This window comes from Bradyrhizobium sp. UFLA06-24 (assembly GCF_054967145.1).
The window spans coordinates 1-57,671 of record NZ_JADFUE010000015.1 but is presented as its reverse complement, the minus strand read 5'-3'; the positions used below and the strand labels follow the sequence as shown (position 1 = coordinate 57,671).

Genomic DNA, 57,671 nt, shown 5'->3' with positions numbered 1-57,671 from the left:
CCTTCGGCGTGACGCATGACGACCCGGCAACGCTCGCCGAAGCCGAGGAGATATTGCGGCGCGCAGTCGAGACCGTCCGGCTGTTCAACACCGCAGCGTTGAACGCCAACACCATCCAGGGCCGCACAAATCAGACCAGCACGATGGCGCGACAGGATTCGAATGATTTCGGCCGCTATTTCGAACCGATCATGGCGCCAGCGATCGTCGACAATCGTGCGATTCTCGCGCTGCATCAAAATGTCCTCACTGCGCTGCGTAGCGGCACCGGCGCCTGGTTCGGCGACGCGCTCCGCCGGCCCGAGGAAGTCGGCGACCTCAGCGATATTGGCCGACGCAAGATGCCTGCTATGATGCGCGGCGCTGACGGCCGGCATTTGGTGCTGACACGCCGCCAGATCGACGCCGTCGTGACGGCCGCCATGGGCAGCCTGTTTTCCGATCCAGCCGAGGCATCCGCATGAAGATCTCGCCGAGCAATCTCGCCGCCCAGCTAAGCTATCGCGGCCGCGGCAACCCGTGGAACACGAAGCCGGTCACGGCGATCTCAAACTGCTTCCCTGGCCTTGAATTTGATTTTCGGGTCATTTGGCGTCGCATGTTCGAAGGCCTGACGTTGATCGAGTGCCACAACCTCGTCGTTGATGCGGAGCCCCCGCACGCGGGCCTGAAGCATCACCGCCTGCTCGCGATCGAAGATCCTGCGACCGGCACGGGTCGACTGTCACTGGTGATGCCGACGAAGGGCGTTCCGATGCCCGGCTATGAAGGCGATCTTGGTAACCTGAACAACAAGAATGGAGTTTCCTTCATGGAATGGGCGAACAGCCTGGCGCGCATCCATGAGGCACGCGGCCGCACGATCTTTGGCTATTTCACGGCCAAAAAATCTCCCGAAGAAGTTCTGATGCCAGAAAAGGAGGCGGACGTCGCCAAACTCATCAAGGTGGAGCTCACCGTCCGTCCAATCTTCGAGACGAGCCCTGTCGACGGCAAGCCGATGGCCCCTATATCGCGGCAGCTTGTTGAGCCGGGCGAATTGACCCAAGGGCTCTGTTCGCCCTGGCAGAACGACTATCGCGAATGTGCCTGCTATTACTGGGCCGCAAGCCGCCCGGACTACGTCAATGTCGTGGACGGAGCCGATGGCACCAGCACAGGCAACAACTGGATGGCGATCGATCGACCGGCAGGCGGAGGCTACGTTCTCGATGATCGCAGCGATGGCGCGGTCTGGAGCTATGATCAGTTGTTTCAGAACTGGCAGGGCTTCCTCAAGTTCGTGGTCGGGGGGTCGGAAGAGCAGGACCGGCTCGATCGCGAGGACAAGAGTTAGCTATGGGGATCGCGTCCGCCACTATCGATGCGGCACGTCCACGATCACGTGACGTGCATCTCCTGAAATGGAGAGATGCCACGCAGCTCTTCCTTCCCGATGGCAGCCAGCTCTTCGACATCGACCAGGAGCTGGCCGAAGCGCTGACGCGCGCCCTGGAATCCGACGATGGCGGGGGGGCCGTAGAGAAACTGCTCGCCGAGCTTGACGTCCTGCCTGTGTCAGATCGTTGTTCGAGCCTGCCCGAGGACCGGCGCGTGCGCTCCCTTTCTCTCGCTGTTGCCCAAAGTTGCAATCTCGGCTGCAGCTATTGCTATGCCCAGGGAGGGGCGTTCGGCAGCGCGCCGAAAGGCATGAATCTGGAAACGGCACGGGCTGCGATCGAATTGATGTTGCGCGAGACCGAGCCAGGCGAGCGGGCCAACTTGGCCTTTCTCGGCGGCGAACCCCTCATGGGCCGCGATATTGTTCACGGCGCCACCATCTATGCCGCGCGACGTGCCTCTGAGCGCGGGATTAAGCTCTCCTTCTCGATTACCACCAACGGAACGCTGATAACCGAGCGCGACATCGAACTGTTCGATACGCATGGCTTCGCGGTCACAGTCAGCCTTGACGGAATTGGCGCAGAGCATGACCGCCAGCGGCCGTTCAAGGGCGGGCGCGGCAGTTATGTTAGGATTCTCGAGCGGATCGCGCCGCTACTTCAGCGCGCACATCTCTGCCAGGTGTCGGCACGTGTGACGGTGACGCCGCGCAATCTCGATCTTTCGCCAATGCTCGACGAATTTATCGACCTCGGTTTCCACAGCGTCGGTTTCTCGCCGATGCTTTCGGCACCCGACGCCGGGAACGAAATGCAGCACAATCATCTGATCGAGATGCTCGAACAGATGCTAGCGTGTGGACGCGCATTCGAGGCTAGGACGATCGATGGGGAGCGCTACCCCTTCCTTAATATGCTGAATGGCCTGCGCGAAATCCATCGCGGAACGCATCGTCCTTATCCTTGCGGCGCAGGCGCGGGCTATCTCGGGGTTTCGGCTGACGGCGAGCTTGCCGCTTGCCATCGGTTTATCGACGCGCCCGAAGGCGCAATGGGCAACCTTGCCGACGGCGTAGACCGAGTAAAGCAGACGGCATGGCTTCAAGCGCGGCATATCCATGCACAGCCGGGATGCCGGTCATGCTGGGCGCGCTATCTCTGCTCAGGCGGCTGCCATCACGAGACGCTCAGCCGCGGCCGCCCGGCATGCGACTTCATCCGCGGCTGGCTGCATTATGTGATTGGCGCTTATGGCCGCCTCGCGCGGGCTCGCCCCGATTTCGTCGACCAGATTGCTCGATGAGCGGTGCGACCGAAATTCTTGTCGTCGGTGGAGGACCTGCGGGCAGCGTCGCCGCTTTAATGCTGCGCCGCTTGGGATTTCGGGTAAGACTGACCGAGGCGAATGATCGCCCGCGGCCGCATGTTGGCGAAGCTATCAGCCTGGGCGTTCACCGGCAGCTCATGGATCTCGGACTTGGTGAGGCATTGGATCGTGCCGGTTGCCGGTCATTTGATGAATACGACGAGCATTGGGAGCAAGCTGAGGCCATCGTCCGGGAAGCACCGCCTGGATCAGCGACGATCGACCGCGCACGTTTTGACGCAACCCTCTGGAACCTGTGCCGCGATGCTGGAGTCGAGGTTCACCTGGGCCAAAAGGTCGAGCGAGTCGATCGGCCAGTGGGAGGCGGCTGGAATGTTCGGATCGTCGGTGGCGAGCGCTACCACGCCGCTTTCTTGATCGACGCGACGGGACGGAGAAGCCTTCTTCCCAGAGCGCGTCGCGCGTCCGGACCGCGGACCTTTGCGCTCTACAGCTACTGGCGAGGCGAGGGCCTACCGACCCGTCCGCATATCGCGGCCGGCGCCAGTTGTTGGACATGGGCGGCGCCGGTCGACGGACTAGGCTTCCACGCGATCCTTTTCGTCGATCGTCATGCCCTTGCCGAGCATGGTCCCGACCTTCGCGAAGCCTATATTCGGGGCCTTGCGAAGACAGGATTATTTTCTTTGCTTGCAAATCGGGCGAATTGTTCGGTGGTCTCAGCCTGCGACGCCAGCGCGTGGTATGATGACGAGTCTTGCGGGCTCGATTTCATCAAAGTCGGCGAGGCCGCGCAAAGCCTCGACCCACTGGCGTCAATGGGAGTGCAGAAGGCCATCCAGTCGGCGCGGAGCGCTGCGGTCATCGTCAATACTTTGCTGCGTCGCCCTGACGCGCAGTCGATCGCCTTGGCTTATTACCAAGATCTGCTCAAGCGATCGGCGCGCGCCCATCGCCGCGCGTCAGCAGAGATTTACGCGCGTAGTAGATTTGCGGACATGAGTTTCTGGCAGGCGCGTTCCGAAGAAGCCAATTCGAGGGGTAAGTTGCGAAAGCCCAACTCGCTGTCGTTCTCGGGTACGGCCCCCATCAAGCTGGATACGTCGCGGCTGATCGAACACCCTTGCTTATGCGGGGACTATGTCGAGCTGCGGCTTGCTGTGCTTGCCGGGTCGGAGCGGGAGCCCGTAACCTTTCTCGGCGATGCGACCGTAGCGGGGATTGTCGCGGCGGTTAGAAGCAGTGGTACTTGGGGAGCCTTGCGAACTTCGCTCGCGCGTAGCCGCGATGCCACAACAGCAGACCGCATCTGTGCGTGGTTGGTCCACAACAAAATCCTGCACGTGGGCGCTCCCGAATAGCAGGGCCGTTCACGTGTGGCGGTGGCCCTTACAGAAACTCCTTTGGCCACTTTGTTCGACGCGCGGCGGCTGCTTTTTTGAGCTTCTTCCAAGCTACTGACAGGCAAATGGCTGGTGATGTTCTGATCGCGAGGCGGACATTCACTCCAAGCAGGCTTTTATGTCAAGAAGTGCCTCGCAACGCTGAGCAACTTCTTGTCCCTCGACAATGGGGTGTCTGTAGAAAGTGTTGTTACCGGCCGTTCAACGTTGGCGGGTGCTATTGTTTCCGCCTTTTGTTCTTTCGGTCAACTTGCTTCTGCCGGGTAACGCCCCGATTTGCCCGGCTCTGGCCGATGTGGTCCGGGTAGTTCGCCTGCTCCGAATTCTGCGTACACATGGGCGAGGTTGTTTGCACCGCGGTTCAACGCACAGCGGCGCTCCAGCTTTTCGCGGTTGTGGAAATCAAAGAGATCCGCGCCGGTCGCTCCCGGGTATCGCGTTGGTGGCGTCATGCCGCAAGGCGTGGCCACGGCGGCGCAGGGTGTGGCCACCGCGGCCGCCGCCGCCCTGCAGGCCCGAACTCGCAAAAATAGTAAGCGGTTCTGTCGATCTTTTGGGTTGAAATCTGTTAAAGCGTGAGTGAATAATGATGCTACTTTAAGCTTTATGCACCGATCGTCGGTGCGACAAACAGTCACCAACTACAGTTTGCGCCGCCGGGATCGTAGCTGCTCGGGGAGGATATTAGTCGCGGGCCAGGGCATTTTTCCAGTTTCAAAGCTTCGGCAAATGCGGATTAACGAAAGGATTTCGAGATGCAGTCGCGAATCCATTGGCTCCGAAAGAATTTCTCCAAATGGTGCCGAGGGACGTGATAGGCCATTTTCTCGAGAAGTGTAGCTCTGACTCAAAGCCAACATTGATACGGCACGTCCGAATGCGACAGGTCTGAAGGTTTGGCCTGCAGTCTGGTGGCCAAGATTTGGTGTTCTTATTGGGGTGGATGACATGCTTCTGGCGATCCGTTCCCGTTGTTGTGGCGCAGTCCTCATATCCATCTCGATAGCTGCGCCAGTAAAAAGTGCCTTTGCTCAGGTCGACGTGCCCGGCGAGTATCGACAACTCGTCCCCGGGCTGCTCAGCCGATCAATTTTCAAAGGTGACGCAGGAGGCCGGTCTGTCGAGGTGATCGACCTGCTGGTCGGTGCACGTAAAGCCTCCGAAGAACTTGCCGCGCCCGGTCGTGCAATGCTGGACGTGCAGGCCGGTGACGCGGCTCTGATTGTTGACGGCAAGTCCCAACAGGTGCGTCCCGGCGCCGTCATCACACTCGATAGCGGCCAGCGGATTGCAGTCGACAATACTGGCGGGGAACGCCCCTTTGTCGCGCGACTGATTGTGCTTTCGCCAGCGCGGCACTGAGAGCGCTTTTTTTTGGGAAAGGGAGGGGCGCATGCAGGTTCGTTTGGCCATTTCCATCATCGTGAGCGCCATGATGGTCGGCTGCCCTGTCGTGAGCGCACAGCCGGCGCCCGAGCGAGACCCGCATCTGCAACCGGGTGGCGGAAGATTTCAGAACAATCCGGAGGTGGTCTCGCAGATCCTGCTCACAAGACCGATCTACGAATGCGCCCAGACAGTAGTCGTGAACGGTTACGTTCCGGATGCGCAGATCGAGATCTACCTTGCTGGCCAACCAAATCCCATTGGTTCGGCCACTGCGTCCGAGATCGCCAATCAGCCGATCAAGGTAGCGACGCCATTTGAAATCGGGCAAGTCATCACTGCTGTCCAGGTTGTGGGTGGAGTGAAAAGCAAGCCTTCGAATGCGGTGACGGTTACGTCCTACAAAGATGACTATCCAGCAGGCCTGCCGCAGCCGCGGTTGAATCCGGCGCCTTGTTACGATTGCGGACGTGCTGTCGGCATTGCCGACGTAATCCCTGGGGCATGGTGGAAAGTATTTGCCGAGGATCCGCTGGCGGGCGGTGGTTTCGGTCCGAAAGCGGAGATAGGTGGTAACGCGGATTTCGCCTATACGTTCGTGAACCCCGCGTTTCGGAAGGGGCAACGCATCACCGCGCAGTCCGGAATTTGCCGCGATGTCAGTCTGGTGTCGCGCGCCGAGATTGTGCAGTCGCAGCCGTCCTCATTACCGGGGCCGGTAGTTGACACGGTGTATGAAGGTGCCCCCGTTGCTGTGGTGCGCGGGCCGGCATCGAGTCCGCTGCTCGATGGCGCCGATATCAAGGTGTTCACTGACAACATGATACCGAATCCCAACCAGGTCGGGGGACAGCCCACTCCTGGCGGTGCGCAGCAGATTGGACTGAACCCTCGCGGGAAGGGGACCGGCAATTACTGGGCAACCCAGGCACTGTGTACTGCCAGTGCACCGGGACCGAAGACCCCGGCGAAGCCCTGCAGCCAGCTGCCGGCCGCAAAGATTCGTCAGCCGCTACCGGGTGACACGATCATCGAGGTAGTGGAGTTCGTCCCCGGATCAAGGATCAGCATTTACGCAGAGGCCGAAGAAATCGGGGATGGAGGTGGTGCCCAGGTCGCTCTGACGCGCGCGATAAAGGAAGGCGAGAAGATATCAGTGGTGCAGTCGATGGGACGTTGTGTGGCGGATCTCGTTTACGTCGCCAACGCCGGCTGTGGAGACCGTGATCCGAAAGTCTGTTCGCGGGAGTGGCCTGCTTTCCGGCACAGTGGACTGCGGGACGCGCAGCAGCCGTTCGACTCTCCACTGGCGGACCCGCAACAGGTCAAGACGCTTAAGGTAAAGTGGACGTTCCGGCCACCGGATGATCCACGCGGTTTCCGCGCATCTGCCATCGTCCACCAGGGGCGTGTTTTCATCGGAAACAGCAATGGGAGGCTCTACGCTATTGATGCGGCGAGCGGCAATCCGCTTTGGCAATATCCAAAGGCCGGCGATCCTGCGCTGCGCTCGCAATATGAGACGGTCTCCGCACATAACCCTTCTTCCGAAGGACTGCCGGCGAGCGCGTCAGTCGGCACGGTCAGGGAGAGAGATGCAGTTATTTTCGGGGGGCCTGACCAATCTGTCGGACGCAGGTTGGGCAGCGGTCGGCTTTTTGCTCTCGATCCCGCGAGCGGTGCGGAGATCTGGAAGTCTCCAGAGATCGCGGCTCTCAATGGGCTCACACCAGGCGACGGGCGAGAACTGCACGAGAATATCGGTTACTCCTCGCCACTCGTAATCGGAAATCGTGTGTATGTGGGGATCGCAAACCATGCAGATAGCCCGATCCAGAACGGGCGTGTCGCGTCAGTCGACATCAATTCCGGCAACATCGTTGCTTCCTTCGATTTCAAGGCTACGAGCACGCGTGGCGGCGGGATCTGGTCCTCACTGGCGGGGGGACTGTTGGGCAATGCAATCTACGCGACAACCGGTAATGCGCGGCTCTGGAACGGCGGAAGTCAACCGCAGCCAAGTGTCGATCACTCGTTAAGTCTGCTAAGACTGAATGCCGCAACTGGCGCACTCGACTGGAAGCTCAAGCCGGTGCCATTCAACATGGACGATGATCCCGATTGGGCGTCAGGTCCTACCCTCCTGGACTCACGTTGCGGAGCTACGGTTGCTTCGACGCAGAAGGATGGCTGGAGCTATGCTGCGCGTGCGGGTGCCGGTGCGGGTGGAAATCCGGTGGTACGCTGGCAATTTCCTCCAACGGGCATCCCGTTTACAAGCGGAACCCACGGAGATACGCGCTATCTGATTCCGGGCGCTGCCTGGCGCGACACGTTTATCACGACCACCGGTGGCTATACCGTGGAAGCCGGGCAGGTAACGCCCGGGTTCACCCGGTTGCATGCGCTCGACGTCTGCGTAGGGCCTTCTGGTCCAGTGCGGTGGGTGGCAGACATTCCGGGCACGAGGAAAAATACGGCCTACCAGCTTGGGCCGCCGACGGTCACGCGGGGCATCATGTTCCTGGGCACTGCCCAAGGGCACCTCGTTGTGCTCGCAGATCCGTCGGTCTGGCCACCAGCCGGGTCGATATGCGATAATCCGGAGGTCTTACAGGCCGACTGCGTGCCGAACGGTTTCAGGCTCGTTCCACGACCGCAAATCCTCGCGGACATCGATCTTGACCCCGGTAACAGTAGTGACCGCATTTTCACTGAGCCCGTTCTGGCCGATGGCCGCGTGTTCGTTGCGACAACTGCCGGCGTACTCTACATGCTCGAAACGGCTAGATAACCGGAGAAAATCGATGAGCAGCGTCCCACTTCGCGTCCTCATCGTCATCGCCATACTCTCGTTGTCTCGCGAGCCCGTTTGGGCACAAACTGCCGCAAATACGGCAGGCATTTTCGCTCGCGACCGCTACTCCGGCCCGCTGATCGCTCAACGCGTCGTCGGGAGGAACCGGCCAGCTGCAGTGCCACAAGCGGGTGGTGCTGGCCTGGATGTGCCGGTAGTTCACTATCAGGAAATAAGTCTGCGCCCTGGCACACGCGTGGCCGGCTCAACTACGGCGGCACCGCCAGCGGCAGCGGCAGGGTCTTCGCTCCCGCTCAAAGCCACAGGCGGCTTTCTGATCTATGAGTTGAGGGCAGGAAAGCTCACGACAATCATCAACGGCAATCGGCGGGAACGCGGGTTAGGCGAATTCTGGATCGTCGGGCCCACAGACACGGTTACGCTTGAGACCGAGGATGATTCAGTGGTTCTTCGGACGATCCAACTCGCAGATCAATAACCAAGCCAGCCGCCGCACTCGGCGCTTTACCGATAGTCTCGTCTCTAACGGACGGGGCCGTCCTCGTCTGAGGTCCGGTTTGGCGCGCAGGCGAACCAGAGACAAATCTGTCCGACTTGTGCAGGACGCCGTTCCAAAGGTGAGGAGGCCTCCCTTCTACGCCTTTACGGTAACCTTTCCCCTCATTCCGCCGTGATGGTCACAGTGGTACGGGATTTCTCCGGTCGTTCCAAACGTATGCTCGAACGCCGGGTCACCCTTGACCATGTCGCCGCTGTCGAACTCGCCACCATCAGCCGTTACGGTATGTGCAACAGTATCCTCACTTGTCCATATGACTTTGTCGCCTCGCTTGATTTCAATTTGCGGCGGGGAAAAAGCGAAATTCTTGATCGTGACATTATAGCTGGCCATGAGACAGGGTCCTTATTTTGCAATTTTGACGCGTTCCATCATTCCCATATCCTCGTGCCCGAGGATGTGACAATGCATGACAAACTCTCCTTCGTAGTCCATATATCGAGACCTGATGACTATCGGTTTTGGTTGGCCACCGGCCGGCAGAATGATCGTATCCTTCCACAGTTTCACTCGCTGCATCTTGCCATCCTGCGCAGGCTCCTCGCGCTCTACTTCGAACGGATTGACGTGAATATGAAAGGGATGAGGGAAGATCCCATCACCTGATACGGTCCACCTGGATGCTTGACCTAGCTTGAGCATGCGCGGCGCATGCTCGGGCATAAAGACTCGTTCATTCGACGTAAAATGCAGCTTACAGTCGGGAGTTTCGGTCTGGCATATCGGGCAATTGCCGTCTGGGCTACAGGAGCGGCGGCTCATGCCATCGAAGCGCACCGACTGCTCCGCGTCAGTCAATTCCTCTTCCCTGATCGGAGCGAGGTCGCTCGGGACACGGTCACGCAGCTCTTCGCCACTCGGCAATGCCATGTCTCTGGCGGTCCCCTCAACGAGCACTCGTGCAATTATGCGTTGTGGTTTGTTTCCGATGTCGGCAATGAGATCCCCTGCGTTGAAGGCAGCTCTTGACTGCGCGACCCGGATTGCCGCCGTTGCGGCTTGCAACGACAGCGCGGCGGGCAACATGCCGTCTCGCAGGAAGTACTCCTTCGAGGTCTCGCCAGGGGCGAGAGGGGCGGCCTTGACCAGAACGTCACTGCGGTAACCGGGACCGAGCAGCAACTCGCGGACGCCCTCTTGAGAAGGCTCGGCCGCTGGCCAGTCCACCCGGCGACCCAAGGCCAGTCCATCTGCTGCGATTTCATGGAGCTGATGACCGTCGAGTGCCAGGGCAATATTGTCCTCGACGCCCGCATGAACAAAGCGCCATCGCTGCACCTCGCCCGGATGAATCCGGATTGTCGGAACGAACACGCCATTTACAGTTATGTTACGCGACCACTGCCGGTCCGGAATTGCTTTGTCGAAGTCCTCAAGCTTTCCGTCAGGTCCAAACCTTATCTGCTGAAGAACGAAGACTTTTTGTTCGGCGGCCTTGATTTCGGGTACAGCATCCAGGCCGCCATTTGCATCCTGACCACCTTCGATAATGAGAGCTCCTGCCATCCCACTGGAAACCTGCACGCCAGTGCTGCCATGAAAGTGAGCGTGATACCAGAAGGTGCCTGTCGGATGCTTGTCGGGGATGTGGATCCGATACAGCTGCGTAGCCTTGGGGTCACCCGGATACTTCTCCGGCCGTATCTCCAGGAAAACGTTATCGCTGTCGCCGGACGGCGAGGTGTGCAGCCCGTGTGTGTGAAGATTGGTGATATTGAAGCTGAAATCGCCGTCGTGGTCAGCCGGATGTGGATCCTGCGGGTGATGGTGCGTCACATCTCCTGGCAGTTTGTTCGTCAAGCGGATGAAGAGCGTATCACCCGGTTTTGCGCGAATGGTGGAGCCAACAAAGTCGCCATTATAGGAGCGAAGTTCAACTTCGCACCCTGCGAGTTTCTTCTCCTTCGAGTATTGCACAACGAGCTCGTAGGGGGCGCTTTCGTTCGTCGGTCGGACGACAGCAGGTTCATGAAAATCGGCAAAGCCAAAGCTTCTGATGAGCTCCTTGATCCAAGCCTCACGCTGCTGCGGATTGCGCGGGTAGGGGGCACACGGGTCCGTGATAGGTACCTGCGCGCAAGCCAGTCCGGCACTCGCAATTAGCGCCACGAGGACAATAGCAATACAGGGGGCTGAAACACTGCATCGCGACAGCATCATTGCTCCGTGCATCTCGTTGTATCCACAACCAGAGCTATTCTATCGGTGCTTGTGAGGCAGGCAAGAAAAATGTCAGCTTACGCATGGCTCATCAGAAAGACCGGCTCGGCGAGGAATTCCCGGCGATTCTCCTGCGGCAACCAACGGGAAGACGTAGGCATTCTTCGCGCTCCGCGCATATGTGCGCCTAGAGCGAGCTGAGAAGCCACTCCGGCTCAGGAGAATGGTAGTCGGCGGTCCCGAGCCTGAAAGTTATTTTATCGACCGCACCTGCAACCGCAGTGCGTAAGCCGGCCCCTCGTTGTATTGCTTCGTATTGGAGCGATTGGAGCTTGTTTGTATCGAGACCTCGATGTTGCCGAACTGGCTCGACGTTCCCGGAGCCAATTCCCGCGTCTCGGCGCCAACTGTCACAGCTACAGCGAGCTCTCCTGCCGGGCCGGCTATTTGACGGGCGGTCAGGTTAGCCGTTTTGATATCGAGGGAGACCGGTTGTTCGCCGGACCGGAAAGCTGTGGCGAGCACTTCACTGTTTCGCTTTACCGCCACTACCTGTTCTTCGGACGCATGGTCTGAATTTACCCGGTATTCAACGTCAGCGGGGGCGATGACGGCTTCAATAGCAGGATCCGGGGGCATTGCGATCGTGCTTCCCATCGGAACCTCAACACCCGCAGTAAAGTTACGATTCATTTTCTTTACATCGAATTCCAGTCGCACTGCATCACCTGTCGAAGGATGCACCCGAACGGTGCCCGTTTCGGTACCTTTCCGGCGCTCCATTTCCTCTATCAAGCGCTGAACACGGTTGATCCTGTCCGCGTCGCGGGACGATGTCGGAGAGTTGGCAGGCAGGTTAAGTGGCACTTCGGTCGGCACAGCATCAGGCGGCACGATTGTATGCAGGCGACTTTCACCTGGCGTCTGCTGCTGCAGCCTATTGCGCAACGGTTCGGACGGATCAGCCTGGACCAGCTGGTGCTGTCGGATAGCTTCGCCATGCAGCGCGCCGGCCGGACTGGAGATCGCAGTCAGCGCGGCCAAAGCAAGATGCAAGGCAATCATTGCGCCGCCCTTCCACCTAAACGGGGACCGTCATACCGGAGATTAGCCCAATTTGGGTAGTCCGTCACTTTCACGGCGGTGGGCTCGTCCTCGTCGACAACAGCGCTGACGTTCTGAGAATCGATAACGCCATTCTTGTTCCAGTCGATAGGCGAACCGCACACGCCAACCTTCTCATTCAAGCTCCCGGCATTCGGGACAAGTTCCGGTCCCATTCCCTCCGAATAGTCAATCACAAGGCCAGTCACCTTGGGCACAGCGCCATTAACTTCGTCAGCCCCATCTGCTGCATAGTAGATCCGGGTGCAGGTCGGATGAAGTTGCCGGAACGCGTCCGACTGACTCATTCGAAGCTGCCATGCGTAGGACATAACGCTCCAATAGTTCGGCTTGAAACGGGAGTGGTTTGTGCCGCCATGCCGCTGGCCGAGATTGTGACCGAGTTCGTGTGCAAATGTCGCCGCCTGTGACTTCAATGTTTGATATTCAAGCGGAGCGTCTCCAAGTGTGACCATGAAGTCGTTACCGACCTTGGTGCCATCAAAATCGATATTGCTCTCGCCGCTCCATCCCAGAGGATGAGCCCTTGCCCAGATCGCGTAATGAAAGAGACCGCGGTGCGAGGGATTGAAATGGTCGTGTTTTAGTACACCAAAGCTTCCGGTGTGAGTTGCGAGGTCATTTGTCGCCCGGAATTCAAGCAACTCCCATGATGGGACAGAGCCTGAAGAATCCACAAAGAGATTGATGCCATTCGGGCCGAACGGATTCAAAATGGGGGCGTTCCCGAACATCTCCCGTGCTACATCGAATGTACCTGGCGCAGCTTCCTGGCGCGCGATCGGGCGATATAGCAAGCCGTCCATGATATCGACTTCGACGAAGATATCCTTGCGAAATGGATCAGCGCCCAGTGCCTTGATGTCCACCAATGAGCTGCCGGGTTCATTCGCGAGATACCCGCTAATCTCAACGAGGTCGGGAATGCCATCTCCATCGCTGTCCAGGGACATTGCATCCGATGGCAGCTTGAATGTTCGCTCCGCGCTCAACTCTCCGAGTTCATTGCGTACCTGCACCCGGATTTCCGACCCCGCAGGGAGGTTATCAAGGGGTACGACGCGCGACAGATAATGCCTGATGGGAAACCCTAGCACAGCAAGATCTGCCCCAAACATATTGTTGAAGAGCGCTTTGTGCGCGTCCGAAGTACGGTCGATGCCATCCACGAGTACCGCGGCGCCCACATCTATATTTGCGCCCTGAACGTAGAGAATGCACCGAACCCTTCCCGCAGCGTCGAATTTGGTATCAAGAAGACTGATATCGTCGATTCTGGGAAGCGCAGCAGGTGCAGCGCCGCTAATGGTCATGGTTAGTGGAGACGAACGTCCCTCATCGTTCTCGATGGCGACAGCGTATGAGCCGGAGGACACGCCCGCGGGTATTGAGAACATGACAGCGCCTTGAACGGCTCCAGGCAAGACTTGGGATTCGGTGAATTGGCATCCCAAATGATCCGGGCCTTCTCGAGATTCTGGCCCTGAACCAGCACCAGACTTCGGGGTGTCAAGCGCGGTGCCTGGAGCCCGTCCAGGGTTGGCGACGAGGCCCACGCTGTGCCTGAGGCGACGAACAGCTGTAGCAACGCGATAGCCAGAAGGGCACACCGTGCGGACGCCTTCTTGCTTGTCCGAGGGACACCGGGGCCGGGCACAATTGTGTCTCTGTTGTCGTTGGGCGGCGCCATAGGAAAACACTGATTTTAAAAGGTCGCAGTTGGTGTGATCAGCGACTGAACAGCTCAATTCTTCCAATCTTGACAGCGGCGGCATTGGTGGAAGTGGAGACGACGGTAATTCGCACATTGGCGGGGTCGACTCCTTGCGCGATCAGTTCGCGCATACGGCTCGTGACCTCGATCACCTTCTCGGTAGCCATTTGGCCGGCGTGTCCGGCGATTGCGTGATCCGCCGTCCCAAACAGCGCGAAACTTCCAGCTGGCTGACCGGCAACCGCTCCGGCGGCTGGCGCGTCCAAGTAGATATCGAATACGCCTGAGGGGGCAGCGGGCGAGCTGACTTCCGACAAACGCAATATCCAGCGACTTGACGGTGAGACTACAGGCGCTCCCGCGCCCGGTTCGGGAGACAGTTGCGTCGTCGCTGATGCACTGGGAGCAATCGAAAGGGCGCCTCCGCTTCGGCTGATGCGGCTTGGCGGACGAGGTGAGGAAACAGCAAGGGGTGATCCGGCCACGGCAGTCGGAAGGGGGGCTAGTTGATCGTAGCTGTAAGCCGTCCCGACCATTCCGAGAGCCTCTTCTGCGGCAAGTCCAACCTTTTGGATGTCCGGCGAAGCAAACAAATACGGTTCCTGCGTCCAGATATAGTCAGGCGTGCGGGGCGGATCGCCGTCCAGTGGCGGCTGGGTTCTCCACCATTCCCATAACCGGTCGAGATTGGAGTGGTGCAAGTAAAAAATTGGATCGCGGGCTGCGAGCGCTGGCGTAGCCATTCCAAGCGGAATACCTCCCTTCAGCACCCCGATACGGCCGTGGACTTGGTCGTGGGGTGCACTCTCCAGCTGGAACGAGAATCCGCGGTCCAGGCCGAGGACCTCTCCTCGCTCGAAGAAGCGTTGCTCGGCAGCCGTCTGCCAGTTCAAATCAGTGTCGCGGATCAGTGGCTTTTCGGTTGCCGGGACGTTCGGGTCGTTTGGATCGCGGCAGAGCGGGCTGCGATCGGGATAGTAGAGTGGATTATCACTGCCGTCAGTCTCCTTTGCAGGTCTGAAAGGTGGCGGAAAATCTCGATATTTCGGATCCAGATAATTCCAGTAGGGCAGCGCGAAGGGCTCACCTACCACGCTCTCGACGATGCGTTCGAAAAAGTAAAGGTAGACGCGATGCCATGGTAGAAAATCGTACATATGGTGTGGACACTTCAGCCAAATGCGATCACGCCCAACACCAACGGATGGACCCAATGGCACTTCCCCTGCCACCAGCATGTGCGATGCCTGGATACGTGCGAGTACCTCGGGGGTAGCGCCAGTCGGTGGTTGAAACAGCGCATTGAAGCAATTGGTTTCAAAACAGCCTCGTGTGTCATCCTGCCGTGGCGTCCAATGAATGTTCGCCTGAAACCACCAGCTGGTCGGATCCCAGACAGGTCGATCTTGCATCTGCTTAACAGCCCGCTTGTACAACTGGAGCATGGGGGCCGCTGCCGGACCATGGACCTCCCGCCGCACGGGAGGCGTCTGCGCACGAAGACCGACACCGGATTCCATGAGGAGCGTCGCGAGAGTCGTAAGTCCTCCCGCAACGAAATTCCGTCTGTCCAGAGCGGCTGCCAGCATGCTCGTCCTCCTGCTGTCATGGTTCCAGAAAAGGAACGCTTCATCCGTTCTCGCGCTGCGAGATCGGGAAAGTACGTCATGTTTCTGTCGAGGCTGCGGATCAATCCTTTGCGAAACACAACCCGCAAGGCATCATGAAAGGCTCGGCGCGCGGCGCAAACGTCAGCACATAAATCCCTGCCTGCGCCCATTCTCAAATGTCGTGCGCGCAGCAATATCGATCTTCACGGCATACGCTTTTCTTATTTTTCGTTCGCTCCTCACTTGCAACGTAAGATAGCAGATCCGGCCAGCGTTGTATAGCTGGTGACCGCTCGCGATTGTTGTCTGCCCATCATCCAATGCCCATCACTTTTGCTGGTCGGGCCGCGCAAGCGGCTCGCCAGTGCGAAATGCATTCAAAGGGCACCCACATTACTCGAAGCGGTCCTCGAAAAAATACGGTGCCTTTTTCCGACAGCAGCCTTGGCGCATGTTGTCGCCGGTACACCTGTGAACAGCACCCGAGGCTGCCCCAAAAAACCATATCGCAGAGTGGTGCTGTTGCTGGCAATTGCGCATGCACGGGTGGTGCCGGAAAGTACTGCGTGGTCCGTTGAACAGATTTCGCGACATCGGCGCCGAAGAGCAGTCGAATGAGCTCCAGGGACTCGTCCAGCCCTGATGAGATGCCGCCGCCGGTCAGCCGGTTGCCGGAAACCAGAAAGCGCTTGTGGGTGGTATCGACCTCGATCGCAGGAAATTTCTTCAGGCAATCGACGAAGGCCCAATGGGTCGTCGCCGCATGGCCGTCAAGCAGACCTGCTTTTGCCAGCAGGAGCGCGCCCTCACACACCGAGCAGACCCATGTCGCCTTAGCCGCGATTTGACGCAGGTATTTAAGGTAAGCGGAGTCGGGGGCGCGCATGATCGCCTCGAGTGCCTCGGGCTTTCCGCCTGGCACCCATACAATATCGAGCGCGGGCGCTCCGGCAAAACCGGCCTGAACCTCGAAACGGACGCCGTTGATCGAGGTCACAGCCTGGCCGTCCTCCGAAATAAGAACTGTCTCAAAGTCCGGTTTGATTTGACTCGCCCAGTAGAACATCTCCAGTGGGCCGGCGACGTCCAGAAGGTTGACATCCTGATAAACCGGAATACCCAATTTCATTGGCGTGTCCCTCCGTGTTTACGGCGTGCGCACGGCGATGAATGACGCGGTGTAGCCGGCCGGTGAGGTTTGGCGCGGATCAGGGAGCCGACCAGCGCGGGGACCTGGTTGTTGCCGGCGGGCCACTTGTAGGCGAGGCAGCCGTTGTAGTCGTATTCCCAGCCGTCGGTTTGGCTGCCCGGCCGACCCAGACCGACGATCGCAAAGGCGACGGGGGTGTCGGCATTGCCCGGTCTGATCTCGCCGGAGAGATCCAGCCCGCCGCTGCCCCAATCGATCACGCCCTTGAAGGCGGTGTGAATTCGCCTCGAAGCGAAACTCGGCCTCGGCGAAAAAAAGGCCGAGCGCCTTTTGCGGATCGCCGTCAATGGGCGTTGGATCGTTGCGGAAACTTCGATAGATCCAGGACCCGACCAGATCTGCAATGGCCATTGGTGAAATCCATTGAAAAAGTCAGCGACTATGACCGGTCAGAACGGCCGGAATAAATGCATCCAGTAGTAGTATCACGGCGGCCTTAACCTCGCAATCTAGAGGGCTGCGTCGAACGGCCTCAGCTCGCCTCTTGCGTGCAAAGCCGATCCCGGTAGAGTGCTGAAATATTGACAAGCACGGATTGAGATCGTCGAAGCGGCTTTGTCGCTTGGGACATCAGAAGGGATTGATATGAAGCGGTTGGCAATCGCCATTGCGCTCATCCTGATGATGTGCGCCCCGACCTTTGCGCAGACCGTCGGGCTGGTGCAGAACTCTTTCTCAGCGACTTACGTCGCGGGCGACGGTGCTGCTTGCAAATCTTTGTTGGTAACCGGGCAATTTCTCGCCGCCACGCCCGGCTATCAGCTCACAGTGAAGAAGGTTTCGCCCCAAGTGACGCCGACCATCCACGAACTGGAGCTGGTCGCGGCGCCCCCCACTGGCAACGTGATTCAAGTGCTCACGCTCATGCCGGTGAACTATTCCGATCCGGGCTTCACGTCGTGCCCCTATGGGGTCTCGATTACCTACGGGAAGCAAAAAGGTCGTTGTGGGCCTGACGCCTGCGTCAACGGCCGTCGAAAAATAGCGCACTGGCAGATATCTAGCATTGCACGCTTTGTAGTGACGATCGCGTTGCTAAGCGCCACTGACCTGACCGACTTAGTCGAGGGCGTCGGCACACACACACAATCGATGTGAGGACGCTGTCAAACTTAGGGACGTTTTGGGACGGAGTCGTCCCGAGGTGCATGGATGTACCCGTTTCGGGGCCAGCGATAAGAAACAAATTTGACGCCGCCTCGCATCGATACTTGCCCACGTCAACAGCCTTCAGGGCGCGCCGATAACCAGAGGAGACGAGTCATGCCTGTATTTCGAGCACCGGGACTTGCCGATCCCAACGTTTCCGAAGTGGCATTGCAAGCCTGGAATGAGCGGATCGTCGATGAACTGCAGCGACACCCGCCAAGTCCAATCCTGGTCGCAGATCCCAAGTTGATACCCGATGGAGCGGTCTCCAATGGCGTGAAATGGCCGGCACATCCGCTCGAGCCGATGAACTGTTTCGACGAGGAAACCGCCGCGCAACTGTGTGATTGGGGTTGGGCAGGCCGAGCCGAATTGCACAACGAATATCTCGAATACGGGCTGGTGATGCGTCCCGACCAGACCGGTCGGCTGCGCCCCAAGCGATTCATCGCCACGACAGAGTTGATGGAGTGGTGGCAAACAATGGCCGTTCACGATCCCGAGCACTTCCTCGGTTCCATTGAGGAGATAACCGGCTCACGCCCGAGCATGCAGGAATTGTTCAATGTAACGACCCAGTCATGGATGCAGCTCGGACGGCCTGTCAGAGAGGCGCGCTTCCGACAGGTCATGATTGGTGCCGGACCCAGTCAGCCGCCGCAGAGCAGCTTGAATCCAATGCACCTGTTGTTCATGGTTCACCCGATCAATGGCCTCGATGATCTGATATACGTCGTTCATTTCGGCTCGTTTCCTTATGCGGTTTCCGAGGGGGGGAGGAGGCGTCGGGCTCGCATTGAGGAGATATTCGACAATGCCGGCGCCCGGTATCTTTTTTGTCGTAATGCAGATCCGGCTGCAGCAAATGGCGCATACAATCAGGCATTTCTAAGCGGAACGGAAGGAAATCCTCGCGCGCGCAAATTGGCCTTCGCCGATCCCCTGGGAATGTATATCCGTGCGGTTTCGACCGACGATCTTTTTTTGAATGGCAATCCACTGCCAGACAGCTGGAATCGGCTAAGTCGCGGCAGCGCGAACGGAACTCCGCAACGCCTCGAGTTTGGCCCGGATGATAACGATCCAGCGTTCCTCGATGAGGTGACCATTACGAGAAATCCGGGTGCACCCAAGGTGACAGGTTTCCAGCTCGCAAAGCGGATTGAAGTCGGTCCCCTGGTCGTCGTCGGCACCGAAGAGCCCATTCCGCCGGGTGCCTTCAACGATATTCCGAGCGTGGCTGAAGGCACGATTACCTGCGGTCTGGAAACTGATGACCGATGTCAGCGAATTGCGGACTTCAAAACGGCGTTCGACAACAGGACACCAGCCCGACGTGGAACGCGGGGAGGACGCGTTGGCTAAGCTCCAGGATGGAATCTATTGGGACAAGGGAACGACGCCACCCCGGTGCTTTGCGATCGCGTTTTTCAAAGCGGACCGCGAAGCGACCGCGTTAGGCGTCGCAGCGCTTCTGACACGTCTGGTGGCTCTTTGGGACGGTCTGAAAGACGAAAGGCTCGCGGATCTACCTGGGGTTCGCGTTCCTCGGTCCGGCTTTGAATGGCTCATCGGTTTCGGAATCAAGGCGTTCAAGATTGGCGGGGCTGCCAAGCAGCTGCCGCGGAGACTCGATACTCCGAATATCTTCAACTCCGTTGATCCGGCGGGAGGGGGCGGAAAGGTCCTTGACGGTTCGGGTCTGGACTATGCCAAAGGCCTTGCGCTGAACCCGGCGTCTGAAGAAATTTGTGTGCAGTTTACCGGTGATACGCCGCTGAGCGTCAGCCGAGCCATTGTCGAAACCTGGAAGCTCATTGAAAGCGCGCGTGACCCTGCGACCGGCAGAAGTGCACTGGCGCTGAGTGCATCGTTTACCGGATTCAACCGCGAAGATCAGCGCAGTTGGCTGGGATTTCACGACGGTTTGTCAAATCTCGAATCTGGTTCCGCGCGAAAATCGGTCATCGCAGTCAAACGTCAAGGCCTGCCTCCGATTGACAGGTGGACGGTCGATGGGACTTACATGGCTTTCATGCGACTTGCTGTCGATCTGCGCCAATGGGAGCAACTCGGTCTTCAGGAGCAGGAGACACTCGTGGGGCGCACGCGAATTACCGGTTGTCCGCTTCGGGCCGCCCATGTTGCCGGTCAGGCACAAACGGTCGACGGTTGCCCCGCTCCGGGCAGTAACGAAGTCACTGGAGACGGAAATGAAGCCTTTCGCGAACCGCCCGATGGGGTCGACGAAGTGATCACGAAGAGCCACGTCCAGCGCGCGAATCACCACTTTCAGCCGCAGCGCATCTATCGACAAGGATATGAATTCGCCGAAATGCCAATGCCAGGGCGTCCATTGGCTGTTGGCCTCAACTTTGTGAGTTTTCAGGACAACCCGGACCGACTTTTCGGCATTCTGAAGAACGAGGGTTGGCTTGGTGCAACGAACTTTGGCGGCGCGCCGGGACCCCAGCTTCTGACCGCGCTTGCCGCGGGCGTTTTTTTCTGCCCCGCACGCGATGACGCAGAGTTGTTTCCAGGTGCGTCAATATTCCCGACGTTGGTGGCTGCCGTGGACGGACCGGTAAGGGTGCGGACGAGATCGGCGGGTCGAGGTACAAGACGCGTTTGACAGCAAGTTCGGAGCTGACATGCGAATACCGCTTGAGGACGTGCAATGGATCACGGTGCGGTTAACTGTGCCGGAAATCGCGATCTACCGTCCAGATCCATGAATTCAATGAAGCTACCTTCATACTGCGCGTGAGCAAGTGCTTCAGCTATGAAGGTAATTTTCTGTATTTGTTGTTTGGTGAAACGCGACCACCAAACCGGCAAAGGGCCGCAAGGACGCAAAGCGCGCGGCGCCGAAGCGCAAGGGTGGCCGGCGACGAAAGACAAGCACAAGGACCAGGACATGACGTTACCGCTCGAGGACGTGACTTGGATCCATGGGGCTGCCAACTGCGCGCATTCCGCCGATCTGCTCATCCAGGTGCACGAATACGATGCCGATACCTTCGTTTTGCGCGTCAGCAAGTGCTTCAGTTACGAGGGCAACTTCATCTACCTGCTGTTCGGCGACAGCAAGGCCGTGATGTTCGACACCGGCGGGTTGCCTAGCCCGGACAATCCCTTCAACCACGGCAAAACGCTTCCTGTCCGCCAGACGGTCGATGCCGTCATCGCACAGCGCCGCGCCAAACTCGGCGGCGGCGGAGACGTCGACCTGATTGTCGCGCATACTCACAGCCATCTCGACCATGCGGCATGGGACGATCAGTTCAGCGGCCGTCCGCGCACCACCGTCGTGAGCACGGCGCTGGATGGCGTGAAGAGCTTCTTCGGATTGCCCAACTGGCCGGCCGGCGAGGCAACGCTCGAGCTGGGCAACCGGCGCCTGACGGTCTTCCCGATTCCCGGTCACGAAGCCGCGCACATCGCCGTGTATGATCCGCGCAACAAATGGCTTCTGACCGGCGACACGCTGTATGCGGGCCTGCTGACGATCGCCGACTGGCATGCCTATCGCGCGAGCGCCGCGCGACTCGCGCATTTCGCCGACCAGTACGAAATCTCCGCCGTGCTCGGTACTCATATTGAGATGAAGAACGTGCCGCGCCAGCTTTACGACATCGGGACGACCTTTCAGCCGCAAGAGCACGTGCTGCCACTGACCGCAGCGCACGTCCAGGAGCTGCACCTGGCTTGCGAGGCGATGGCCGGCCATCCGCGTCATGACGTTCATGACGATTTCATCATCGGAGCTCTGCCATGACGATGCCGGCCCATCACCATCACAAGCCAGATGCCGAACACCCTTCCGTTCATGGTATGCTGATGGTGGGCGAGGCCCGCGTGCTGATGTCGCATTTGCCGATGTTCCATGCTCCGCACGACCAGCAAATCATCCTCGAGACCACCTTGTCGGCGCCCGGCTTTGATCCTCAAAGAAAATACGTCGACGACCGAACACCACGCAGACCAGGATCTATACATGGGGGCCAAAGCCGTTCGTGCTGTCGGATCTCCTGAGATCTGATCCGGCGCCACCGACCATGGTTGGAACCATCTTCCGCGGACATTTCGAGCGCGGGGGAGTGCCATCACCGCGGATGACGTCGAGGCAAAGGTCGCGCGCATACTGTACAGCCGCCGGCTGATTGCGTCGGATCCGCCGCTCGCCGAGCACCGCTACATCATGTTCGGCAGTCTGTCCGAACCATTTCTGGCGCACGTGATCACGAGGCCGCCGGATTTCGATCAGGTCACAGCCATCGAGATCGCGACGCCGCAGCCCGCCTGGCTGACGACTTGGCAGGGCGCCGGGATGACGCTCAAACTCGACGGTATGAACGCGGCGCTCCGCGAAGGTGATGAGGTCAACGCGACGCAGGTCGACGCTCCGGCGGCTGGCAGGGCGGCACTGACGGTGAGGCGCGAATTCTATCGGGAGACGGGCGACCTCGCATCTTAGGGCCCCATCGGTTCTGATCAGATAGGCACGAGGCTTAAGAGGCTACTTTATGGCGCTCGCCTGACCGAACCGGGAGCGAGCTTGCTCCGAAACCCCATCATGAAAGGTGCTCTGCCATGTCGAACCTTGCAGCCGTGCAGCGTCCGATCGCCAGCCTGCCGATTGCAGCGAAGACCAGCATTCCCGGCAGTCCGGACTGGGTCGGGATCGGCGCCAATGCGGTTTGGATATCAAACGCCGGAGCAGATAGCCTGGCTCGCATCGATCCCTCCACCAACGATGTGGCGAAGATTGTTCCGGTCGGGCGACGTCCGTGCTCCGGCCTCGCCGTCGGGTTCGGCGCGGTGTGGTCGCCGAGTTGCACAGACAAGCGGCTCGATCGCGTCAGCGAGCAATCCAGCACGCTCGAGCTTCACATTCCGACGACGGTCGGTGATAGCGAGGGAGGGATTGCAGCGGGTGAAGGCGCAGTCTGGATGGTTGCCGACCGTCATGGGAAGCTGCTGCGAGTTGATCCGGCGCTCAACAAGATCGCTGGATCGGTTAAGCTTGCTGACGGTTCGTTTGTGCCGGTGGTGGGCGCAGGAGAAGTCTGGATCTCCTCGACCGAGCGCAATCTGGTTTCGCGGGTCGATTCAGCCGCATTGAACGTTATCGCCGAAATTCCCGTCGGTCCGGCGCCGCGCTTCATGGCCTGCACGGAAAGCGATGGGTGCTCAATCAGGGTGACGGAACAGTTTCGCGGATCGACACCGCGAGCAACGAGGTCGTCGCCACTATCGACGCTGGCGTGCCCGGCCGGGGCGGCGATATTTCGGTCGGACAGGGGTTTGTCTGGGTTACCTTGATCAGCATTCCGCTTACCCAGATCAATCCCACCACCAATAGTGTGGTGCGGCGCTGGGAAAATCGACCGGTCCGCTTCGAGGTCTTCCGGATTGCATCGTTTCCGGGAAAGGCGGGTGATGATTTCGTTCTTTCCCGGGTGAGGCCAGTGGAGGGTGGCGTTATTGTGTGATTGTGCACCGCGATGTCAAACCAGAAGAGCATGGTCGCTTTTCCAGGAAAAACCAGTCGAGGACGTATCCATGCCGGTTGCTCTTCTAGCCTCAGTTCGGGAAGAACATTTGCTTTCGAGCACAAGAACTCTGGAACGAGCAGGCAAGGTTGCGTTCGGCAGTAGAAGTTGGGAGCTATTCAACAGCCTCGATCCATACTCTCCGGTGCCGCATGCGATGTCTTGATCTACGCGTCCGAGCCAGCGTCACCGGGGCGGCTTGATATCTTGATTCATCAGTCGCGAAAAAAGGATCGCACAAAGACGGAATGATGTACCGCCCGGAGAGTACTCTAAAGTATCCCCTCGATAACAAGGGGAATCGGATCCTGTTTTGGGAAGTCGATAGCCTGCGCCTGCTTGAGTTTCCGATCAGGATTTCCAGTCTCCGGGAGGCCGAAAAACGAAAGCGGTATCTTACCGAGTTCATCCCCCCACGGCACCGTGCTGATTGAAGCCACATAAACAGTCTACCTTATCCTGGCCTCAGCCGCTCTTCGCAGTTTCGGTGTATTGCGAAGACCGACTGAGTGAGTCGTAAGCACTCGAGCATGATGGGCCGCCGGGCTCATTGCAGAGCCTTTCGATCCTGCCGGAGCGTCGGCTGCTGGCATGGCAACACAAGTTGCGATCACGACTATTTGCCGATCTGGCTCGGAAGCGAGCGCCGACCTGCCTGCAAGCCAAACAAATATACTTTTCAGGACGTCGAACCTGCGGTTGCGGGCGCGCGACTATTCGACCAAGATAGAAGCCGTTTAGGTCAGGCAGTACGGGGTCGAACATGTCCGATCGTGACGACGAGGCGGAAATTCTGAAGGCCGTCTTGAATCAGGAATACGCGATCCTGGGCGAAGACCGCATCAAGCAGATCGTCGAGCAGCCGAGTGGCAAGGAAATCGATGTCGCGAGCGGGCGAGACGTTTCCATCAAATCCGCTTACACGATCGTAAAAGCCAGCCTGGGCGTCATACGCGAGATTCAAATGGCTTGGCGGGATACCTTCCCAAGAGAAGAGCAGACCAAGTTCACCTTCGATGAGAAGAACAGCAAGATTATTGTCTAGACGCGCGACAAGGCGCTCCGCGAGGAGCTGACAAGGCAACTGCCTGCCATGGTCGAGGCGGTTACGAAGCAGAAGCGTGGTCGGCCCGCTACAAGATAGTGTTGCATGTTGTTCGCAAAGTTCGCCGCGGCACTCGCCGATTTTGAATTGTTCAATGCGGGTGTCCTGCTTTACACAGTTCTCGCCCTGACCAAGTGGAGCGACAACCTCTTGGCCACGTTGGCGGTTGCATCCGGAATCGCTTTCGCAGCTTACCACACCAAGAGAGCGAATTTTGCCGAAGCCTACAAGAGAAACGCGACAGATGCCCGCGCCGCTCTTGCTTCGTGCCTTGAGGGATATTGGATCGCTGAGGCCCCTGCTGACTTTCCAGTAGGCAATGCGACGCTCGCTCAGCTTCTTGGGTCAACAGGCAAGGCGCGGGTTTTGCTGCTATCACCGAAGCCCGGATACGAACCGCTGCTTACTTTCAAGTCGTTCTTGCAACCAGAAACGAGAGCGTACCGATCTGTTATCCTGCTTGCAGGGGGCAGCAAGCTTGGAGTGGCAGAGCGCTTTTACCTGATCCACGAACTCTGCCATGCAACCGTCCCAGGGCATGTCCGGGAATTCCTTTCAAACAAAGCCTCCTATCGCTTGTTGCTTCTTTATATCCCCATATTGGTCGCCTGCCAGAATTGGCTCGCATGGGCAGCGCTTGCGGTCGCTTTTGGTTATCATCTTTTGAATGCAAACGAGGAGCTTGGCATCGAGCTCGATGCGGATTGGAACGCGTGGCGTCTGCATGAGAAGCACTTTGGACCAGAAGAGACGATCCGTGCCGCCAAGCTCATTGCGTATCTCTTCTCCAAAAACGCAATGTTTGACGACGGTCTCAAGCCGTTCTACGAAGCCCGCGCACTGCAGGCACGGAGGGTAGCTGAAACTCTGGAAACGAACGATCCGCGGTTCGACTTATACAAGACGGTGCCAAGTCTCACGCTCTCTTTCACAATTATACTGTTGTTCCTTGTGCAGATGGCGGCCGCAGCCATAGGCTATTTCGATGCGGTACAGCAACTTCCCACGTTCATGTACGCTTTCGCTCCCGCGGCTGCGTTGGTCGGACTGATCCGCCACGAGCGCGCCGCGAGGGCCATTGCGACGGAAGAGTCACTTTCGACGTTCGTTGACGAAGTCCTGGCCAAGAGTCGTGAAATCGACGATGTGGATGCCGCCTTCGTTGCCTTTGAGCAATTCGGACGGTCACAGGAGCCGAGCGCCCGCTTTGATTGAAGGACATTTCCAGATGTTCGGCCACGATTGCCATCGTCTCGGACAGCAACATTGCTTCGCCAAACCGGTGCGCGCGCTCATGTTGGAGCTGAACCAGCGTCTTGGGGATCATTGACGGTAGGGGAGGCTACGTCGTGCAAGCCGCTTAAGCACGCGCGGCCATCCAGAGGATTGACTCCGATAATTGCCGAGCTCGCCATTCTTCCGGACGGCATGAAGTTTCCCACGAATTCAAGATCAAAAAGTTAGGGCGAATATGCTGTCGGGATTTATTTGCTAGCTTGCGTTTTGGAAGAGAGGGGCAACTTGATCTTCCAAAATCGTTAGAAACGATCGGCGCTTTCGCCTCCCGAGCACATAGTTTGCTGGTCCAGCGCGAAGGCGTTTTTTCGAAGTTCGCCGTTTGTTGAGCCAACGTAAAGTTGCGTTGTCCTTCACTGAGAGGCGTACCACAATCGGTGCGGGAGTTGCGCCACAATACCTTCATGCTCGCGGAGAGCGGCGGCGCGCCGCTCTCCGGACATCCTTCCGCCGCGAGTGCCCTGGAGTCGCGCTTGTGCAGTTCGGCGGCGAGGGCGGTGTAGTCGGTGAGAACTTGCGTCATGAGCTTGCGCGTCGGGGCGTAGGCGGCGCGCGCGTGGTTTCGTGCTTTCGTCCGGTTGGGATGGCCATTCATGGGCGCAGGATAACGCCTTCTGGGTGCAGCATCGTTTACCGCGCCTATCCTGGATGGGATTACATTGGCTTCGCCGCACTGAGGCCCAAGGTAATGTTGCGGCAGACCCAGTTTAATCGTCGCTCCTTGCCATCTCGATCTCCTTGAGCCGCTTCACCGCAGCCTGGACGAGCAAGCCGTCTACCAAGACAGCAAGCCGGTGGGATGAGGCGCTGAGCCGCTTGCGCGTAAGAAAATCTCCAATGATGTTGACCCACATGGAGACCAAAGCGAAGACGAACAGTCCAATCGGAGGCTTCTCGGGGACTGCCAGCCAGAGGCCGATTGCGATCGCAACGACGCCAATGAGGACCGCCTCTATGCCAATTATAGCCAGCGACAAGCTCGGAACATGTAGGATGCGCTTCAGCCGCGAAGGCGAACTCTTCTCCAGGGCCCCACGGAAGCTGGCGGCGAGTTCGGCCCGCCCCTTGAAAAGCTTTGGATGCTCGTCGAGCCTCGCCTTGAGATTGAAGAAGCATTCGACGAGTTGGGTTGCCGTGATGGTTTCGTTGTGGCCGAAAATGCGATAATAATTCTTCCATGCGTTCCAATCAGCGTCGGCTTCCATGAGAACCTCATTCTCAAGAATGAAGCCGTTGATCAGGAACAGGACCAGCAGCGGCACCGCCAAATACCAATTCGCGCAAGCCAAACCGATTGCTACATAGATCATCCACAATCTTCGCAATGGAGAGGTGCCGTTCAATTCCCAGATGTGTCCCGCTGCTGACGAATGGTTGAGTTCGTGAAGCATTGAGAAGCGCTCCATGATACCGAATTCGTCCGAATGCGGCAGCAGGACCACTGTGCCGCAAGGGCCCCTCGGCGGCTGTAGGAAGGCCTTGAGAGTCAAGTATGGTTCGTAGCCGGGCTTGGGCACTAATGAGAGTACGCGGGAGGCGGCAAAGCCAGCCTCCTTCTCAAAAGGTTCGATTTTGTTCACCGAGTGCTCGGGGCTAATTTCGACGATGTCGTAGCCCGTCAAGCACTCTTGAACGGCAGAATAAGCGTCGTCCGCCTGCCGGCTATACGCCTCAGTGTGAATCGCCTTTCTCGCGAGATAATCGGAAAGAGCGATCATCCAGGCAATGAGCAGCGAAAGGCCTAAGGCGGAGGACCAGCTTGACAACGCCAGGATTACGAACAGCCAGGTTGCCGAATTCCCCGATCCGGCGGCAACAATGCCGAGGATAAAGTTGCCTATGATCCTCACGTTCAGCGAGGTCATCCCCGGCTATCTACTTTGTGCGCTTTTTGTCGATCTGCTTGACCGTTTCATCGACGAGCTTAGGAACGACCTCGGTTATCATCGTGACCATTTTGGGGTCCGATGTCCGAAATGTGTATTTCTTACCCTTAAGCTCGATGATGATTTCAGTTGAAGGCTTGTCTGGGAATTTCTTTCGATAGTCCGCCTTGATTTGGCGGACGGCATCCAAGCCAACCTTCATAGCCTCGATCACCGGCTTGAGGCTCAGGTCCCTGCCGCCCTTGACGTCAACGGATCGTTCGTCGCCGGCCGCCTCGATGAGGTGTTGCAGGTTAGTGGCGCCAAGTAACTGGCATTCCCTAGGGAAAACGGCTATCAGGACTTCTCTCTCAATGTCTTGGTCTTCGGTCAATGCAACCTCCATCTTGCTTGGATGGGCGCGCTTCAGGCGGCTAAGAAAAAACAATCGCAATATCAGACGTCTGCTGCGTCGTGCCGACAAGACGCTGCAACGTGCCGAACGCCCACAATTTTGCACGTTCTTCCGGAGGTCGCAACGGCGCGATTACGAGAAGAGGCGTCGAACGACCCGGAAAACAATAGCGCCGCCCACCCGTTGCTTCAGCGCGTCGATGTCGCGCTGGGCATCCAGCCCTCAGCCTACGGTCTAGGCTCCCGGTCGAGCTGGTGTTCGCACGCCGAGATGGCCGCCGATCGGCGGACGTCAGCACGATGCGGCTGGCGGTCACCCACTGGGGGTAAGCCAGCCAGTCGCTCACGACTGAGCGCTGAATGCAAGCCTACGGAATGCCCAAGGACGGAGTGGTCGGGTGAGCGGCGCGAGCCATCACCGTACAGACCGAACCATGGTTTTCATGATCATCGACAGTGTCGGAATCAAGATGGTGCGAAGCGGTGGCCCTTGTGGCTAAGCGCGCGTCAGTCAATCGATTGACTCCGATACTTGCCGAAATAGCCACTCCTCCAAGCATCATGAATTTCCCTGTGAATTCAAGACCGAAAATTTGGGGGGCCTATACCGTCGGGATTTGATCGCGAGCTTTGAAACTTTGTTCTCGCAAATCAACGCGGTAATCTCGTCCTTAATGATTGAGTGGGCGTAGTATCGTGAACGAGGTTTATATTCAATCCCGTTCTTGCGAGCGGAGTATTGCAGCGCATTTCATCGTGCAGAAGGATGAGGCGGGCAGCGGAGGTGATCTTGCAAAAGGGGCGGGGCGTCCAAGGCTCGCGTTAGCGCAAAGCGGAAATTCGGCCGTACGCAAATGTCGCAGAAGGACCCATAACCAGACTTCTGCTAAAGCCGAAGAGGAGATCACAGTCCGATCAATCTTCACTTGAACTCGCGCGGCAAGGCAGGTTTTGGCAGGCCAATCGAAGACGCAGTCAGGAATCGCTGGCCTGCCCGGAAACGGCGAGCAGAAATGTGCATTGTGCGTGCCACCGTGGCTGTCTGTCCGCCCTGCGACAGGGGGCGTCATCAAAAACTGTTGACGATGGTGAAGATGGTGCGAAACTAGAACCTTACAACCTTGCAGAGATTGTTTAGGAAGCGTTCAGCTGGTCGAATGCAGCAGGCAGGTTGACCAAGTAGATCAGCTGATGCTTGGGAAAGCGCGAGCGTCGCCAATCCAGGCGTGGGGCGCATTAGGCGATTGATGCGAGCATTGCAGAGATGCAACAGCTAAATAGCTGAAATACTACAACAACCAACTCTTCGTTCCACGAGGGCAACGCGGTCGGCCAGAGTGGCAGTGCACTTTCTGGCAAGTGGACGATCGACCTTGCCGTTCGCGGTGGTGCCGGGAAAGGCGGCCTCGATCGCGGGCGCGGCCTCACCCTCGTAGAGCTGGTGGACGGCAGCATCGGCGTCGTAGACGGGAACGCCGCCACAAGCTCCCGTAGGAATGCCTCGCAGCGTGATCCACGCAAGGTCAGCAACACCAGGAAGCGGGCCCTGCGCAGGCCGGCGTGAACCCGGCCGGGAATAGCGGGTGGGACGGCTGCGGCACGGGCAGCGGCGGTTACGGCGCCGGTGGTTGCGGTAATGGCCTGTAATTCGAACTAGGCTTGCCGGGGGCGTTGTGCCCCCGGCAAGTTCAAGCGCTTCGCAGGACGGCCCGGCGATTTCTCTAGCGACTGCGGCCCCGACGAGCATATTCGCTTCTTCATTGCGTTGGACGTGGTGGACAAGTTGGCGGCCACCATTTGGCCCTGCCTCCCGGCGGGTTATCCTTCCTGTTCCCATTGATTCAGCCAGACAAGGCGAGTCGGGATGGACCCGTGGTTCGAACTCATGAAGCGTCACGCGCGCGATATCCTGCCGGTCCGCGATGGCGAAAGCTTCGATGACTACCGCGAGCGGATGACGCAAGCGCTGACGCCGAGTCAGCGCGCCATGCTCGCCGCCGAAGCGTGGGCGGAGGCCAGGCAGGCGTACAAGAGTAGCGTTGCGCGCCGGCGCCTGTGGATTGCCGCGGCACGACTTGCTTTTGATCCAGGCCCCCGCTGTCCATGCTCGGTATGCGGTCAGTATGAGAGCATCACCGAGGCGCATCACATCTATCCGCTCGCGCTTCAGTTCGACGCCGGTGAACCAGAGGCGATACAGGAGTCGTGCTGGCTCTGTCCGACGCACCACCGCCTCATGCACGAAATCATTGAAGCGCTCATCGAGATACGGCAGCCGAGGCTCGAGGGTGTTCCGTTCGAGGAACGGGACAGGCTGGACAAGATCGGCGTGCGGTTCGTTCATCTCTGGCGACGCGCACAGCTTCAAGACCGCTCCCTCCTGAAATCGGCATAGACTTCGCCTCTCGCGGCATTGACTTTGTGTTCCTGATTTGTTCTTGTGCTGCCTGTCCAGCAGGGAGACAAGCTATGGACAATCGCATCAATGAAATCCGGCGGGTCATCAGGGCTTTGCGCGTCAGCATGAAGGAGGCCGAAGCCATCATGCATGAGCAAATCAACCGGGATGAGGACTGCTCCTTCGTGGCATCCGAGATTTCGAAGATGCGCACGGTGATGAGCGGGCTGGTCAAGGAGCGAAGCATGCTTGGCGACAACGAGCCCATTCTCGTGCACCACCTGTTCATTCCCCGCCGGCCGCCAACGCCGTCGCGCGTTTCTGTCGCGAAGCGCCGCCTCGTGCCGCGGGAGGTGGCTCTGGCATGACCACAAGCCGCGCGGTCTACTTCTCCGACATGCAGGACCCGCCGGAATTTCTGGTGGCGCTCAACCACGCGCGCAAGCTTTCCTGCCATGAGGGATGGTGCCGGATGCATATCGAGGCGATCCAGGTCGCGATCGGTCAGTATGCCGAGGCCGCGCTCGGCAATCGCGAGTTCTTTCTTAACAAGCCGCATAGCATTGGGTGAGGGTGCCGGAGCGGCGATATTCCGTGAGTTCGAGGGCCGTTTGGGCGGTGGATTTCCTGCACAATCCCGAACAAAGATCCCGCAAATCTCGCTACTCTCGCCTTTATGAGCATCGACCCAACTCAAATACTAGAAAAGCTCATCGCTCTGGGGGCCCCACAGGCAACGGAGACTGGCAGCGCTGCGCTTAAACGAATTGGGATGCTGATCGACCTTGCCGGCGATCTCGGTCGCGATGATACAACCGTGCTTGCGCTCGAATGGTGCGATCTTCTGAATCACAGCAAGCTCACGAAGCAGCAGCGGGTCTTGCTCGACTACTTCCGTGCCAACGCTTGGGCCAACCGCAAACGGCTGAAGCATCGCGACCCGGATGCGGCATGGCAATGGGAGCAGCCGGAACTACAGAATGAGATATTCCATCTCAGAAGCGCCGCGAACGCGCCAGGATTTGAAGAGCTGTCGGCGTTGCGTCGCTGCCAGATACTCACCAATCTGGGTAACCAGCTCAATACGCTCGGCCCTTACGTGGAAGCTGTAGCCGTATGGACGCGTGCGCTCTCGATTGATCCCAAATTCGGAATGGCTCGAGGAAATCGCGGTTCTGGCCTCACACGATATGCTTCAAGTCTGTATGACGACGAGCATCGCGGCCTGTTTTTTCTTCGGGCCTACGAAGATCTGTCTGGCGCTCTTTCACCGAAGACCAGATATGCAGGTCCTGAAGGTGTCGGCGCCACCAAATTCTTTGCCAGTGTTAAGGAGCGGATCGAGGCCGCCATCCATCTCGACCACGCAAAAAGCGTCAAGTGGGACCGTGAACGGATTGGACGATCGGCGAGCGAACGTCGATACCGCCGTCGGGCACTACATCAAGGGTTATTCCTGAATCCCCTTAATGATCTCGGCCCTCACAGCATTGCCGCGATCGATCTGCTTTCTCTTCCAAGCTTCACAAGCAATCTGGGAGAACCTCCATCGCTCATCGCCTTCTTCGATCAAATGAAGCAAGAGTACGTCTCGGGTCGGTGGCTGCTCTTCGAGGGCCTTCATTCCGACACGGTACACTTTTCCGACCGCGATGTTGTGCTTTACAACACGCTCGACTATCCCAGCTATTCGCTTGCGGTTGAAAAGGTAAAGGCTGCCTTTCGCATCGCCTATTCGGTGCTCGACAAGATAGCATTCTTCCTGAACGACTACGCCAAACTCGGCATTCCGGCCCGGCGCGTTTACTTCAAGACGATCTGGTACGAGAGATGCGATCCAGCCCGACCCGTCCGGCCGGAATTCCTGCAATCCAAGAACTTGCCGTTCCGCGCCCTTTACTGGCTCGCCAAGGATCTATTCGATCCCGTGTTGCAGGACGCCATGGAGCCCGACGCAAAGGAGCTCTACACGATCCGCAATCACCTCGAACATAGCTATCTGCGGGTGCACGAAATCCTGATACGCAAAAAACCGAGCGCAACGCCCGATCCCTGGACTGACCGGCTGGCCTACTCAGTTGCCCCGAGCGAACTAAACGCCAAGACCATCCAACTCTATCGTCTTGCCCGCGCCGGTCTGATCTATCTGGCACTCGGCATGCACCAGGAAGAGAACAAGCGTGATCGGGCTGGACCGAAGGGCCTGAAAATGCCGATGGCCTCGATCGTTGGTCCGACAGGTGGAAGGTCTGAGAGCAGTCCGAGCGCTGCTTCGGAGCGCCCACCGGCATCTCTCGATCCGCCGGGCTTGTTCATGCAACTTTAACGGGCTAGTGTTCGAAAAAAGCGCAAAGCGGGGCGAGGGGGAAAGCAGTGCCCGTTCAGCATATTCATACCTATTTGGTTCACCCAGGGAAAAGTTCGGAAATTCGACAGATCAACGGTGCGTCGGTCCCATTAACGGGCAGCATGTTCGATCTGCTCGACGGGATTTACACCCGTGCCGACCAGGAATGCGACATCGACATCATCTTCAAATCCACTGGCGGGGTGCAGCAAAATCCCTGCCGCGATCCCATTTGCGCTCATCTCGATAGTCCAACGCTGCCGAGCGGACGCGCCATCGCCGAGCGCTTGCAAGTTCATACCGACCGGCGGGCCGGAATCGGTCTGCTGTTTTTGATCGTCGGCAAGGAAGGACGTGAGCACAAGATCGTACTCTCCCGATTTCCGACTGATAGCGCGATCCTCGTCGAGGAGAATCCTCGAAGTCTCGACGTTGCGTTCCTTGAACGCGTGTTCATGAAGAACAAGACATCCTACAAAGCCGTCCTTTATCGGGATGCATCTTTGCGCGCCGGCTTTTGGGATGGCAAAGCGATCGATAAGCAAACCAACCCTGCCGGCGAAAGCGCCGACTATTGGATTGCCGACTTCCTCGCCTCCGATTTTCGCGTAACCCCGAAACAGGGCACCTCCCGCCTCGCGACCACTCTACGAGACGCGATCAAAACAGCCGATATCGCGGTGAAACAGGAAATCGTTGCGGCTGCGACGCTCGCAAGGACGCTTCCGCGAATATCGATAAGCATCAACGAATTTGCTAATCGCTTTAATCTATCGGCCCCAGCGCGCGAGTCCGTTTCGCAACAACTCAGGAATCCGCATCTGGCGGAGGAACGCTTCCTGTTCTCCGCCTCCGATTTCGCGAGCATCATGGCATATCGATCAATGGAGCTCGATAATGGCGCAACCCTAACCGCACCGTCCGCCGAATTCGACCACGTCTTCAGGCAAGAGGCCATTGACGGCAGCGCGCACAGAGTTCGGTTTACGACACAGGGCACGGTAATCAATGACAAGCTCAAGCCAAAAGCCTGACGACCTAAGGGAACAGTACAAGGAGCGCCGCGAGAAAGTTCTGGCTCCACTCGCCGATGAGCTACGCGCCTATCTGTCTCGCTGCCTGGAAGGGCAACCGCGGATTGACCGGATCTCGGCACGTCCGAAGGATATCGACAGATTTGTCGCCAAGGCGGCCAAGCTGGTCGACGGGAAGCCAAAATATCAGGAGCCACTAGCTGAGATTCAGGACCAAGTCGGCGCGCGCATCATCACATATTACCAATCGGATGTTGCTCGGCTTGATCCGCTGATCCAGCAATGGTTCAGACCCATAGAGTATCGGGACCATGTGCCTGAGTCCCACTGGGAGTTTGGATATTTCGGACGGCACTACATCCTCGCAATACCGTCCGACGTCATCAGCGCCGGATGGTCCAAAGAAATGATCCCGCGGTTTTTTGAATTGCAGGTGAAAACCTTGTTTGAGCACGCGTGGTCCGAGGCGGAGCATGATCTCGGCTACAAGCCGGGCGAAGCTCCTCTTACACCGCAGCAAACACGCAGTCTCGCCTACACGTCTGCCCAGGCGTGGGGCGCGGATAAGATGTTCGACGATCTGTTTCGGGAGCGCGCCGGAACTACGGGCGGCGCCACCCATTGACCCGCGCCGGCAATGTCACGGAACGCCTATGACGAGAAAGCTGCCGCTTACAGACTTCCGCGCGATCAGGCATCAACTTGAACCCGATGATTTTGCCATCAGTGATGGAGACGATATTACGCCGACCGACTTGATTGACGAACAAACATGGGCCGGCATTACTCATCTTACCGACGACGTGGCCATTCGCACGTCAGACCACAATGGCATCCGGTTGAAGTTACTCTACAGCCTGTGGAGCGACTGGATTGTTGCCATAGGTGACCCCGATCATCCCGATGAGCTCTACAACTGCATGCTGGACGCCGCCGATGCGTTTCAGTGCGTCAACTTTCTCCTGCTGCACGGCTACTACCGAGCTGCCATGGCAGAACTTCGTGTGGCGCTCGAATTGGTCATGATCGGTTCGTATGGCAACCTAAAGCCAACCGACGCCGATTATGTCACATGGAAAACCAGCGGCTCAGAACTGGGTTTCTCGCGCATCAGAAAGCGACTGCATGGGATGCTAACTCAGGAACAGTACAACTGGCTGTTCGCTGACGGAGAGATTCTCAGCAGCACGTTTCGTCAGTTATGCAATTTCACGCATTCGCGTCCGGATTCAAGCGACGGCGCTCTCTGGGAGAGCAATGGGCCAGTGTACGTGCACGAAGTCTTGATGCGCACGTTCTTTACAGCTCTGAGCGTGTACGCGATTTGCTACTTGCTCGTGCGTATCGCTCGCCCGGCCTTTACCCTCCCGGAAGACAGCCGAATACTTTTCGAGGAAGATTGGGGGCCGGGCCGCGAAGCTATCGCCAAGGCTTTCGAACAACTTTTCAAAGAACGAGCGAGTCATGGCTGATCTGCCGGAACTGATAAATCAACTGGGCAGTCTAACGGTGCTTGAAGCGGCGGAGCTTTCGAAGATGCTTCGCGAGCGGCTCGAGAGGCCGCTCAAGAGAAAGCATCTCAGCTTCAATGAGGGTAAGGTCTGTGATGCAGTTGTGCGCCGTCTCGAAGCGCGCGAACAGCAGGTACGTGCAAACCTCCGATGGCCCGAGCAGGAAAATCACCAGCACCCGGTCGAGGTGGTCTTTGATCTGGGCAGCCAGCTTTATGCGCTCGAGCATACCGGCATCGAGCCGTTCGATGGCCACATACGCATGGAGGCGCAGACCGAGAAGCTCTTCGCACCGATCACCACCGTGCTCAAAGATGCGCTCGGAACGGATGCTCTGTTCGAACTTTACCTGCCGATCAATTCGCTTAATGGGCGCAAGCCAGCTCAACTATCGGCGATTCAGCAGTCAATCATCGACTGGGTAAAGACGACCGCGCCGACAATCCCCAAGCGTCCTTATCCGGACTACAAAGGAAACGGCGTCGGCCCTTCGCGGCCGCCAAATGTGCCATTTGATGTAGCCCTTTGCCGGTTCGAGCCGCCAATCGTTCCTGGCAAGCATTTCCAGATCAGGCATACGGTGGATGATATCGAGAAGCTGCGCAGGGACCGGATGAAGGCTGCGATCGACAAGAAATTTCCGAAGCTTGCCGCGTGGAAAGCGAACGAGGGGGCCAAATCGATTCTCGTGCTGGAGCAGAACGACATCCAGCTTACCAATCCCTCCATTGTAGCTGACGTCTATCTGCCGTTGGCCAAGGCGCGCGAGGACAGGCCCGATGAAACCTATCTGGTCGCATCATGCATGAGTCCGAATTGGTGGATGTGGCCAATCTTGATCGGCGATCGCCGGTACGACGACTATGCCAAGAGCGATGATCCGAGCTTCTGGGAATTTGAGTCATCCAAGCTTGCTTCGCTGACGAAGCGATAGTCAACGGGGAAGGGCGAATTCGATTCCCAGAGGCTTCAAGACAATATCCAGAACCGCTTCGCTGTGTTCCCAGCCACCACAATATTCGGGTGAGAGCGCGATTGTTAGCACGCTGATTTTGCCGCTACTCAAATGAGCGCTGACTATCCTCATCAAATTCGAGATGTATGCTTCAGTCATCATGCACTGAGGTCGTTCGGCGTCGATTCCATGCCAAAAGAAGTAATCCAGATCGAGGTTGAAAATCCAAGGGGCATGAGACTCATTCAACCAATAATCGAGGTTGGAAGGCACATCCCAGAGATCGCAGTTCATATGGGTGCAGTTTGGCGTCGTTCCCTCACCATGGGTCGCGAAGTAGGCGGCGTCCATCGCGTTTCCGAACACGGCCAAGAAGATCGATAGATAATTGTCCCAGCCAAACAGAGGGAGCGGCTGCGGAATATCCTGGTGTTTGACCGTGCGCGCCAGATACTCATCGATACCAAGGTCCCAAGCGGGCGGCAGATTATCCAGCCAGGTCGTCATCCGGCTAGCAAGCGTGTCGTAATGCTGATCCACGTGAAAGAGAGAATACCGCTGTTTCGGATCGATATGTTGCAGCCAGCACCACAGCGCCGCGCGATGGTTGTCCATCACGTATACGTTCTGGCGCCTCCACAAGAAGTTTTGGGAAAAGGCACCTGAGTAGTTCCTGCCGCGAAACGGGACCAGCCATTCGCCTTCGGATGCTTCCGACATCAACGTACCTCAAGCTCGAAGGAGCAACGGAGCGGGGTAGTTCAGGCGCAGCGCCCGATCGCGCGTCTAAACCCTTCGGCCTCGCAATCAAGATGTGAGGCCGGAAACGACGACGAAGGACATGGCGGGCGGTTAGCTCTTGTCTTCAAATTCCTCGACCGCGGAAACGTATCCCTGGACATAGATCTCCGTCTCACATGCGCCCGTGCTTGACATGAAATCCATGCATATCTGATCCGGCGTATTGATGGCCAACTGAAACTTCCCGCGGTCGCTATTCCGCTGGAGATCAACCACATTGCCGGAGCCCGGAACAAGCTTTCCCCCGTGTTGCGGAAGCACGCATCCCCGGACCGTTCGCGGCTGGCAGAAGGGACTGTGGCCATCAGACGTGCCTCCCGATGTTATTCGGAAGAGCTGAGAACTTTGCACGCGGGCCTGTATTGTCTTTTTCGGCTTTGGCACCACGATGAGGGTCAGAACGGCATCATCCGGTATCGGGTAAGCGGATTTCGGCTCCTTGAGTATGAAGAATTTCGAGTCGAGACTGACGCCGATAGGCGTCTTTCGAAAGCGGAATGGGATGATCTGAATCTCTCCGACCGCATCGCCGTTGAGCTTGACGGGTTGAGTGAGCGGGCCAAGGTCAATCAACAACGACGAGTTTGCGATCGCATCCTTGCCAAACTTGCCCTCCATAGTCTGTTGGTCATCCGTGCGCAGCTTGATCGTCAATGGGAAATCGGTCTGCTTTCCCTTGAATAGAAAACCGCCCGCAAGAATGACAAACACAAATAGCGCCGCCGGTCCGCCAAATTCGAACGCTGCGCCGAACAGTTGCCCTTGGGCCGATCCTATCGAACGCAACACGCCGAACAGGACGACGGCACAGACGAGCGCCAAGAAGAGCAGCAGCAGGTAGTACGCCTGGTCTCCGAAGGCGTTCGCCACCAGCGCGTCCAGATGAGTGAATAGATAGCTCCCCACGAAGAATGCCAACAGGGCCGCGACCAATGCGACCACCGCGTAAAAGGTCGGAGTGGCCGGTTGCCGTAAAACGGGCGGTTTAGGATGCGCGGACATCATTGCTCCCCCTCGGGATGGGCAGGGGCATTTTGCCTCTTGCTTGGCTCATCGCAAGACATATAAGGGGCCTCAACCCCAAATTGTTTGCGCCGCCGATACCTCGTACCCAGGCAAACCGTGTGGGAAGCCGCGATTTGGAAGCCGCGGACCTGTAGCCCGATGACGCGTCCGCTATGCGGACCGGGCTCTATGGGCTGCGCCCACCGAGTCCCCTGAAGAAAGTAGGGGCCTCGGCCTTCGGTAACGATCCCATCGCGCAAGGGCTGATGTGCGCCTTGCCGGGGGCACTCGGAAAAGCGGCTCGCCTGCGGCGAACGCTATCACTGCCGCGTTCCCGGGTGCCCCTTTTAACCGGTCGCGTCGCTGCACTCGGACCCGCGTGCCGGCTTTGCCGTCGCTATGCTCACGCTCTCCGGGTGCCATTTCAGTGGGCGATGCGCGTTGCGCACGCCGGTTAATCGATTGTACCGGTCGATCGTTTAGGGAGTGACCCGCTTTCGTTCCATCTTTGCCATCCTGTCTTCCTTCTTCACGGGCGACTCGCTCTTCTTGGGTTCGAAGGGCACCGCGATGGCGTTCGATCATGCAAGGTTCATCAGGAGGCGGCGGTTGTGGACTTCAATGGCATTTTTTCAATGCGGCGCCAGATCTCATCCGCGATCTCGCGAAGGACTGGATCTGAGATCCGCTCCTTATTGCCAGTGACGAACTGTCGTCGATTATCGAGCGTTGGAAAATGGTTGGCATAGACTAGCGCCTGGAAAACGGCGTCCAACTTGTCAAAATCGCGAGCCAAGCTCGCGCACCGATCGGCCCCTGTCTCAAACCTTTGAAAGTGACTGAACGAGGCGGCTAGGCCAGGTAAATGCTGATAGGTAGCTAGCGCGGCGATGCGATGCATCGTTGGTATCTCCTTTGACTTCGTCTCGCCGTCGGTAGGGCGGTAGTCGCCGATGTAGGCCTCTGCGATATCGTGATACAGAAGGATTCGGATGATCTGGGTTGTTTCTTTTGGATCGAGTTTCGGCGTCAGTCGTTCGCTCAGAAGGTCGACGAGAAGCATCGCACCATAGGCATGCGAAGCGACACTTTCCACGACCTGCTTTTCGGCCGTCATCTGGCGATCAACCCACCCGATCCGCGGTATTGCTTTCGTGGCAAATAGCTCAACCACCGCATCAAGGCTTGAGTAGAGTTCGCGCGAAAGTGCGTGTTCAACCATGATTAGAAAGGCTGAAAGCTCTGGGCCCAACGTCACGTTGCTGGCCATGAGCCTCTTTATGAGACCCGCCTCTTGTTCGCGTTGTTCTGTTGATAATTTCGCGAGTTCATGACGATACCGAACCAGCGAAAAATACGTCAGAATGCAGATTCGATCGTATTCGCCCGTCGTTCCGCTGCTTATCGCGGCCTCTATCCGTCGTCCAAGCAACTGGCGAGTACGACGCCAATTACCTCCTCTGTCTTCATGGTCGAGCGCCACTGTGACGCCTGTGGCATTGTGATCACGGTAGTATTCGAGATGAAAGCTCCGGTTCAAGCGATCTTCATAGGGATCGCTGATGACGGCGGCGATGTAAGAGTCGGTTGCTTTCTTGTCGCCATTTAGCGAGCGGCTGATATAGAGCGAGCGTCTTGCGAGCCGCCAGAATTTGGTCTGTTCGCTCGGCGATATTGTGCCTGGATCCAGCAACACTTGAGCGGCTGTGTCGAAAGCCTTTTCGGCCCGAAGCCTGCCCCGTTCGGAGCGCGCACGTCCGAAAAGATACAAAGCATAGGAAAGTGAAGCGGGCTCAAGGGTGTCCGAGATCTTGTGCGCTGCGGAGAGCACTGCGTCCTCGACGCGCTGGTCGGCCATGAGATCCTTGACAGCGCTGTTGACGTCGTTGCCAAACACCAATGATAGAAAAAGCTCCTCGTTAATACCCGTAGACTTGAAGATCGCGCTGCTACTCTTGGGATTGTTGAATTCACCGAGGATATAGACGACAGCCTTGGCGATCAGTGCGGTTTGGACAATGCGTGGAAAAAGCGCGAAGTCGCTCTCGTATCGGTCATGCGCGGTCGCAAGCTCTGGAGATCCGGCACTTTTCACCAGGATCCGGCAGTAAGACCGCAGAGCTGCTACGCAAAGCAGATTGAACTGCCGGCTCGTGAAGCGGCCGTAGAGGTCGCCGTAGAGGTTTTGCATCGATTGGATCACAAAGGCCGAGCTGTTCTTGCCTTCGAACGCCATCTTCCCGGCATTGTGTAGATATATGGATACCACGAAATGATTGAGATAAAGAAACCCGAGCGTTCGAAGCGCAGCAATGATCGCCTCGGGTGACTCGCTCGTGCTCGTTCCGCTCGTTCGGACGATACCGCCAATAACCGCCGTTGCTAAAGCGTCATCGTTTACTGAGATCGCTTTCAAGTCGACCGTACGGTCGTGCTTTCTGTTGTGAAGGTAAGGCGTCGGAGGGTAATCATTTGAGTCCGCTTGGAGTTCATAATGATCAATTCCGAACGCGAGCACCAGCGTTGGCTCGTTGCGCGCGAGCAGCTGGGAAAGCGCCTCGATGATCGGGCGCTCGCTGTCCGTTCCGATCAACCCATCCAGAAAAACGATAACGTTGTCCTTCGTGTCGATCAGGCCGGGAGCATCCCGATCGACACGTCTTCGAAGAACCGAAACGGCATCGGCCGATCCGGCTTCCTTGATTATTTTGCGGGCGTCGAGGAACACTGTTTTGGGTGCTTCGTGCGCATCATTAACTGAAAGCTGGAGGGCTCGCAGGAGTGCCGTCTTTCCGCCGCCGCCGCGCCCCTGGACCAGGAACGACCCGGCTCTGGGCTTTTCCAATATTTCGCTCAAGAGCTTCGAAAACCGAATTGGAAGAACGGTCTCACCATGATCTCTTTTCGAGACGGTAATGCGCATATTCGAAAAACGATCGTCGAAATCTGAAGTGGAGGGGGCGCCTAGTATTCGTTGTCCTGGATACTCTGGACTGTAGTCTTCCGGGACGCCACTAACTCCGCTCAGCTTTCGCTCGTCTCCAAAGAGACTAGGCTCAGCGATGAGTAATTTGACCGTATCCAGTGCATTCGACATCGCCCAGCGGCGGATAAGCCCGTTGCCGATCGCATCGTATTCCGGCTTCTGTGTTGTGGCCGGGTCACTGATAGCTCTGACTGCATAAAATGGCGGCGCCGGTGTCAATGTAAGTAGCCCATCCGCAATAAGCCCGCTTTCCATATCGGCGGCAACATAGTTGCGATCCGCGTTCTTCAATACGTGTTCTTTGAAGCGCGCTGATTTGATCAGCAGATTGCTGACTGCAAAAGGCCCGCTCACCACGGTCGGCGTCTTGGCGAGGTCCTTGACGCCCTCCCATTCTTTCAGCTTCCGTCGCTCATTTGGGGTGAGGGTGTAACCCATTCGTTTGGCGAAATTGTCAATGCTGGGAAGCTTGTTCTTCTTCTTGAATGGGACAGAATTTACGACGTATCCGGCACTGATGCTCACGGGAGCCGGTTTGCCGCCGGGAAGTATTTCATACCCATTCTTTTCGTCGTCCTGCGCAGCCGCTCGGTAATCAATGACATTGATGTGAGTGGGGACGACGACGTCACCAACCCGAGCGTCCTTTATTCGGCCCGAAATGCCGACGTTCAACACCAGCTTGGGTGAGAATTTCTCCGAAAAGCGAAGCGCCGCATCCCGGATTCGCAGGCCGATTTCGCCCACGCTCACCAACGCGCCACGCCGGGAGGTGCCGTTCGCGTCTTCGTATTCAAAGGAGTGATACGGAAAAATGCCCAGTCGAGGCGCCTCTTTCAGGTTATGAAACGGCAAATCGTGAAACGTCTCTGCTTCTTCCGTCAGGGCGATTAGAATCAGTACGTCTAGGGCTTCTGGTGAAGTCATGAAAAGGTCTCGACGGGAAATTGGGCAGGGGATCGCCGATTGAAGGCCCCACCTCGGCTATGAGCATTGAAAACTATTGGCGATGACTATTTGCAGCTTGAGAGCTTACGTGTGTTGATTGATTCAATCAACTGGAACGACGCAGCCGTCTTTCGAAGATTGGCGCAACTCCATAGGGTTAGGAAGACCGCCGCACAGCATATCATCCAATCTCACCTGGACAGGAGTGGTCGCCGCATACCGGATGGCTCCACGTGCCAAAAATGCAGACCAACCCCACTGCCGATGGGTTATATTGGCCGCAATCCAGACATCCCTAATGCGGTGACACAGCTGTACGGCGGCCCATCGGCCACTTTCTTCCCTCTGAGGCCGAGAAGATTATTCGCAGGTACGCCGAACTTTCGCCGAGCTAGCTGCAGCGGCGTCGCAATGTTCGCCGGATTTCGGCGTGCTGCCAGGGAAGGGTGTGGAAAAAATGCGGCCTCCTCACAAATTCGGGAAAATGGCGCGCCGTGTCCTACTATTTTGCTTATGAGTGATCGCCGCCCATCTTTGGAAGTATCCTCCTGAGGGGCGCCGCCCGCGGCCTATAGGACTTTAGATGATGAAGTCGCCCGAGCGGCGCTGTTCGATGTGAAGCGAACGACCCCCGCAAAAGCTCTCGGCTGCGCCCAAGAGATGCTACGAGCTTTTGTGATCTTCGCCAGCATCCGCGTGATCACCTTCCCCGTTAATGGCTGGGTACCTGCAAATTGCTAATGAGGGGGGCTGATTGGTCGTGCTCGACGTGATCTTTCAACAATCTCTGCTTCTTGGCTTGCACCCGGATCTGAGACGATCTTCAAAGGGAAGCGACCGACCGGCCTTGCGAATTCCATAGTAACATTCCCGCCTGCTTCTGCGACCAACGCCTTTAGGCGATCGAACTCGCCGCACCAGATCGTTTCCATGTCGTGGTCACGACTTGCATCGCGAGCTTCGGCCGAGCTGCCGATACCTACGGCACGCACCTGAAGGAGATCCGATCTGGGTCCGCCCAAGAGCTCGACTCCGTAGCCAGGATTGGCCGCCTTACGAATGACGATCTGGCCGTTCTGGACCCAGGCGGTCGCCATACCCTCGAATACCTCGTATCCCAGGCCGGCAAGACCTTCGAGCACCGCACGCCTGCGCTCCTCGGCCGCCATCGCCTTGAATTCTTCCTCGACGAGCAGGTCTGCGCGCTCGACGAGTTCTTGTCCCTTGCTGGGCAGTGGGGAGGCGAGGGCGTCCTCGATTTCGGTCACCAGCGAGGTAGCCTCCGCTGACTTCATCATGGAAAGCTGGCGCGTCGCGCCCGAAGCTCGTCGGCTATCCGAGGCGCACTGGCGCTCATCAACGGACTGTGCGAGCTTAACGGTATTCTCTCGATTGGACGGGCGAGAAGATCCTGCATGATTGTTTGTGATGTGTCCACGAATTTGGGCAACTGCTCGGCGCCTGATGGTGTGGGATCGCCTTTTAGGGCCGGTGGGCCGGGGTGAGGAGTTGTCACATCGCGATCGACCGGAAAGCATGCCGACGCTGAAGGAAGTGGACAGGGCGCGGGCGTGGAGTGAGAAACCTACCAGACCTTAGGAAGATAACAGTGAAGAAGGAGATGCGGAAGCGGCCATTTCGCACTTCGTTGATAAGTGGGTGGAGCAGGCAAAGGAGCCTGGCCGCCCGATGGCCTGCATCACTACAGCTTCGGCACGTTCTGGACTTGGCTCCAAGACAACTACCATCAGTATACGAAATTTCGGGTTGTACCGAACGCTCGCTATGTCGCAGAGATGTGGTTCGATAGGCTTACGAAGCAGACATGGCGCAATTAGCCGGTGCCTAAGAGCGAAAAAGGCCGGTGTTCAAGGACGTTGATCCGATCGCCTGCCTGCTGCCAATTCTTGGACTCACAGATCTAACCGTTCAGTCCCTGAGCCCAATTGCTCAAGTAGACACGGCTTCGTGCCGCATGCCGGACACAAAGTTAGGGGTAAGGCGCGAAAGATAGCATCAGCATCAGGCTCGCAAATCCCGCCTGCTTTAGGTCAACCCTTCACAGTCAGCGCGAGCCTCGCTCCGAAGCCTCCAGCCAAAGCGTCGAGTGGGGCGCATTCGGCTGAAGCTTCGAACGCTTCCTAGGCTGTCGAGGCGGACATCTCTGTGACGGGCTCGGTTCAGCCTGCGGGGCAGCTCCTGTCGGTCCCCGAAACAGGGCCGACGACTAGTCTGGGTGGGGCAGTCCTCGAAGTTGGCGGCGGAACGGCTGTGCTCGAAGGGCCCGGTGGGATTCCGAATCGCAGCACGGGGCGATGTGGTCCCCGGCATCGGGCGTATCGACTCTATCGTGCGCTGAGGCCAGCCGACTTCGTCGGCCGCAATCTCGTTTCGCAGGAGAGCTGGATCGACGACTCGGCAGCCTACGACCGGCACGTCAAGAACAGTCTCGAACGTTCAGTCGCGCAGTTGCCGAGACATATCCGACATCTGGCACTGCTGGTGTGCTGATGGCGCCGCCACGAACGAGACGAGCCGAGATCACATGTCGCCAGTGGCTGGATAAGCAGGTTGCAGATCGGCGAGCTCGACCGGCGTGAGTCGCAAAGCGAGCTGCGGGAACGGCTTTATTGCGCTCTAAGCGGCGAATGAGTGAAGAAAAAGTGCGCAAGGTTACGGATGGAGGTAGGTTACGTTCTCAATTTTCAACGCGGTACCCGATAGGGGATCTCTCGTCAATTTGTTGCGGGCCGCCCGCTATCTCAGGTTTTTGAAAAGGATCTTTGTTGCGGCGATGCGCATCTTACATGATGGCTCGGTCGCGTGGGCGCGTTGTTGCGCAGCTGGTGCATTCTTTCACCGTCTTCTCTGAAATCCCGCACTTTTGGTGCGTGTGTGATCATGTTCACGCGCCTTAAGGTTATTAGGCAAGGAACAGGGCGATCTCAGGAAGATGGATCCTGGCTCATGATCTTAGATCGGACGCTGCCTTCAGCCTCGTGCTGCCAATAGGAGGCGAAAATAGCCTGCCAGAATTTGCGGCTAGCAATGTGAGAGCGCGAAGTCGCTGCATTGTCTCGGGGGCGCACGGTATTCCTGCGGGGGCCGCGCTCTGTCTCTATTTTGTGCGGTCAACTGCGCTAAAACAAGCCGGGCTCCGTAAGGAAAATCACGCCTCCGGACAGAGCCAAGAACGTAGGTCACAGCCCTGAGACCTGCATTCGGCGACGAGCGCAGATTTCGCAAATCGAGGGATTGAGTCCGTTGTTTAGCTGCAATGGGAGTTTCAACCTTCGAATTTTGCGCGGCTTTCCTGCTCGGCAAGAAGAACAACACAATAAACCAGCCGACGAAAGACGATCCGCATCGGACAACTCCAAGTCGCGAGGAAGTGATTGCAGATCGTGCAGGTAGCTGTAGATACAATGTACAGCTTAAGATAGAGTCAGCTGAAGCGAGGCATCCTGTCACATCCGCTTCGCGAGCGCAGGCCGCTAACGAGTTCGTTTCTTGTCGTGCGGATGAGGCCACGCCAGTCGCATGCGGTGACGATGCAATCGTTGTTCGAGGATTTTCCAAGAACGAGTTCACAGACGAGGCGAACGTTACTCGAGATCGAAAAGAAAGCTGGTTTCGTTTCATGGACTGGACATAGACGAGCTCTATAATTTGTACTGTTGATCAGGCTGCAGATCGATCTGTTCGCGTTATACGCGAGTTGATTCGAACCGCACTGGCTGTGCCCGCACCGCAGAGGGAGTCAGATCCTAAGATGATGGTGGTCTGTATGAATCAGTCGGCGAATTGTGCGGTGTGGTCACCGGTCAGACAATTCGGATGCGTGTCATCAAGACGGCCTTGTCGCGTTCGTTGCCACGCGTCACCACAAATCGCGGAGCTTTGTTTAGACATTCACAGAGAGAGGCACCGTCATGAGTGGCACAATGATCATTGATAACGTCATCCCGCGTGCAGACATCGTCGAACATGCGGACCGGCTTGGTGTCGAAATCAAGAACATTACGCTGTCGGACGATTTGTCTGACGAGGTCATCATAGCCATTAACCGGCTGCTGCTAGAGCGTAAGGTCATCCTCTTCCGTGATCAGAGACATCTCGATGATGCCCAGCAACAGCGTTTGGTGCTCCGGCTCGGCTCGCTGATACCGAATCCCACAATGCTGGACGCAAGGGGAGACCTAACAAACCGGAAGACGCTCCCTGATCGCGCCTGCAGTCAAGTCGACCAGATGACCGATGACGACGTCGTCAGTGCCCGCTGCCAAACAATTTCAGTGCTGCGGGAGGCAGCGGTCCCGCGTTTTAGCGGGGACATCGCTTGGTCGAACACGGCGGCCGCTTATCTTGATCTTCCCGATCCCCTGCGGATGCTCGCCGATAACCTTTGGGCTGTGCGCTGCGCCGCATTCGATCACACTGCGACGGAGGGGGCCACCGAAGCCGACAAGAGGGCATTGGACGACGTATCCACCGGAACGATCTACGAAACGACACATCCGATCGTTCGTGTTCATCCCGAGACTGGCGAACGGATGCTCTCGCTTGGCCGTTCTGTGCAGAACTTTGTCGGCCTGCAGCGCTATCCCAGCCAAAAACTGTTCGGACTGCTGCAATCCTATCTCACCGCGCCGCAGAACACCCTGTGCTGGAACTGGAAATCAGGCGACGTCGCAATCTGGGACAATCGCGCGACTGAGGCGTACCCCATGAACAAAATTGGCAGTCCTCATTTGGCCATGGACCAGCGTGCGATTGACGCCGGCGTACCGCACATGAGGAGGCTGAAATCACGGGCCGCTGAGGCTGCCTAGCAGTGTCGGCACGTCGGGTTTTCGTAAGACGCTGGCGGTTCAAGGCTAAGTTGCGGCTCTGCGATGGCGAGCGGAGCCGGGCCTTCGAGCTTATCCCTCCAGGACCGGCTAACCGGCGCCGGCAACCTGCATCTTTTCTTGTCCATAAGAATTGCTGAGAAGCGCGAGCAGGCGGTGTCATTCTCGGGTGAGAGCCGGGTAGAATGCGAGCCGGCTCTTGGCTATCGGGGCCGGGCATTGAAAAGCTGGAGCGGATCGAGCTCGGCGAAGCGCTATCCAGCCTAAAAAGCGGGCATGCTCACTGCGGAAATAAATCATGAATGTGGGCCCAGGCACGTCAGGGTCCTGATCATCGATGAAGGCCTTTCAAGAGTGTCCTTCGCAATTGGGGATGGCGCTCACGCTCGCTTGTGAGGAGGCGGGGTCGCGTGTTTGTTCGGACAGAAAGGCGTGGACGCGCTTGTCGCATACCTTGGGCATGCTGGGCGGTTCGCTGGAGCCGGTCGCGATCAAAGCGGTTTCTATCCACGATGACTGACGTAGTTGGCACATTCTTCAGGGGTGAACATGTTCAGTGTGCGTCCCATGAGATCCGAGAGGCGTCGACGGTTCGGGGGCTCGCCGCAACAGTTCTTTGGCTTGGCGAATTCATCTCGATCGGCTTGAGATCGGGCTGTAGGCGGCAGGAATAGTAGGCGCGCGCCTGCGCCTCCGATGAGGCAGACGGCCTGTTCGTTCTTCTGGCCTGTGAGGATCACCGAAGGTGCTCGTCTTTTTTAACGGGGCCGCTCTGGGCGTTCGTTAAGCCGAATCGTGCTGGCGCAACATCCGATGGAGCAGGAGATCGGATTCGGCCGCCACAGATTCGAAGGGAGCACGGGCGCCGCTCCGGCGCGTTTCGCTCCCGTGGTTAGCTGCAAACATGGCTCTCTCCATAATTACGTCCTGTTCCGACACGGGCGTGCCGGCTTGCGTCCTCTGGACATTGGCTTGGGTGGCACCGCACCCTTCGCCGGCTCAGCGAACAATTCGGACAAGTGAATACCCAGGGTCGCGGCGATACGATCCAGGAGATCAATGGTCGGGTTCTCTTTCTTCTGCTCAATGCGCCCCATATACGAGCGGTCGATCCCGGCATCATAGGCCAATTGCTCTTGCGGAATGCCGCGCTCTACGCGGATACGGCGCACATTCCAGGCCACAAGCGCACGAGCGTTCATGCGCAAAGGCAGCCATTCCGACGATTATGAAACCACTGGTTATAGCCAGAGTATTACGATAAGCTCACACCTACGCCGTTGGCTGTCCTCGTCCAATTGCTTCAAGGAAGAAGGTCACGGTGAGATGTAGACGCCGTAATGATTGTCGTCTGCGAATGTCGTCGATCATCGCAAGTGTTCTCGCGGTGCGATAGCCCGCTACTCGCCGGAGAGCAGTAATGGCCGCTCAGAGGTACTGCGGCTTTTCCGGGCACCGCGACCAGATAGGACAACCGTTCAAGTGGAGCTCGAAAAGAGAAAAGAATTCTCTCTAGGGGCTGGGGTCCGGCCACGGCGGCCTTTCACCAGTGCGCGCGGGCCGGTCACCACGGGCAACCCTCTTCTTAGGCAGGGAAGAGCAAGAACAGCCTAGCCACATGGGAAATCTGCGGTCAGTTCCGGTATGTACCGCGATGAAAGAGGAAATGCGCAGGATGGAGCCACCAGGTCATTGTGAGCGGATATGCGATCGCGGTCTTGGTGCGAAAATGAGTTTGGCGCTGCGACGATTCGGGCGGTACCACAGCGCCCCCAAGTTAGTTATCGTTGCTCGGATTTCGATAGAATTTTCAGTTCGGTAGGAGTTCAGTCAGTGCCGGCCGACCCGAAAATCGCAGAATTGGCGCCCAGCGCGCACGAGGTCACGTCATATGACAAGGAGCACGCCGTCACCTACATGCGACTTCTCGATGCCGACGCTGACAAGGCAGATTGGCGCGAAATCGCACGCGTTGTGCTTGGGCTTGACCCGACAGTTGAACCCGATCGTGCGCGACGCACGTTCGAAAGTCATCTGACGCGGGCCAAGTGGCTAGCGGGCCGCGGCTATCGTGATCTGCTGCGGGGCGGTTGGCCAAAGCAATGAACGCGGCGGATGTCAGGATCCGCGGAATTCCTAGCAATCGCAAAAGATGATTATTCCATCGATTAAGTGCGCGCGGGGCTCTCACGCGGAACGCACGTAACCGGAAAGAGCCACAATCTTCAGCTGCATTGCGCCGCGTGTGAAATCCCGCGGGAAAATGGTGCGATGCCGGGTACTGACTGGAGATCTGAGGAAGCATACAGCGACCTGAAGAAGGCAGAAGCTGCCGACGTGGCCTGGGAGTGGCTGCGCCGGGATCCCGATTACCAAGAGGATTATAGGCGGTTGTCTCGCCGCCAACGATCCAGCGCAACAACGAGCCACTTGCGACGGAAGTGGGGGCTTTCGTTTTCCAGCTGATCCGCAAAAGACATTCGACAAGCAAGCAGTCTTCTGGGCACCCGAAGTGCTGTCGACCGTACTGCCTATGCGGGCGGCCAATTGCGTGGCGCCCAAAAGCTACCAGCTCGATTTCACCAATCTGCCTGGCAGCGAGGTTGGTCGCGCGCCGGATGGCTGGCATGCCATCGTGCCGCTCGGAGGCGCGAAGCATCGCCTTTGGCTGAAGAGCCTTCCGGCGAGCGGGTCTGCTGTCGTGCTCGACCTGCCGCTCGACGCGAATTTCGAGCTTCGCTTGCAGGCCGCACGTCGATTTTGGCTCGCCCTTGAGCATCGGCCGCTCGGAACGCCTCCTCTTGCTTTGCCAGCTTTGAAGCGGCGTCGGCTTATCCTCGCGCTGCGCGCACTGGATGGATGGCAGCAAGGAAATAGCTATCGCCAAATCGCGCAAGGTCTGTTTGGAAGCCATCGTATTGGCGAGCGGGGCTGGAAAACAGACGACTTGCGCAGCCGAACCATTCGGCTTGTTAAGCTGGGGCGGCGTCTCATGCGCCTTCGCTGCCGCGCATTGCTCCACAAAGGCAAGGATGACAGTTCATGAGCTCTCGGGCGTTAAATGGCATGGCCTCGATTCCGTGCAACCAATTCATTTGCTCGCGTCGCTCGATCGGCGATAAGATGAGGTCTTTGCGTTCCGATCTCTCGCGCCGTCCTTTGTTTTCGGGACTGCTGCAAAAGAAACGTAATCTTCGTCGGACGAAGACACCGGCGGTCTTGTTCGGATTGTCTCTGAAGTTGAGTGCCCTGGACGTGAATGGGGGCGGTACATCGATCTCCCGCAGAGTCATTGAAGAGACCTCGAGAGGCATTTCAGGTAGCCTGCGCTAGCGTCGCCCTCTTGCAAAGACGAGCGACCCACCGGCAAAAAGAACGAGCGATTTCGGGGTGCTCGCTGCGATCCACCGCAAAGGCGCGATATTGCATGCCACTTGGAGCGCGTGAGCCGGGGATGATTTGCAAGGCGCCCCCTCGCACTAAATCACTGACGATGATTTCCGGTGCGACAAGAAGGCATTTTCCTGTCATGACTGCCGGCAGAGCGAGATAATTATGATCGTACCGCGCGCCCGCTCGTATGTCGTTTGAGGACAGGTTCATGGCCCTCAGCCATGTTGGCAGGATGTCGGGTCGTGATGTGATGTTCAGTATCGGGATTGAGCGAACGATCGAGAGCTCTCTGCCCGCGACCAGGTTTGGCGGCCCGACGCATACCAGCTCCTCATTGTAGATCTCCCAACTGTCGGCGGGTTCGATGACGGAAAGGTCACGTGTAATCAATATGTCGAAGTCGTCCGAAGATGAAGGCAGCGATAGCGAGCTGATGACGTCCACGATAACGCCGCCAGCTTCAGCAGAGAACGCTTGCAGATTTGGAATCAGAAGCGAGGAAGCAAAAGTCGATAGCGATGTGCGGACGACGATCCGGTTGGTGCCGGCGGCCGTCCGCCGCCGCATTCTCTTGGCGGTGAAGCCCACTGTCTCGAGCGGCTCAGAGACTGCGTTAGCAAATAGTCTTCCGAACTCAGTCAAATCACTGCGCCGGCCGCGCCGCGCGATGAGGTCCGCACCGAGATAGTCCCGCAGGACGGATAAATAGCGGCTGACCGAGCTCTGCGTCGTTCCCAAGCTGCTGGCGGCGCGCGTGACGCTGCCTTCGCGTGCGACGGTCACAAAGGCGCGGATGGCATTTAAAGGAACTTCGTCGTCTTGAGCCGCCATTGTCCGCTCCGGCGCCAGATTGAACATTCATCACATTATTCGATGTCCATCGCGGGATTGCCGCGAATCAGGGGGCGGCCGCGCACAAAATCCGCCTCCGAGCGCATTGATGCTTGGCCACCGCACAAGATCGGCGTCAATGGCTCGGTGTTGTCAGGGGGGCTAGGTCCTTTTGCGGCGTGCCGGCTTCGGCTTGCGACCTTTACGTAAGGTAGCAGGTGGCAGCGCCCCCTTGGATGGCCGAACAAACAGCTCGGAGACAGCAACGCCGAGCGTCCTGGCAAGGCGATCGAGAAGATCAATTGTGGGGTTTGCCTGTTGGCGCTCAAGTCCGCTCATATAGGAGCGATCAATACCTGCATCGTAGGCCAATTGCTCTTGCGGAATACCGCGCTCGACGCGGATCCGGCGCACATTGTATGCCACAAGCGCACGAGCTTTCATGCGCGAAGGCAGCCATTTCGATGGTCATCAAACCACTGGCTATAACCGACATAAAAACATCACAAAACTGCGCGGGTTTTGCCGGCGCTGACCCGAGCGCCGTCGTTCCGCTGGCTCGACAGCCGTTCGATTCCGCTGCCCATTTGCGCTAACAGCCTCGAGCCAAACGCAAAAGATGCTGACTGACAGGGCACGATAGTCTTCCATTCAACGAAATGGAGTCGTAGCCCGACGAACGTGCCGCCCCAACCCGTCGAGATTGCAGCGACAGCCGTTCAGGCGAGATTAGAGTCGGCCTGCAGCACTGCATCAGCGCAGGAATCGCGTTTCAGCTGCCTCAATCTCGTCCATTCTCTGCAGTCTGAAGAGTTCCTCTATCGTTACAATATCCTTGTGGACGTTCTGGACGCCGCCATCAGCGATGATACGGCGGAAGGTGTCCCTCAAGGCTGTGCTTGAGGCCCGGATCCGAAATTGCCATAACTCATCATCTGGACGTTCCGCAGCAAGGCTCGTAACCTTGGGAAATGTCTTGTCCTCGATGACAACGGAGCTGGCGCCGGTCCTTTCATACTCGCCAATGGCATGGATGACATTGATCGCATTGCCATAGCCTGTGTCGATGTCGGCCACATCGCATAGTGCAGGGTTTTCCGTCTACTTATTTCGATACCTGTCATCCGGCTGTGACACGATGGGTCTTGAAGGCCCGCAGCTTGCCAAAGATTTTCAAGCCGGCAAGGAAGTGCTGCGTGCCGCCAGCGGGTGGTGCCAGCCGGCCTCCCGGTCAGCAACCTGGAGGTGAACGCCTGTATAAGCCTTAGCTCCATCGAGGCGATCGGCGGCGTCTGTTTCGATACGAGGGAAACGGTTTTCGAATTGAAGGGGGCATCATGGACGCCTGGTACACGCGGCTGGACAGCAAACTAATCGAAGTACCAGTTTTTGGTGCAGGAACCGCTTGGAGCGATGGCGAGCACTCACAGTTTCAGAGCCTCCCTGATCCGCGGCACCGTCCGCAGGTTCAGGCGAATGGTTCCATCGTCATCGCCCAGAACACGTGTCCCGGTCAACGGGCTTCGGCTCGTTCGAGTCGAATCTAAATCGTCGCTCGCCTCTAATCCTGTTTGCTAGGGGACAGGGATTACCAAGTTTCCGTTCGGCGGCTCACAACATCAAATCAGTTATCTGGCGGCGCGAAGTGCGCAATTCTTGTCCAAATTCCGACACCGGCACAAAGCCCGTCGGGTTCAAAACACTGGTCGCCGTGAACTGCCGTTGAGCTGTTCATGCGCAATTAGGCGCTTAATGCGCGCAGACGATGCTGGCACGGACGTTGCTACTAAGGGTGCAGCAGTACTGAAAGTGCTGAGCCCACCCAGATGCGAGTCGAGCGATGCTCTCCTTCCTTGAATCGACGTGGCCTGCTCGTGAGAGGACGAGCTTGTTCCTTGTAACTTTGTGTGTCGGCGTGCTTAGCGCTGCGACACCGACATTCGCTACGGCTCTCGTTCGGCAGCCCGTCTACACCACGGCACCCCACTTCTCGGTCGCGGTCGCGATCGGAGATCAGCGAGCACAAAACGTCGCGCAGTCCCTGACAATAACTTTGGAGCGTAACATGACGCTGGGCTTAGAATCCCCAGCTCCCCCGATCAAGGTGGAGAACTGGCTGCGTGGTCAACCCCTCACGAGCTTCCAGCCCGGGAAAGTGTACATCGTCGAATTTTGGGCAACTTGGTGCGCACCGTGTGTGGCGGCGCTGTCCGATCTGGTACAGCTGCAAGAGAAATACAGAGATAGCGGAGTTGAGGTCCTCGGAATAGCAGCTGGTGAGCGCGCTCAAACAGCGGAAAAGGCCCGAAGCAAGTTGGACGCATGGTTGACCGAAAAGTTGCCGAATCTCAACTATCGGGTCGGGCTCGACTACACACGCGAAATGGACGAGCTTTGGATGGATTCCAGCTTTTCTATCGGGATTCCCACTTCGTTCGTCGTCGACCGTGATGGCCACATCGCCTTTATCGGTTCCCCGACGCAACTCGAAGAGGTTTTGCCGAAGATTCTGACTGGCAGCTGGCGCATCAGCGATGAAGCGAAAGCCGCCGATGCTGAGCGGATCGCCAAGGGCGAACGCACAATGCCGATCTTCGTCAAATTGACGCCGGCGATGAAGGCGCAGGATTGGGCGAAGGCGCTTTCGGTGGTCGAAGAAGCCGTCGCTGTTCTGCCGGATGACGTGAACTTCCGCGTGCTCCAGGCGGATCTGTTGCTTCACAAAATGCGCGACTTGCAGGCCGGCCTGCCGGTGATGCGCCAATTGGTTCGTGACGCGATCAACAAAAAATCCGCGCTGTGGATGGCCGGGGCGATGCGCCAACTCTTTGATCCGGCGAATGACAACTCTCATTTGCCGCAGGCCGAGCGCTTTGCGATGGGCAATGAGTTATCCGGACACATTCTGGCAATAAATGCTCCGCAACGCGGCGACGCCCCTAAGTTCCTGTCCTATCCGGCGGTCGCTCAGTACTATTACGAGAGCGGCAACAAGGATCGCGCGAGCGAGTTGATCGAGGTGACGCTGAAGTCGCTGGACGGCCCCGCACCTATCCCGGACAACCTGAAACAGGAGGTTATGTCGGAATCGGTCTAAACGCTCGCCAACTACAAGGGTCAGAAGGCTTGCTATGGGTCTGTTTGTGCGACTCCGCAACCCGGAGTCTCGCAAAGTAGCAAAGCGCAAGCGGCCGAGGAGAGAAGATGAAAAAGGGCGACGATCTGAGCTGCTCACTGGTTAATTCGTCCATTTATCCGGCGGGCCATCGGCAATTAACGATCAGCGAGCAGGGCGGTGGATCGTTTGTGGCACGTTGGAGGTTCGGATTGCTATGACCTCCATCCGGATCGACGCGGAGGTGATCTTCCAGGTGAAGTTATGCTGAACACTTCCTTCATCAAAATGCACCTTTGCGTACAGCCATGGCCGGAGCCAGCCGGACATCCCCACGCTTCTGCAGGTGGGCAAAGATGAGTGACGCCGATCCCGCCTACCTGGCTCACACAAGCTCGGATCGCGCAAGCCTGGCTGATGTCTCAGATCGATGCTCTCAGCTACGAGGAGCTCGCAAAGCGTGAGGCGCTTCGGCTAAGCGCTTACGCGAAGAGTGGGTGAAATGGGTAGAAGATTTCGGCCGCAACCCCCAGACTCCGGGCATTTATCGCATCCCTCGTACGGCGCGCCAAGCATTGGGCACATCGGGTCTGGATCGACCGTTTTTTACACCGCGTGCGCCACAAACCCCTAGCGCCATGACCAGTCAAGATGACAAACGACCCGCCGCAATCGGCTTGGTTCTCCCGTTTGCGTTGGAGCACTGGCTGAAGCAGCCAGTCCGTGCCGCGATCATCCTCGTTGGCTTCTTAGGGGCGACGGTCGCCGACCTGTTCATGCCGGTCTATTCCGGCCGTCTAGTGGATGCATTGACGTCGGGCCCCTCCGACCAAGCGGCGCGACATGCGGCACTGATTGCGTTCGCTGGTATCCTCGCCCTTGGTCTGCTCTCGATTATGTTGCGGTTTACGGGCTTGCAGGCGATCGTGCCGTTCACGCTGAAGACCATGTCGGATGTGGCCCGTGGGGCCTTCATGCGCGTGCAGCGCTTCTCAACCGACTGGCACGCTAACTCGTTCGCCGGCTCGACCGTGCGCAAGGTCACCCGCGGCATGTGGGCGCTTGACCTGCTTAACCATACGATCCTGATGGCGTTGTTGCCGTCGCTCGCGGTGCTCGTGGGCTCGACGATCCTGCTCGGCCTGCATTGGCCCGAGCTCGGCGCCGTGATCGGCCTCGGCGCAGTGATCTATGTTGCCATCACGACGGCATTGACGATCGGCTACATCGCGCCGGCGGCGCGGGTCTCCAACGCCTGGGACAGCAAAGTCAGCGGCACGCTAGCGGACGCGCTCACTTGCAATACTGTGGCGAAATCTTTCGGTGCTGAGGCGCGTGAGGATGCGCGGCTTGACAATGTCGTCAGACGCTGGCGGGCGAGGGTGCAGCGCACCTGGCTGCGGTCCAACGGCACGAGTACGGTGCAGCTCGTGATGCTCTTGTGCTTTCGTGCTTCGGTGATCGGCGGCGCCATCCTGCTGTGGATAGCGGGGCGCGCCTCTCCGGGCGACGTCACCTATGTGTTGACAAGCTATTACATCATCCACGCCTATTTGCGCGAAGTAGGGATGCACATCAACAATCTGCAGCGCTCGGTGAACGACATGGAGGAACTGGTTGCCATCTATGGCGAGCCGATCGGAATTGTCGATGCCCCCGACGCCAAGCCGATCGACATTCACGGTGGGATGATCACGTTCGAGGACGTCACCTTCCGTTATGACAGCGATCGCGTGCCGCTCTACGACGGATTGTCGATCAACATCCGCGCCGGCGAGCGGATCGGTCTGGTGGGCCGCTCCGGCTCCGGCAAGACCACGTTCGTCAAGCTGCTTCAGCGGCTCTACGACATCTCCGGCGGCCGGATCCTGATCGACGGGCAGGACATCGCGCTGGCCACGCAACGATCGCTGCGCAGCCAGATCGCGATCGTGGAGCAGGAACCGATCCTGTTTCACCGCTCGCTGGCTGAAAACATCGCCTATGGCCGACCCGGCGCCAGCATGGCGGCGATCAAACAGGCGGCGAGGCTCGCCAATGCGCATGACTTCATCATACGATCGCCGAAGGGCTACGGCACACTGGTGGGTGAGCGCGGCGTAAATCTGTCGGGCGGCGAGCGGCAGCGCGTTGCGCTGGCGCGCGCGTTCCTTGCCGATGCGCCAGTGTTGATCCTGGACGAGGCGACGTCGAGCCTGGATTCGGAATCGGAAGCGCTGATCCAAGAGGCGATGGAACGGCTGATGAAGGACCGCACCTCGATCGTAATCGCGCACCGCCTGTCGACGGTGCGCGGCCTCGACCGCATCCTGGTGTTCGATCGCGGCGAGATCGTCGAGCAGGGCGCGCATCCGGCACTCATCGTGCAACCCGGTGGCATCTATCGCAGTTTGTTCGAGCGGCAGGCCATCGAGTTCGGTCCGCTCTCGGCGGAAGGGGAGCCTAAAACACCGCTGGCCGCATCTCCGTAGCCCTAGAGCTATTTGGCCGTGCTGGAGGGACATGAGCATAGCCTGATAATCCCACATCCCTTTTGCAATGTGGTGACGGAGGCGCGCGTGAGCGTTAATGCAAAGGCGCATGAGGAGTTCTTCCGGACGTGGCTCGCAGATATGGTTGAGCCGGGCCGGCCGTTCGGCTTAAGCGAGGTCCGACGGCGACGGCAGCGGGATCACGGAGGGACGGCGGACGCTGCCGCAGGATGCGCGGGTGCGCGGCCAGGCGCGGCGGCTTGATGTGACCCTGGCTAGCCTCTGCCACCTGGTGTGGGGTAGGTGGTCGCGCGCAGCAGCGGCCGTGAGCAGGTGGTGTTCGCACGGTGCTGTTCGGCCGCATGCATGGCGGCGCCGGTGCCGCCGCACGATGGGCCTGTTCATCAACATTATGCCGCTTGGGCTCGATCTTGACCGCACCGCCGTCGAGGCAAGCCTGCACATCAGGACATGCTCGCCTGCCCGAGTTGGTCGCGCATGAGCATGCCCCACTGGCACTAGGAGTTCTTCAGTCAAGTTCGCATCTGGTTTCTGCCGAAGGCGCAGAGGACCCTAACGACTTCCGCCCAACGTGGTCAGAACAGGTAAGGGGGCGCTAGAAGTCGAATGTCGGCGGGTTTTGCCTATGGCAGAGAACCGCCGCGTCCGGAGGAAAGCCTTACGCGCTTTGCTCATTCGAGTGAGTTTTCAAATCCATGTCGAACATCTGGTGGGGACAGCTGCATCCTCTTCGGCAGGCGGACTAAGAACGATCGCACACCAAGAATCTCGAAGCGCCGGCGCCAATCGATTGTCTCAGCGGGATTAAATCCAGAATTACGCGAGAGCATGGGCGCCTGACCGACCGCATTTGCCGCGCGGCGAACAGGATGGAAGTGGAGCGTCGACCATGATGAGAGGGCTACGCCGGGCTCGTGACGCAGGGAG

The 57,671-nt window shown here is 58.0% G+C and carries 48 protein-coding genes and 2 pseudogenes (1 of these 50 running past the window's edge); 30 read left to right on the top strand and 20 right to left on the bottom strand.

All coding sequences use genetic code 11. From position 1 onward, the window contains the following. The 7 genes from IF809_RS14920 to IF809_RS14890 form a co-directional block, all read left to right on the top strand. Nucleotides 1–464: the 3' portion of a hypothetical protein gene (locus tag IF809_RS14920; protein WP_038936610.1), read on the top strand. 916 nt of this gene lie to the left of the window's left edge; only the last 464 of its 1,380 coding nucleotides appear in the window; its start codon lies beyond the left edge, outside the window; its stop codon occupies nucleotides 462–464. After that, the gene (locus IF809_RS14915; RefSeq protein WP_049803088.1) at nucleotides 461–1,336 is read left to right on the top strand and encodes a hypothetical protein; all 876 of its coding nucleotides are present in this window, start codon (nucleotides 461–463) and stop codon (nucleotides 1,334–1,336) included. Before IF809_RS14920 ends, IF809_RS14915 begins: the two co-directional genes overlap by 4 nt. 2 nt (nucleotides 1,337–1,338) lie before the next feature. Further along, nucleotides 1,339–2,685, top strand: a complete 1,347-nt coding sequence (locus IF809_RS14910) for a radical SAM/SPASM domain-containing protein (RefSeq protein WP_049803089.1) — start codon at nucleotides 1,339–1,341, stop codon at nucleotides 2,683–2,685. Next, nucleotides 2,682–4,070, top strand: a complete 1,389-nt coding sequence (qhpG, locus tag IF809_RS14905; RefSeq protein WP_038936613.1) for a flavin-dependent monooxygenase QhpG — start codon at nucleotides 2,682–2,684, stop codon at nucleotides 4,068–4,070. Before IF809_RS14910 ends, qhpG begins: the two co-directional genes overlap by 4 nt. A gap of 990 nt (nucleotides 4,071–5,060) precedes the next feature. After that, nucleotides 5,061–5,474: a cupin domain-containing protein gene (locus IF809_RS14900; protein WP_441258659.1), complete on the top strand. Its 414-nt coding sequence runs from the start codon at nucleotides 5,061–5,063 to the stop codon at nucleotides 5,472–5,474. 31 nt (nucleotides 5,475–5,505) lie between these two features. Continuing rightward, a complete protein-coding gene (locus IF809_RS14895; RefSeq protein WP_155795454.1) occupies nucleotides 5,506–8,292 on the top strand; it encodes an outer membrane protein assembly factor BamB family protein in 2,787 nt (928 codons plus the stop codon). A gap of 13 nt (nucleotides 8,293–8,305) precedes the next feature. After that, the gene (locus IF809_RS14890) at nucleotides 8,306–8,794 is read left to right on the top strand and encodes a hypothetical protein (protein ID WP_038936617.1); all 489 of its coding nucleotides are present in this window, start codon (nucleotides 8,306–8,308) and stop codon (nucleotides 8,792–8,794) included. 156 nt (nucleotides 8,795–8,950) lie between these two features. Here the strand turns inward: IF809_RS14890 and IF809_RS14885 are convergent, their stop codons facing one another. The 7 genes from IF809_RS14885 to IF809_RS14855 form a co-directional block, all read right to left on the bottom strand. Next, nucleotides 8,951–9,208 (bottom strand): plastocyanin/azurin family copper-binding protein, encoded by a 258-nt coding sequence (locus IF809_RS14885; RefSeq protein WP_038936618.1) that lies wholly within the window; start codon nucleotides 9,206–9,208, stop codon nucleotides 8,951–8,953. Between the two features lie 12 nt (nucleotides 9,209–9,220). Further along, nucleotides 9,221–11,047 (bottom strand): multicopper oxidase family protein, encoded by a 1,827-nt coding sequence (locus IF809_RS14880; protein ID WP_080588723.1) that lies wholly within the window; start codon nucleotides 11,045–11,047, stop codon nucleotides 9,221–9,223. Nucleotides 11,048–11,287: 240 nt separating this feature from the next. Beyond that, nucleotides 11,288–12,100: a hypothetical protein gene (locus IF809_RS14875; RefSeq protein ID WP_038936620.1), complete on the bottom strand. Its 813-nt coding sequence runs from the start codon at nucleotides 12,098–12,100 to the stop codon at nucleotides 11,288–11,290. Continuing rightward, nucleotides 12,097–13,557 carry a hypothetical protein gene (locus tag IF809_RS14870; RefSeq protein ID WP_441258660.1) on the bottom strand — a complete coding sequence of 487 codons (1,461 nt, stop codon included), beginning with the start codon at nucleotides 13,555–13,557 and terminating at the stop codon, nucleotides 12,097–12,099. The genes IF809_RS14875 and IF809_RS14870 overlap by 4 nt, the downstream gene beginning before the upstream one ends. A gap of 331 nt (nucleotides 13,558–13,888) precedes the next feature. Further along, complete coding sequence (locus IF809_RS14865; protein ID WP_212477293.1) at nucleotides 13,889–15,319, bottom strand: tyrosinase family protein; 1,431 nt, start codon at nucleotides 15,317–15,319, stop codon at nucleotides 13,889–13,891. Between the two features lie 478 nt (nucleotides 15,320–15,797). Further along, nucleotides 15,798–16,613 carry a DJ-1/PfpI family protein gene (locus IF809_RS14860; RefSeq protein ID WP_080588724.1) on the bottom strand — a complete coding sequence of 272 codons (816 nt, stop codon included), beginning with the start codon at nucleotides 16,611–16,613 and terminating at the stop codon, nucleotides 15,798–15,800. Beyond that, nucleotides 16,610–16,981, bottom strand: coding sequence for a hypothetical protein (locus IF809_RS14855; RefSeq protein ID WP_441258661.1), 372 nt, complete (start codon nucleotides 16,979–16,981; stop codon nucleotides 16,610–16,612). Before IF809_RS14855 ends, IF809_RS14860 begins: the two co-directional genes overlap by 4 nt. Before the next feature lie 298 nt (nucleotides 16,982–17,279). Here IF809_RS14855 and IF809_RS14850 point away from each other — a divergent pair, with 298 nt between their 5' ends. The 9 genes from IF809_RS14850 (at nucleotide 17,280) to IF809_RS14810 (ending at nucleotide 25,718) form a co-directional block, all read left to right on the top strand. Further along, complete coding sequence (locus IF809_RS14850; RefSeq protein WP_038936625.1) at nucleotides 17,280–17,792, top strand: hypothetical protein; 513 nt, start codon at nucleotides 17,280–17,282, stop codon at nucleotides 17,790–17,792. A 165-nt stretch (nucleotides 17,793–17,957) separates the two neighbouring features. Next, the gene (locus IF809_RS14845) at nucleotides 17,958–19,208 is read left to right on the top strand and encodes a hypothetical protein (protein ID WP_155795452.1); all 1,251 of its coding nucleotides are present in this window, start codon (nucleotides 17,958–17,960) and stop codon (nucleotides 19,206–19,208) included. Then, a complete protein-coding gene (locus tag IF809_RS14840) occupies nucleotides 19,117–20,475 on the top strand; it encodes a Dyp-type peroxidase (RefSeq protein ID WP_080588725.1) in 1,359 nt (452 codons plus the stop codon). Before IF809_RS14845 ends, IF809_RS14840 begins: the two co-directional genes overlap by 92 nt. Nucleotides 20,476–20,625: 150 nt before the next feature. Beyond that, nucleotides 20,626–21,621 carry an MBL fold metallo-hydrolase gene (locus IF809_RS14835; protein WP_080588726.1) on the top strand — a complete coding sequence of 332 codons (996 nt, stop codon included), beginning with the start codon at nucleotides 20,626–20,628 and terminating at the stop codon, nucleotides 21,619–21,621. Continuing rightward, nucleotides 21,618–21,878 (top strand): hypothetical protein, encoded by a 261-nt coding sequence (locus IF809_RS14830; protein ID WP_155795451.1) that lies wholly within the window; start codon nucleotides 21,618–21,620, stop codon nucleotides 21,876–21,878. Before IF809_RS14835 ends, IF809_RS14830 begins: the two co-directional genes overlap by 4 nt. A gap of 166 nt (nucleotides 21,879–22,044) precedes the next feature. Then, the gene (locus tag IF809_RS14825; RefSeq protein ID WP_038936629.1) at nucleotides 22,045–22,320 is read left to right on the top strand and encodes a hypothetical protein; all 276 of its coding nucleotides are present in this window, start codon (nucleotides 22,045–22,047) and stop codon (nucleotides 22,318–22,320) included. A gap of 116 nt (nucleotides 22,321–22,436) precedes the next feature. Beyond that, nucleotides 22,437–23,168, top strand: coding sequence for an NHL repeat-containing protein (locus IF809_RS14820; protein WP_038936630.1), 732 nt, complete (start codon nucleotides 22,437–22,439; stop codon nucleotides 23,166–23,168). Nucleotides 23,169–24,161: 993 nt separating this feature from the next. Beyond that, nucleotides 24,162–24,443 carry a hypothetical protein gene (locus tag IF809_RS14815; RefSeq protein ID WP_038936633.1) on the top strand — a complete coding sequence of 94 codons (282 nt, stop codon included), beginning with the start codon at nucleotides 24,162–24,164 and terminating at the stop codon, nucleotides 24,441–24,443. Between the two features lie 105 nt (nucleotides 24,444–24,548). After that, nucleotides 24,549–25,718, top strand: a complete 1,170-nt coding sequence (locus IF809_RS14810; protein ID WP_038936634.1) for a hypothetical protein — start codon at nucleotides 24,549–24,551, stop codon at nucleotides 25,716–25,718. Between the two features lie 145 nt (nucleotides 25,719–25,863). Here IF809_RS14810 and IF809_RS14805 read toward each other — a convergent pair whose 3' ends face one another. The 4 genes and pseudogenes from IF809_RS14805 to IF809_RS14790 all read right to left on the bottom strand — a co-directional run. After that, nucleotides 25,864–26,394, bottom strand: a complete 531-nt coding sequence (locus IF809_RS14805; RefSeq protein ID WP_155795450.1) for a hypothetical protein — start codon at nucleotides 26,392–26,394, stop codon at nucleotides 25,864–25,866. 112 nt (nucleotides 26,395–26,506) lie between these two features. Continuing rightward, entirely contained in the window at nucleotides 26,507–27,664 is a 1,158-nt protein-coding gene (locus IF809_RS14800) for a hypothetical protein (protein WP_038936635.1), read from the bottom strand. Nucleotides 27,665–27,674: 10 nt separating this feature from the next. Continuing rightward, nucleotides 27,675–28,058 (bottom strand): hypothetical protein, encoded by a 384-nt coding sequence (locus IF809_RS14795; protein WP_155795449.1) that lies wholly within the window; start codon nucleotides 28,056–28,058, stop codon nucleotides 27,675–27,677. A 1,320-nt stretch (nucleotides 28,059–29,378) separates the two neighbouring features. After that, nucleotides 29,379–29,555: pseudogene (locus IF809_RS14790) on the bottom strand (dephospho-CoA kinase); the annotation flags it as partial. A gap of 387 nt (nucleotides 29,556–29,942) precedes the next feature. On the opposite strand from IF809_RS14790, the gene IF809_RS14785 reads away from it, so the two are divergent. The 8 genes and pseudogenes from IF809_RS14785 to IF809_RS14750 form a co-directional block, all read left to right on the top strand. Next, nucleotides 29,943–30,473 carry an HNH endonuclease gene (locus tag IF809_RS14785; protein ID WP_038936638.1) on the top strand — a complete coding sequence of 177 codons (531 nt, stop codon included), beginning with the start codon at nucleotides 29,943–29,945 and terminating at the stop codon, nucleotides 30,471–30,473. A gap of 74 nt (nucleotides 30,474–30,547) precedes the next feature. Next, nucleotides 30,548–30,844 (top strand): hypothetical protein, encoded by a 297-nt coding sequence (locus tag IF809_RS14780; protein ID WP_038936639.1) that lies wholly within the window; start codon nucleotides 30,548–30,550, stop codon nucleotides 30,842–30,844. Beyond that, nucleotides 30,841–31,047, top strand: a complete 207-nt coding sequence (locus IF809_RS14775) for a hypothetical protein (protein WP_038936640.1) — start codon at nucleotides 30,841–30,843, stop codon at nucleotides 31,045–31,047. The genes IF809_RS14780 and IF809_RS14775 overlap by 4 nt, the downstream gene beginning before the upstream one ends. Nucleotides 31,048–31,248: 201 nt before the next feature. Continuing rightward, nucleotides 31,249–32,802, top strand: coding sequence for an LA2681 family HEPN domain-containing protein (locus IF809_RS14770; protein ID WP_081369385.1), 1,554 nt, complete (start codon nucleotides 31,249–31,251; stop codon nucleotides 32,800–32,802). A 47-nt stretch (nucleotides 32,803–32,849) separates the two neighbouring features. Continuing rightward, nucleotides 32,850–33,857 carry a hypothetical protein gene (locus IF809_RS14765; protein WP_155795447.1) on the top strand — a complete coding sequence of 336 codons (1,008 nt, stop codon included), beginning with the start codon at nucleotides 32,850–32,852 and terminating at the stop codon, nucleotides 33,855–33,857. Further along, entirely contained in the window at nucleotides 33,832–34,482 is a 651-nt protein-coding gene (locus IF809_RS14760; RefSeq protein ID WP_038936643.1) for a GTP pyrophosphokinase, read from the top strand. The genes IF809_RS14765 and IF809_RS14760 overlap by 26 nt, the downstream gene beginning before the upstream one ends. A 28-nt stretch (nucleotides 34,483–34,510) precedes the next feature. After that, nucleotides 34,511–35,329: a hypothetical protein gene (locus IF809_RS14755; RefSeq protein ID WP_038936644.1), complete on the top strand. Its 819-nt coding sequence runs from the start codon at nucleotides 34,511–34,513 to the stop codon at nucleotides 35,327–35,329. Next, nucleotides 35,322–35,408, top strand: a pseudogene (locus IF809_RS14750) (50S ribosomal protein L7/L12); the annotation flags it as partial. The gene IF809_RS14755 and the pseudogene IF809_RS14750, both read left to right, overlap by 8 nt. A gap of 894 nt (nucleotides 35,409–36,302) precedes the next feature. Here the strand turns inward: IF809_RS14750 and IF809_RS14745 are convergent. The 4 genes from IF809_RS14745 to IF809_RS14730 form a co-directional block, all read right to left on the bottom strand. Continuing rightward, on the bottom strand, nucleotides 36,303–37,043 hold the full coding sequence (locus tag IF809_RS14745; protein ID WP_038936646.1) for a peptide arginase family protein: 741 nt from the start codon (nucleotides 37,041–37,043) through the stop codon (nucleotides 36,303–36,305). A 132-nt stretch (nucleotides 37,044–37,175) separates the two neighbouring features. Then, nucleotides 37,176–38,129, bottom strand: a complete 954-nt coding sequence (locus tag IF809_RS14740; protein WP_038936648.1) for a hypothetical protein — start codon at nucleotides 38,127–38,129, stop codon at nucleotides 37,176–37,178. Nucleotides 38,130–38,724: 595 nt separating this feature from the next. After that, nucleotides 38,725–42,042: an HD domain-containing protein gene (locus tag IF809_RS14735; RefSeq protein ID WP_038936649.1), complete on the bottom strand. Its 3,318-nt coding sequence runs from the start codon at nucleotides 42,040–42,042 to the stop codon at nucleotides 38,725–38,727. A gap of 758 nt (nucleotides 42,043–42,800) precedes the next feature. Continuing rightward, nucleotides 42,801–43,331 carry a hypothetical protein gene (locus IF809_RS14730; RefSeq protein WP_249162619.1) on the bottom strand — a complete coding sequence of 177 codons (531 nt, stop codon included), beginning with the start codon at nucleotides 43,329–43,331 and terminating at the stop codon, nucleotides 42,801–42,803. A 2,676-nt stretch (nucleotides 43,332–46,007) separates the two neighbouring features. On the opposite strand from IF809_RS14730, the gene IF809_RS14725 reads away from it, so the two are divergent. Further along, a complete protein-coding gene (locus tag IF809_RS14725) occupies nucleotides 46,008–46,895 on the top strand; it encodes a TauD/TfdA dioxygenase family protein (RefSeq protein WP_244433073.1) in 888 nt (295 codons plus the stop codon). Nucleotides 46,896–47,833: 938 nt separating this feature from the next. Here IF809_RS14725 and IF809_RS14720 read toward each other — a convergent pair. Beyond that, nucleotides 47,834–48,115: a helix-turn-helix domain-containing protein gene (locus tag IF809_RS14720; protein ID WP_035711373.1), complete on the bottom strand. Its 282-nt coding sequence runs from the start codon at nucleotides 48,113–48,115 to the stop codon at nucleotides 47,834–47,836. 631 nt (nucleotides 48,116–48,746) lie between these two features. Between IF809_RS14720 and IF809_RS14715 the strand changes: the two genes are divergently transcribed. From IF809_RS14715 to IF809_RS14705, 3 genes are all read left to right on the top strand, one after another. Further along, nucleotides 48,747–49,019, top strand: a complete 273-nt coding sequence (locus IF809_RS14715) for a DNA -binding domain-containing protein (RefSeq protein ID WP_035711371.1) — start codon at nucleotides 48,747–48,749, stop codon at nucleotides 49,017–49,019. A 165-nt stretch (nucleotides 49,020–49,184) separates the two neighbouring features. Then, the gene (locus IF809_RS14710) at nucleotides 49,185–49,379 is read left to right on the top strand and encodes a transcriptional regulator domain-containing protein (protein ID WP_071916574.1); all 195 of its coding nucleotides are present in this window, start codon (nucleotides 49,185–49,187) and stop codon (nucleotides 49,377–49,379) included. Between the two features lie 46 nt (nucleotides 49,380–49,425). Continuing rightward, on the top strand, nucleotides 49,426–49,959 hold the full coding sequence (locus tag IF809_RS14705; protein WP_049803096.1) for a DUF2285 domain-containing protein: 534 nt from the start codon (nucleotides 49,426–49,428) through the stop codon (nucleotides 49,957–49,959). Nucleotides 49,960–50,228: 269 nt separating this feature from the next. Here the strand turns inward: IF809_RS14705 and IF809_RS14700 are convergent, their stop codons facing one another. From IF809_RS14700 to IF809_RS14690, 3 genes are all read right to left on the bottom strand, one after another. Continuing rightward, nucleotides 50,229–51,137, bottom strand: coding sequence for a LysR family transcriptional regulator (locus IF809_RS14700; RefSeq protein WP_028143510.1), 909 nt, complete (start codon nucleotides 51,135–51,137; stop codon nucleotides 50,229–50,231). A gap of 162 nt (nucleotides 51,138–51,299) precedes the next feature. Continuing rightward, nucleotides 51,300–51,581, bottom strand: a complete 282-nt coding sequence (locus IF809_RS14695; RefSeq protein ID WP_080588731.1) for a helix-turn-helix domain-containing protein — start codon at nucleotides 51,579–51,581, stop codon at nucleotides 51,300–51,302. A 309-nt stretch (nucleotides 51,582–51,890) separates the two neighbouring features. After that, nucleotides 51,891–52,214, bottom strand: a complete 324-nt coding sequence (locus tag IF809_RS14690; protein WP_014497904.1) for a hypothetical protein — start codon at nucleotides 52,212–52,214, stop codon at nucleotides 51,891–51,893. A gap of 988 nt (nucleotides 52,215–53,202) precedes the next feature. Here IF809_RS14690 and IF809_RS14685 point away from each other — a divergent pair. Together IF809_RS14685 and IF809_RS14680 are read left to right on the top strand one after the other, a co-directional pair. Further along, on the top strand, nucleotides 53,203–54,234 hold the full coding sequence (locus tag IF809_RS14685) for a TlpA disulfide reductase family protein (RefSeq protein WP_038936655.1): 1,032 nt from the start codon (nucleotides 53,203–53,205) through the stop codon (nucleotides 54,232–54,234). A gap of 656 nt (nucleotides 54,235–54,890) precedes the next feature. Next, entirely contained in the window at nucleotides 54,891–56,723 is a 1,833-nt protein-coding gene (locus IF809_RS14680; protein ID WP_028170463.1) for an ABC transporter ATP-binding protein, read from the top strand. Between the two features lie 692 nt (nucleotides 56,724–57,415). Here the strand turns inward: IF809_RS14680 and IF809_RS14675 are convergent. Continuing rightward, on the bottom strand, nucleotides 57,416–57,671 hold a 256-nt coding region (locus IF809_RS14675), incomplete at its 5' end, for a hypothetical protein (protein WP_462837934.1).

What these genes read in the sequence shown, in the direction of transcription:
- IF809_RS14915 (WP_049803088.1), top strand. Translation starts at nt 461, where the DNA reads ATGAAGATCTCGCCGAGCAATCTCGCCGCCCAGCTAAGCTATCGCGGC.
- IF809_RS14910 (WP_049803089.1), top strand. Translation starts at nt 1,339, where the DNA reads ATGGGGATCGCGTCCGCCACTATCGATGCGGCACGTCCACGATCACGT.
- qhpG (WP_038936613.1), top strand. Translation starts at nt 2,682, where the DNA reads ATGAGCGGTGCGACCGAAATTCTTGTCGTCGGTGGAGGACCTGCGGGC.
- IF809_RS14900 (WP_441258659.1), top strand. Translation starts at nt 5,061, where the DNA reads ATGCTTCTGGCGATCCGTTCCCGTTGTTGTGGCGCAGTCCTCATATCC.
- IF809_RS14895 (WP_155795454.1), top strand. Translation starts at nt 5,506, where the DNA reads ATGCAGGTTCGTTTGGCCATTTCCATCATCGTGAGCGCCATGATGGTC.
- IF809_RS14890 (WP_038936617.1), top strand. Translation starts at nt 8,306, where the DNA reads ATGAGCAGCGTCCCACTTCGCGTCCTCATCGTCATCGCCATACTCTCG.
- IF809_RS14885 (WP_038936618.1), bottom strand. Translation starts at nt 9,208, where the DNA reads ATGGCCAGCTATAATGTCACGATCAAGAATTTCGCTTTTTCCCCGCCG.
- IF809_RS14880 (WP_080588723.1), bottom strand. Translation starts at nt 11,047, where the DNA reads ATGCACGGAGCAATGATGCTGTCGCGATGCAGTGTTTCAGCCCCCTGT.
- IF809_RS14875 (WP_038936620.1), bottom strand. Translation starts at nt 12,100, where the DNA reads ATGATTGCCTTGCATCTTGCTTTGGCCGCGCTGACTGCGATCTCCAGT.
- IF809_RS14870 (WP_441258660.1), bottom strand. Translation starts at nt 13,557, where the DNA reads ATGTTCTCAATACCCGCGGGCGTGTCCTCCGGCTCATACGCTGTCGCC.
- IF809_RS14865 (WP_212477293.1), bottom strand. Translation starts at nt 15,319, where the DNA reads ATGCTCCAGTTGTACAAGCGGGCTGTTAAGCAGATGCAAGATCGACCT.
- IF809_RS14860 (WP_080588724.1), bottom strand. Translation starts at nt 16,613, where the DNA reads ATGAAATTGGGTATTCCGGTTTATCAGGATGTCAACCTTCTGGACGTC.
- IF809_RS14850 (WP_038936625.1), top strand. Translation starts at nt 17,280, where the DNA reads ATGAAGCGGTTGGCAATCGCCATTGCGCTCATCCTGATGATGTGCGCC.
- IF809_RS14845 (WP_155795452.1), top strand. Translation starts at nt 17,958, where the DNA reads ATGCCTGTATTTCGAGCACCGGGACTTGCCGATCCCAACGTTTCCGAA.
- IF809_RS14840 (WP_080588725.1), top strand. Translation starts at nt 19,117, where the DNA reads ATGACCGATGTCAGCGAATTGCGGACTTCAAAACGGCGTTCGACAACA.
- IF809_RS14835 (WP_080588726.1), top strand. Translation starts at nt 20,626, where the DNA reads ATGAAGGTAATTTTCTGTATTTGTTGTTTGGTGAAACGCGACCACCAA.
- IF809_RS14830 (WP_155795451.1), top strand. Translation starts at nt 21,618, where the DNA reads ATGACGATGCCGGCCCATCACCATCACAAGCCAGATGCCGAACACCCT.
- IF809_RS14825 (WP_038936629.1), top strand. Translation starts at nt 22,045, where the DNA reads ATGTTCGGCAGTCTGTCCGAACCATTTCTGGCGCACGTGATCACGAGG.
- IF809_RS14820 (WP_038936630.1), top strand. Translation starts at nt 22,437, where the DNA reads ATGTCGAACCTTGCAGCCGTGCAGCGTCCGATCGCCAGCCTGCCGATT.
- IF809_RS14815 (WP_038936633.1), top strand. Translation starts at nt 24,162, where the DNA reads ATGTCCGATCGTGACGACGAGGCGGAAATTCTGAAGGCCGTCTTGAAT.
- IF809_RS14810 (WP_038936634.1), top strand. Translation starts at nt 24,549, where the DNA reads ATGTTGTTCGCAAAGTTCGCCGCGGCACTCGCCGATTTTGAATTGTTC.
- IF809_RS14805 (WP_155795450.1), bottom strand. Translation starts at nt 26,394, where the DNA reads ATGAATGGCCATCCCAACCGGACGAAAGCACGAAACCACGCGCGCGCC.
- IF809_RS14800 (WP_038936635.1), bottom strand. Translation starts at nt 27,664, where the DNA reads ATGACCTCGCTGAACGTGAGGATCATAGGCAACTTTATCCTCGGCATT.
- IF809_RS14785 (WP_038936638.1), top strand. Translation starts at nt 29,943, where the DNA reads ATGGACCCGTGGTTCGAACTCATGAAGCGTCACGCGCGCGATATCCTG.
- IF809_RS14780 (WP_038936639.1), top strand. Translation starts at nt 30,548, where the DNA reads ATGGACAATCGCATCAATGAAATCCGGCGGGTCATCAGGGCTTTGCGC.
- IF809_RS14775 (WP_038936640.1), top strand. Translation starts at nt 30,841, where the DNA reads ATGACCACAAGCCGCGCGGTCTACTTCTCCGACATGCAGGACCCGCCG.
- IF809_RS14770 (WP_081369385.1), top strand. Translation starts at nt 31,249, where the DNA reads ATGCTGATCGACCTTGCCGGCGATCTCGGTCGCGATGATACAACCGTG.
- IF809_RS14760 (WP_038936643.1), top strand. Translation starts at nt 33,832, where the DNA reads ATGACAAGCTCAAGCCAAAAGCCTGACGACCTAAGGGAACAGTACAAG.
- IF809_RS14755 (WP_038936644.1), top strand. Translation starts at nt 34,511, where the DNA reads ATGACGAGAAAGCTGCCGCTTACAGACTTCCGCGCGATCAGGCATCAA.
- IF809_RS14745 (WP_038936646.1), bottom strand. Translation starts at nt 37,043, where the DNA reads ATGTCGGAAGCATCCGAAGGCGAATGGCTGGTCCCGTTTCGCGGCAGG.
- IF809_RS14740 (WP_038936648.1), bottom strand. Translation starts at nt 38,129, where the DNA reads ATGATGTCCGCGCATCCTAAACCGCCCGTTTTACGGCAACCGGCCACT.
- IF809_RS14735 (WP_038936649.1), bottom strand. Translation starts at nt 42,042, where the DNA reads ATGACTTCACCAGAAGCCCTAGACGTACTGATTCTAATCGCCCTGACG.
- IF809_RS14725 (WP_244433073.1), top strand. Translation starts at nt 46,008, where the DNA reads ATGATCATTGATAACGTCATCCCGCGTGCAGACATCGTCGAACATGCG.
- IF809_RS14720 (WP_035711373.1), bottom strand. Translation starts at nt 48,115, where the DNA reads ATGAACGCTCGTGCGCTTGTGGCCTGGAATGTGCGCCGTATCCGCGTA.
- IF809_RS14710 (WP_071916574.1), top strand. Translation starts at nt 49,185, where the DNA reads ATGCCGGGTACTGACTGGAGATCTGAGGAAGCATACAGCGACCTGAAG.
- IF809_RS14700 (WP_028143510.1), bottom strand. Translation starts at nt 51,137, where the DNA reads ATGGCGGCTCAAGACGACGAAGTTCCTTTAAATGCCATCCGCGCCTTT.
- IF809_RS14695 (WP_080588731.1), bottom strand. Translation starts at nt 51,581, where the DNA reads ATGAAAGCTCGTGCGCTTGTGGCATACAATGTGCGCCGGATCCGCGTC.
- IF809_RS14685 (WP_038936655.1), top strand. Translation starts at nt 53,203, where the DNA reads ATGACGCTGGGCTTAGAATCCCCAGCTCCCCCGATCAAGGTGGAGAAC.
- IF809_RS14680 (WP_028170463.1), top strand. Translation starts at nt 54,891, where the DNA reads ATGACCAGTCAAGATGACAAACGACCCGCCGCAATCGGCTTGGTTCTC.